Source organism: Gallintestinimicrobium propionicum (assembly GCF_025567525.1).
GTDB lineage: Bacteria > Bacillota > Clostridia > Lachnospirales > Lachnospiraceae > Gallintestinimicrobium > Gallintestinimicrobium propionicum.
This window is the reverse complement of the sequence record NZ_JAOQJY010000003.1, coordinates 166,836-215,718: the sequence shown is the minus strand read 5'-3', so window position 1 is coordinate 215,718 and position 48,883 is coordinate 166,836. Positions and strand designations below refer to the sequence as shown.

The 48,883-nt window shown below is 47.9% G+C and carries 35 protein-coding genes and 2 pseudogenes (1 of these 37 running past the window's edge); 22 read left to right on the top strand and 15 right to left on the bottom strand.

The features are described 5' to 3' along the window. Nucleotides 1-95: 95 nt before the first annotated feature. The 5 genes from yicI to OCV62_RS03990 all read right to left on the bottom strand — a co-directional run bounded on the left by yicI (nucleotide 96) and on the right by OCV62_RS03990 (nucleotide 7,123). Nucleotides 96-2,435 (bottom strand): alpha-xylosidase, encoded by a 2,340-nt coding sequence (gene yicI / locus OCV62_RS04010; RefSeq protein WP_262585229.1) that lies wholly within the window; start codon nucleotides 2,433-2,435, stop codon nucleotides 96-98. 112 nt (nucleotides 2,436-2,547) lie between these two features. Further along, complete coding sequence (locus OCV62_RS04005; RefSeq protein ID WP_262585228.1) at nucleotides 2,548-3,405, bottom strand: carbohydrate ABC transporter permease; 858 nt, start codon at nucleotides 3,403-3,405, stop codon at nucleotides 2,548-2,550. Nucleotides 3,406-3,408: 3 nt separating this feature from the next. Next, nucleotides 3,409-4,302: a carbohydrate ABC transporter permease gene (locus tag OCV62_RS04000; RefSeq protein ID WP_262585226.1), complete on the bottom strand. Its 894-nt coding sequence runs from the start codon at nucleotides 4,300-4,302 to the stop codon at nucleotides 3,409-3,411. A gap of 245 nt (nucleotides 4,303-4,547) precedes the next feature. After that, nucleotides 4,548-5,990, bottom strand: coding sequence for a type 2 periplasmic-binding domain-containing protein (locus tag OCV62_RS03995; RefSeq protein ID WP_262585225.1), 1,443 nt, complete (start codon nucleotides 5,988-5,990; stop codon nucleotides 4,548-4,550). 107 nt (nucleotides 5,991-6,097) lie between these two features. Beyond that, on the bottom strand, nucleotides 6,098-7,123 hold the full coding sequence (locus OCV62_RS03990; RefSeq protein ID WP_262585224.1) for a LacI family DNA-binding transcriptional regulator: 1,026 nt from the start codon (nucleotides 7,121-7,123) through the stop codon (nucleotides 6,098-6,100). Between the two features lie 536 nt (nucleotides 7,124-7,659). On the opposite strand from OCV62_RS03990, the gene OCV62_RS03985 reads away from it, so the two are divergent. Next, complete coding sequence (locus OCV62_RS03985; RefSeq protein WP_262585262.1) at nucleotides 7,660-10,095, top strand: glycoside hydrolase family 94 protein; 2,436 nt, start codon at nucleotides 7,660-7,662, stop codon at nucleotides 10,093-10,095. A gap of 180 nt (nucleotides 10,096-10,275) precedes the next feature. On the opposite strand, the gene OCV62_RS03980 is transcribed toward OCV62_RS03985, so the two are convergent. After that, entirely contained in the window at nucleotides 10,276-11,241 is a 966-nt protein-coding gene (locus OCV62_RS03980) for a ribokinase (protein WP_317258835.1), read from the bottom strand. 54 nt (nucleotides 11,242-11,295) lie between these two features. Then, nucleotides 11,296-11,700, bottom strand: coding sequence for an IS200/IS605 family transposase (tnpA, locus tag OCV62_RS03975; protein ID WP_262585223.1), 405 nt, complete (start codon nucleotides 11,698-11,700; stop codon nucleotides 11,296-11,298). Between the two features lie 85 nt (nucleotides 11,701-11,785). On the opposite strand from tnpA, the pseudogene OCV62_RS03970 reads away from it, so the two are divergent. Further along, nucleotides 11,786-12,902, top strand: a pseudogene (locus OCV62_RS03970) (RNA-guided endonuclease TnpB family protein). A gap of 169 nt (nucleotides 12,903-13,071) precedes the next feature. Here the strand turns inward: OCV62_RS03970 and OCV62_RS03965 are convergent. Continuing rightward, nucleotides 13,072-13,716 (bottom strand): carbohydrate ABC transporter permease, encoded by a 645-nt coding sequence (locus OCV62_RS03965; RefSeq protein ID WP_416822282.1) that lies wholly within the window; start codon nucleotides 13,714-13,716, stop codon nucleotides 13,072-13,074. 2 nt (nucleotides 13,717-13,718) lie between these two features. On the opposite strand from OCV62_RS03965, the gene OCV62_RS03960 reads away from it, so the two are divergent. The 15 genes from OCV62_RS03960 to OCV62_RS03890 all read left to right on the top strand — a co-directional run bounded on the left by OCV62_RS03960 (nucleotide 13,719) and on the right by OCV62_RS03890 (nucleotide 35,205). After that, complete coding sequence (locus tag OCV62_RS03960; protein ID WP_021915634.1) at nucleotides 13,719-14,183, top strand: helix-turn-helix domain-containing protein; 465 nt, start codon at nucleotides 13,719-13,721, stop codon at nucleotides 14,181-14,183. Nucleotides 14,184-14,400: 217 nt separating this feature from the next. After that, nucleotides 14,401-15,813 (top strand): ABC transporter substrate-binding protein, encoded by a 1,413-nt coding sequence (locus OCV62_RS03955; RefSeq protein ID WP_021915635.1) that lies wholly within the window; start codon nucleotides 14,401-14,403, stop codon nucleotides 15,811-15,813. Between the two features lie 199 nt (nucleotides 15,814-16,012). Continuing rightward, nucleotides 16,013-16,855: a carbohydrate ABC transporter permease gene (locus OCV62_RS03950; protein ID WP_262585219.1), complete on the top strand. Its 843-nt coding sequence runs from the start codon at nucleotides 16,013-16,015 to the stop codon at nucleotides 16,853-16,855. Further along, entirely contained in the window at nucleotides 16,855-17,694 is an 840-nt protein-coding gene (locus OCV62_RS03945) for a carbohydrate ABC transporter permease (RefSeq protein WP_117959898.1), read from the top strand. Before OCV62_RS03950 ends, OCV62_RS03945 begins: the two co-directional genes overlap by 1 nt. Before the next feature lie 212 nt (nucleotides 17,695-17,906). Then, complete coding sequence (locus OCV62_RS03940) at nucleotides 17,907-18,938, top strand: LacI family DNA-binding transcriptional regulator (protein ID WP_262585260.1); 1,032 nt, start codon at nucleotides 17,907-17,909, stop codon at nucleotides 18,936-18,938. 202 nt (nucleotides 18,939-19,140) lie between these two features. Then, the gene (locus OCV62_RS03935; RefSeq protein ID WP_262585218.1) at nucleotides 19,141-20,133 is read left to right on the top strand and encodes a LacI family DNA-binding transcriptional regulator; all 993 of its coding nucleotides are present in this window, start codon (nucleotides 19,141-19,143) and stop codon (nucleotides 20,131-20,133) included. A 767-nt stretch (nucleotides 20,134-20,900) separates the two neighbouring features. Continuing rightward, nucleotides 20,901-22,409 (top strand): carbohydrate ABC transporter substrate-binding protein, encoded by a 1,509-nt coding sequence (locus tag OCV62_RS03930; RefSeq protein ID WP_262585217.1) that lies wholly within the window; start codon nucleotides 20,901-20,903, stop codon nucleotides 22,407-22,409. A 157-nt stretch (nucleotides 22,410-22,566) separates the two neighbouring features. After that, a complete protein-coding gene (locus OCV62_RS03925; protein ID WP_117960055.1) occupies nucleotides 22,567-23,463 on the top strand; it encodes a carbohydrate ABC transporter permease in 897 nt (298 codons plus the stop codon). Continuing rightward, nucleotides 23,463-24,308 (top strand): carbohydrate ABC transporter permease, encoded by an 846-nt coding sequence (locus tag OCV62_RS03920; protein WP_117959901.1) that lies wholly within the window; start codon nucleotides 23,463-23,465, stop codon nucleotides 24,306-24,308. Before OCV62_RS03925 ends, OCV62_RS03920 begins: the two co-directional genes overlap by 1 nt. 195 nt (nucleotides 24,309-24,503) lie before the next feature. Further along, on the top strand, nucleotides 24,504-26,186 hold the full coding sequence (locus OCV62_RS03915) for an alpha-glucosidase (RefSeq protein ID WP_262585216.1): 1,683 nt from the start codon (nucleotides 24,504-24,506) through the stop codon (nucleotides 26,184-26,186). A gap of 39 nt (nucleotides 26,187-26,225) precedes the next feature. Continuing rightward, the gene (locus OCV62_RS03910; RefSeq protein ID WP_262585215.1) at nucleotides 26,226-28,280 is read left to right on the top strand and encodes a Sip1-related alpha-galactosidase; all 2,055 of its coding nucleotides are present in this window, start codon (nucleotides 26,226-26,228) and stop codon (nucleotides 28,278-28,280) included. A gap of 100 nt (nucleotides 28,281-28,380) precedes the next feature. Next, nucleotides 28,381-30,234 carry an alpha-amylase family protein gene (locus tag OCV62_RS03905; protein ID WP_262585214.1) on the top strand — a complete coding sequence of 618 codons (1,854 nt, stop codon included), beginning with the start codon at nucleotides 28,381-28,383 and terminating at the stop codon, nucleotides 30,232-30,234. A 119-nt stretch (nucleotides 30,235-30,353) separates the two neighbouring features. After that, a complete protein-coding gene (locus OCV62_RS03900; protein ID WP_262585213.1) occupies nucleotides 30,354-32,621 on the top strand; it encodes a glycoside hydrolase family 3 C-terminal domain-containing protein in 2,268 nt (755 codons plus the stop codon). A 576-nt stretch (nucleotides 32,622-33,197) separates the two neighbouring features. Continuing rightward, a complete protein-coding gene (locus OCV62_RS03895; protein ID WP_262585212.1) occupies nucleotides 33,198-34,145 on the top strand; it encodes an Rpn family recombination-promoting nuclease/putative transposase in 948 nt (315 codons plus the stop codon). 160 nt (nucleotides 34,146-34,305) lie between these two features. After that, a complete protein-coding gene (locus tag OCV62_RS03890) occupies nucleotides 34,306-35,205 on the top strand; it encodes a DegV family protein (RefSeq protein WP_262585211.1) in 900 nt (299 codons plus the stop codon). 199 nt (nucleotides 35,206-35,404) lie between these two features. Here the strand turns inward: OCV62_RS03890 and OCV62_RS18435 are convergent. Then, nucleotides 35,405-35,737: pseudogene (locus OCV62_RS18435) on the bottom strand (winged helix-turn-helix transcriptional regulator); the annotation flags it as partial. Between the two features lie 243 nt (nucleotides 35,738-35,980). On the opposite strand from OCV62_RS18435, the gene OCV62_RS03880 reads away from it, so the two are divergent. Then, on the top strand, nucleotides 35,981-38,626 hold the full coding sequence (locus OCV62_RS03880; RefSeq protein WP_262585210.1) for a heavy metal translocating P-type ATPase: 2,646 nt from the start codon (nucleotides 35,981-35,983) through the stop codon (nucleotides 38,624-38,626). A gap of 315 nt (nucleotides 38,627-38,941) precedes the next feature. Then, complete coding sequence (locus tag OCV62_RS03875; protein ID WP_262585209.1) at nucleotides 38,942-40,267, top strand: hemolysin family protein; 1,326 nt, start codon at nucleotides 38,942-38,944, stop codon at nucleotides 40,265-40,267. A gap of 101 nt (nucleotides 40,268-40,368) precedes the next feature. On the opposite strand, the gene OCV62_RS03870 is transcribed toward OCV62_RS03875, so the two are convergent. From OCV62_RS03870 to OCV62_RS03845, 6 genes are all read right to left on the bottom strand, one after another. Next, nucleotides 40,369-41,847: a S1C family serine protease gene (locus OCV62_RS03870; RefSeq protein WP_262585207.1), complete on the bottom strand. Its 1,479-nt coding sequence runs from the start codon at nucleotides 41,845-41,847 to the stop codon at nucleotides 40,369-40,371. A 224-nt stretch (nucleotides 41,848-42,071) separates the two neighbouring features. Then, nucleotides 42,072-42,734 carry a phosphate signaling complex protein PhoU gene (gene phoU, locus OCV62_RS03865; protein WP_021914954.1) on the bottom strand — a complete coding sequence of 221 codons (663 nt, stop codon included), beginning with the start codon at nucleotides 42,732-42,734 and terminating at the stop codon, nucleotides 42,072-42,074. Nucleotides 42,735-42,820: 86 nt separating this feature from the next. Then, nucleotides 42,821-43,579: a phosphate ABC transporter ATP-binding protein PstB gene (gene pstB, locus OCV62_RS03860; protein ID WP_262585205.1), complete on the bottom strand. Its 759-nt coding sequence runs from the start codon at nucleotides 43,577-43,579 to the stop codon at nucleotides 42,821-42,823. Between the two features lie 46 nt (nucleotides 43,580-43,625). Further along, complete coding sequence (pstA, locus tag OCV62_RS03855; protein WP_262585204.1) at nucleotides 43,626-44,522, bottom strand: phosphate ABC transporter permease PstA; 897 nt, start codon at nucleotides 44,520-44,522, stop codon at nucleotides 43,626-43,628. Then, the gene (gene pstC / locus OCV62_RS03850) at nucleotides 44,522-45,436 is read right to left on the bottom strand and encodes a phosphate ABC transporter permease subunit PstC (protein WP_262585203.1); all 915 of its coding nucleotides are present in this window, start codon (nucleotides 45,434-45,436) and stop codon (nucleotides 44,522-44,524) included. Before pstC ends, pstA begins: the two co-directional genes overlap by 1 nt. A gap of 147 nt (nucleotides 45,437-45,583) precedes the next feature. After that, nucleotides 45,584-46,528 (bottom strand): phosphate ABC transporter substrate-binding protein, encoded by a 945-nt coding sequence (locus tag OCV62_RS03845; protein ID WP_262585201.1) that lies wholly within the window; start codon nucleotides 46,526-46,528, stop codon nucleotides 45,584-45,586. Between the two features lie 570 nt (nucleotides 46,529-47,098). On the opposite strand from OCV62_RS03845, the gene OCV62_RS03840 reads away from it, so the two are divergent. The 3 genes in view from OCV62_RS03840 to OCV62_RS03830 are tightly spaced (at most 31 nt apart) and all read left to right on the top strand, a layout consistent with a single transcriptional unit that may run on beyond the window. Further along, on the top strand, nucleotides 47,099-47,983 hold the full coding sequence (locus tag OCV62_RS03840) for a transporter substrate-binding domain-containing protein (RefSeq protein ID WP_118495710.1): 885 nt from the start codon (nucleotides 47,099-47,101) through the stop codon (nucleotides 47,981-47,983). A gap of 31 nt (nucleotides 47,984-48,014) precedes the next feature. Then, a complete protein-coding gene (locus tag OCV62_RS03835; protein WP_021914949.1) occupies nucleotides 48,015-48,716 on the top strand; it encodes an amino acid ABC transporter permease in 702 nt (233 codons plus the stop codon). Continuing rightward, nucleotides 48,706-48,883, top strand: partial view of an amino acid ABC transporter ATP-binding protein gene (locus OCV62_RS03830; protein WP_021914948.1) — the start only. The gene runs 575 nt beyond the window's last position; the window shows 178 of its 753 coding nt (coding positions 1-178); it begins with the start codon at nucleotides 48,706-48,708; its stop codon lies beyond the right edge, outside the window. Before OCV62_RS03835 ends, OCV62_RS03830 begins: the two co-directional genes overlap by 11 nt.

Genomic DNA, 48,883 nt, shown 5'->3' with positions numbered 1-48,883 from the left:
TTTCGTCCGCCCCTGTTCTGATTCCGGATTTCATGCTGTTATCCGTCAGCCCTGCCATCCAAAGCTGCAGATATCACGGATATGGTTTCGACTTTTCAGATCAGCTCCAGCACAGCCTCTCCCTTTGCCGGAACCGAAATTTCCTGCATATTGCCGTTTTCGTCATGCATCACCAATGCAAAAGCAGCATCCTCTTCCCTGTTTTTACCATCTGCCGTTACGACAATTTTTTGACCACTGCGGATCGCTTTTACGGTTTCCACAATCTGTCCGTGGATATCCGGGATTTTGCAGACTGCCTCTTTTCCATCCTTTAATGCAAACAGATGCAGCACAGAGCTTGCCGCATAATCATAATCCGGGCGCTCTGTCACGCTGCCGACTGCCAGCAGGGTATTTTCCCGCACATAAAGCGGCAGGGAGAAATAGTCAAATCTGTCCTTGTAAAACCTTCCGCCCTCTTTGACTGTGCCGTCCAGATAATTTGTCCACGTGCCCTCCGGCAGATACCAGGCTGCGCTGCCATCCTCCGAAAAGATCGGTGCTGTCAGCAGACTTTCCCCCAGCATATACTGCATATCCAGAGTCTGGCAGGCCGGATCGTCTTCAAACTCAAATACCATAGGACGCATTACCGGCGTACCGTCCTCATGCGCTTCCACCGCTTTTGCATACAGATACGGCATCAGGCTGCATTTCAGCTGCACAAAATATCTCGCCACATCACAGGCCTGCTCATCAAATGCCCACGGTACCCGGTAGCTTCCCGATCCATGCAGGCGGCTGTGAGAGGAAAGCAGGCCAAATGCAAGCCATCGTTTGTATACATCTGCAGGAGCAGTATTTTCAAAGCCACCGATATCATGACTCCAGAAGGAAAATCCAGACATCGCAAACGACAGACCTCCACGCAGCGTCTCTGCCATGGAAATGTAAGATGCGCTGCTGTCACCTCCCCAGTGCACAGGGAACTGCTGTCCTCCTGCTGTCGCACTTCTTGCAAAAACAACCGCCTCCTGCTGACCTTTTACTTCTTTCAACAGTTCAAAAACACAGCGGTTATAAAGAAATGCATAGTAATTGTGCATGCTGACCGGCTCGCTGCCATCCTGGTACACAACATCGATCGGGATTCTCTCGCCAAAATCCGTTTTAAAGCAGTCCACACCCATTTCCAACAGACTGCGCAGCTTGCCCTGATACCATTTGCAGGCTTTCGGATTTGTAAAATCCACAACTCCCATGCCATTCTGCCAGTTATCGGTCTGCCAGATACCGTGTCCGTCTGCGCGCTTCAACAGATAACCGCCTGCTGCAGCTTCCCGGAAGGTTTTTGTTCCCTGCGCAATATACGGGTTGATCCATACACAGATTTTCAGCCCTCTTTCATGATAACGCTGCAGCATTCCCTTTACATCCGGGAATGTCTCCGGATCCCATTCAAAATCACACCACTGCAGTCCTTTCATCCAGAAGCAGTCAAAATGGAATACGCTCAGGGGGATCTTCCTCTCCTCCATGCCTTCCAGAAAAGAGGTAACTGTCTGCTCATCATAATCCGTCGTAAAGGAGGTAGAAAGCCACAGTCCAAAGGACCATGCCGGAGGAAGCGCTGGACGTCCGGTCAGACCCGTATAGGCTTTTAAAATTTCCTTATGGGTCGGTCCGTAAAAAAGATAGTACCGGAGTTCTTCCCCGGGTACAGAAAATCCGACATACTCCACCTTCTCGCTTGCTACTTCAAAGGACACATTGCCTGTATGATCCACAAATACACCATAGCCTCTGTTGGTCATATAAAACGGAATATTTTTATAGGCTACCTGTGAAGCTGTACCTCCATCCTCGTTCCAGGTTTCTACTGCCTGACCATTTTTGACAAACGCAGTAAAGCGTTCTCCGAAGCCATATACATTTTCTCCGGGTGCAAGCAAAAGATCCTGGGTCATATAAGGGGTGTACTCATGCTCCTTCATATAATTATCCTGCGGCAGCATGCTGGAGACTCTTTTGTCCCAGCGGACATAGCCGAGATTATGGAATCCGGAGGACGTCAGCAGTTTTCCATCTGCCCAGAAGCTGTAGCCCCAGTTTTTCCGGTCAACATGCACACTCACGCGTCCGGCATCCAAAACTGCCTCATTCTCCGTTATTGTCACAACTGCATCGCAGGTCGTCTCCTTTTTCTCAAATCGGGCCTCTCCCGTCCTGTAGCCCTCATAATGCCAGGCACGAACCGAAATCACCTCCGGAGAAACCGCGAGAAATTCTATTGTAATGGTCGGTCGATTTAATGTGTCGCCTCTGGATAATACCGGTGATGTCGGAGCCACTACCCGCAGTCCGTTTTCCATTGCTTCTATATGGTATGCCTGTGATGCGAACTGTCCGTTTGTCCTCTCACTCAATAACCAATATCCTTCTGTAAATTTCATGTTATTCTCCATTCCGCAGACGCTTACGCCGAAGAAATCGCGAGGCAAACATCCAGTTCGGCTCTGCGATCCCAGCTATTTTGTGACGCCTGCGGCACAAATAGCTGTGTGATCATCCCTTTACCGCACCTGCAACCATTCCTTCAATAATCTGCTTACTGAACGCAAAATACAAAATTACGATAGGAGACATGGTGATCAGCATTGCCGCCATTTGCTTCGGATAATCTGATGCAAACTGTCCCTTAAACTGTGTCAGTGCCAGCGGTACTGTCTGCAGTGAAACATTTTTGATCAGTACCAGTGCGAAGGAGAACTCATTCCAGCAGCTAAAGATCTGTATGATCGCAACTGTCACCAGAATCGGTTTGGTGATCGGCAGAATAATCCTCCAAAGTGTATTTGAAAAGCTGCTTCCATCAATTGCAGCTGCCTCTTCCAGCGAAACCGGAATGGTTTTGACGTATCCTTCTACCAAAAAAATCCCCATCGGAAGTCCGAAGGATACATAGGGTAAAAGCAGCGTATACCACTGGTCGGAAATTCCGCATTTTTTGAAAACCACATAGATCGGCACCAGCAGCGAATGGATCGGAATCAGCATTCCCATCAAAAACATGACATACAGTGCGCGGTTTCCCTTAAAATGAACCCTTGCCAAAATATAACCCACAATAAACGAAAATAATACGATCAAAATGATGGACAGTGTAGTTGTACGTACACTGTTGAACATGGATTCTCCCAGATGATAATCGGAATTGCTCAGGATCCTGATGTAATTGATCAGAGTCGGGTTTTTGGGCAGCCCAACAATATCTGCATTAAATGCCCTCTTTTCTTTTAACGAAGAGTACAGCATCCAGATCATCGGGAAAATACAGGACAGCGAGAAAATGATCAGGATCAGATTCATAAATACTGCCAGGATTCCTTTGCGGATACGATGTGTTCCATTATCCTTTTTCATGTCCTACGCCTCCTTTTCTCTGGTGAGCCGTTTGATCAGCCCCTGTGCTCCGCCGATCACAAGAAGCGATAATACAAAAATGCCCACAGAAATACAGCTGCCGTATCCCATATTACTCTGGTTAAAGGATACCTGATATCCATACATCGCCATTACCATGGAGGATGTTCCGGGACCGCCCTTTGTCATAACATAAATATTGTCAAAGGCTTTCATATTACCTGCAATACACAGCGTAATGCAGACAAGCATTGTATTCTTGATCAGCGGCAGTGTAATGTAGAGTGCGCTCTGTATACCGTTCGCACCGTCAATTTCCGCACTTTCAAAGATTTCGGTGCTGATGGAGGAAATCGCGGAAAGGATGATCACCATGTAGTATCCGATATACTGCCAAATCAGCGGAATTGAGACAAGCAGCATGACCAGCTTTGTTTCATTGAGCCATACCTTACAAAGATCCGGTCTGCCGATCGTTCTCAAAAACCAGTTGATGATCCCGTACTGGTTATGATAGATCATGTTCCAGATCAAACCAAGGCAAACTGCAGAAATTGTGCTTGGAAAGAAGCCAAAGGTTCGATGGATCCCCTTTAATTTGACAACTCTGGAATTTACCATCAGTACTAAAATAAAGGCAATACCGATCTGCCCAATAATACACGCCACAACCAGATAGATATTATGTCCGAAGGCCTGCCAGAAGGTACCGTCATGGAACAGAGTGATGTAGTTTGTTAGCCCTGTAAAGGTCTTCTGCGGGCCGCCCTTCCATTCATAAAAACTGTATACAAGTGCTGTAACCAATGGTACAAAAACAGTAAATACGAACATCGCCACCGGCACCAGCAGATACAGGAGAATCGTTCTTTTTTTTGGTTTGATCGCAGTCAGCATCAAGGATCCCTCCCTTATTTTGCGCAAAAGCCGTCCCGCCTGATGGCAGGCAGAACGGCTCTGTACTTTCCTATTTCGGAACCTTCTCAAGGCGCTCCGCCCCTTGAGAAGTAGCAGCCCCTTCGGAACCTTCTCAAGGCGCTCCGCACCTTGAGAAGTAGCTCTCTCTTCGGAACCTTCTCAAGGCGCTCCGCACCTTGAGAAGTAGCGGAAAATGCCCTGCTCTGCGGGGCAGGGCATTTTCCTTAGTAGTTGGCTTCGTATGCGTCCTGGGCGTTCTGGGCTACTTCTTCAGGGGTGATATCACCATTCATCATGGTCTGAAGGTCAGTATTTAAAACATCCCAAACTGCATTGGTAATGTAAGAATCATAAATTTCACAGGTATCGGTGTCCACATAAGACCAGTTGTAGAAATCCTGTGTGATCTGATCAAATGCGCTCAGGTCAACGTCTGCAACCTTGGTCAGGCCGCCCAGTGCATAATTTTCAGCTACATAGCTTGCAAATGCGGGACCGGTAATGTACTCAGCCAGGTCAATTGCTGCTGCCAGTTTTTCAGGATCGTCAGCCAGCTTGGAGTTGATTGCAACTGCGTATCCAAGACCGATATTCTGGGAATTCGGAGCCTGTGTTGCATCTGCAGGCTGAGGCAGAACCGCAAAGCCCATGTTATTGAATTTCTCTTCGTCAGCATCCTTTAAGGCTGCCCAGATGTAGGATTCATCCCAGTTACCGCCGATGAATGCTGCTGCATCGCCGGAAATGTAATATTCACGCGCGTCTTCATTGGTAACAACGTTAAAGTCTTCGTTGAAGATCTTGGTATCGGTAAAGAGTCTCTGCATCTCTGTCAGGGCGCTTACAAATGTATCATCTGTAAATGCTGCGCCGCTCTTTGCCACCAGGCTCATAAACCAGTCAGGGCCGGTGTAACGGTTGCCCAGTGTGGAAAGGAAATCGGAGTTTGCCTGCCACTTGCCGCCGTTGCCGAATGCAACTGTCGTAATACCCTTGCCGTTAAAGTACTCGGAAGCTTTTTCTACATCTTCCCAGGTAGACGGGAACTGATCGTATCCTGCTTCTTTCCACATTGCCTTATCATAAATCACAACAGTACAGGTACCGCCGGTCAGTGCCGGGAAGCCGTACATGGAATCTTCATAAGTAAACGGTGCGAAATACGCGGTATTGTAATCTGCATAATACGGAGATGCTTTGATATCATCTGTCAGATCATAAACCAGACCCTGTTTTGCCCAGTCGATGGTGTTCATGCCCTGAAGCAGGAATACATCGGGCAGGTCATCTGCTGCAGCCAGTGTTGCGATCTGTGTCTTATACTCTGCATTTGCAAGAACAGTCTGCGTCAGCGTAATATCCGGATGTGCGTCATCCCACTCACCCAGTACGGTACGGAAGCCATCAGAGCCGCCATTTCCTTCAGATTCTTCGGAAGTAGAGTAATGCATAATCTCGAGCTCGCCTGTATAAGCAAGTTCGGAACTGTCGCCTGCGGCAGCTTCTGTATCCGCAGTATCTGCAGCTGTAGATTCTGCCGCTTCTGTCTTAGCGGTCTCTTCTGCCGCCGGTGCAGAAGCAGTAGTTGCTGCTGTGGATCCGCACCCTGCTACTGTCGTTGCCAGCATTGCTGTTGAAAGTAACAAACCAAGCATTTTCTTTTTCATACCCCAAACCCTCCTATGAGTTTATAAGTTTATAAAATTTAAGCATTCTCCGGAGCTTTCAGTATCCTACATCCTTTACCGTTGTTTCCGAAGTAGCCATTACCGTACTACCCTCTGCTGCCATCCAGCTTTAAAACTGTTTGACCCTCATACAATTTTCCCTGTACTATCGTGATATTCCGCATTGCAGTTTTGGGCTTTTCGATCAGATCGATCAGCTTCTCTGCTGCGTACTGTCCAAGATGCTGTGTATCCTGACAGAGTGTCGTTAGATTCGGAACAGTCAGCTTCGCCAACCGGATTCCATCATAGCCTGCAATGGAAATATCTTCCGGGATAGACATTCCCCGTTCCCGGATCACATGGATGCCTCCCAATGCTGCAAAATCGTCCGGATATAAAATACAAGTCGGCGGTCTTCTCAGATCAAGAAGCTTCTCTGTCGCTTCTCCCGCGCCCTTGGTATCACGGTATCTTGTCATCATCACATATTCATCCGGGATCTCCACTCCAAACTTTTCTGCTGTCCTGTAAAAAGAGGACAGACGGTTTGTTGTAACTGCGGAATCTGTACCGTGGATGTATGCAATTCTTCGATGTCCCATCTGATAAATATAAGTGAACAGATCTTCCATTCCCTTTGCATTATCCGAAACAACTGCCAGACGATCATTGAAGATATAGTCGATGGTCACAACCGGAATATCACTCAGTGCAAGCTGCAGCACCTCCGGCTCTGAAAAATCAACACATGCAATCATAATTCCGTCAAATCCCCGATATCTGGCATGCTCCAGATACGTCATCCGCTTTCCGCCGGAGCCTCCGCAATTGACAAATGTAAGATCATAATCTCTTGCCTCTGCAGCTACCTTGAAGCTATCCAATACTGCTGCGAAATAATCATGTGTCAGACCATTATGCTCTGCATCCGTGAAAAGAACTCCGATGTTATAACTGCGATTCGTCTTCAATGTCCTCGCAAACAGATTCGGACGATATCCCATTTCTTCTGCCTTCTCACGAATCATCTTCTTGCGTTCCTCGCTGATGTCTGCATGATCGTTCAGCGCCTTGCTGACTGTTGCAACGGAAACCTGACATTCCTTTGCGATGTCTTTTAAGGAAACCATATCGCCTACCTCCTGCCTTCGACACCTCCGTTTTTTCTTTGCGTCTTATCCTTATATCCTGCTGCTTTCTTTCACGCAGCAGTTTGTTACGTAAACGATATACTTAAACGTTTTCTTTAATTGCATTATATGCGCCATGCACATATATTTCAATATCTTTTTATTATTTTTAATCATTTTGCCACTTTATACAATTTGAGAATCAACTTTTTGTTACATTTTTATATTTTATCCTTCTCTTTTACTTACGCATCATAGTTTCGCTGCAGTTTCGTCAACATAACCCAGAAAATCGTCCTTTGACGCTTTCATTTTCGTAAGCTGTTCCTTTTCATTTTCATTGATTTTATCGCATTTTTTCAATATAATCCGAAATATATAATAGCTCTGCGTTTAACTTAATCGTTTAAACTGCAGTTGCCTGGCACAGGCTTTCTTGTACAGCAGACGCCCCAAAGCATCCTGAAACCTCATTTCAAAAGAGGATCTGCGCAGAGCTTCTTCGGCACAAAGGCGTCTGTAGAATGGAGGTTTTTATGAAATACGGTTACTTTGATGATATCAACCGGGAATATGTCATCACAGATCCTGCAACGCCGCTTCCCTGGATCAACTATCTTGGCTGCCGCGATTTTTTCAGTCTTATTTCCAACACCTGCGGCGGCTACTCTTTCTATAAAGATGCAAAGCTTCTCCGTCTGACCCGCTATCGCTACAACAACGTCCCTGCGGATTCCAATGGCAGATATTTCTATCTCAAAGAAGGAAACAGCATCTGGAATCCCGGCTGGCAGCCGACCCAGACCCCTCTGGATTTTTATGAATGCCGGCATGGAATGGGATACAGCCGCTTTACCGGGCAGAAAAACCATCTGAAGGCCTCCCTGCTCACCTTCGTACCTCTTGAGGATTCCTGCGAGATCAATCAGCTTACGCTTACCAATGATTCTGAGCGGGAGAAAACGATTCAGTTGTTTTCTTATCTGGAATGGTGTCTCTGGAATGCGGATGATGATATGAAGAATTTCCAGCGTAACTTCAGCACCGGAGAGGTGGAAATAGAAGGTTCCATTCTTTATCACAAAACAGAATACCGGGAACGTCGGAATCACTACGCTCTGTTTTCTGTCAACACACCGATAACCGCCTTCGAGACAGACCGGGATTCCTTTCTTGGTCCATACCGCAGCAATCAGAATCCTTCCGCTGTTGAAAAAGGCCAGCTCTCCAATTCCGTAGCCAGCGGCTGGTCTCCTATTGCAGCCCATCAGATTGATCTGACACTTCAGCCGGGCGAAAGCAAAACCTTTATTTTTGTCACTGCATATGTCGAAGTACCCGTTGAAGAAAAATGGGAAGCGCCGGGTGTCATCAATAAAAAGCCTGCCCATGCCCTTTTGTCACGCTACAGTAATCCCGACCAGGTACAAGATGCTTTTCTTGCGCTTCGCCATTACTGGACAGCGCTTCTGTCCCGATATCATATTTCCTCTGACTCCAGGGAAGTGGATCGCATGGTAAATATCTGGAACCAGTACCAGTGCATGGTTACCTTCAATATGTCCCGAAGCGCTTCTTATTACGAATCCGGCATCGGCCGTGGAATGGGGTTCCGTGACTCCTGTCAGGATCTGCTCGGTTTCGTCCATCTGATTCCGGAGCGCGCCCGCGAGCGAATACTGGATATCGCAGCCACTCAGTTTGAGGATGGCAGTGCATACCATCAGTATCAGCCGCTGACCAAACGTGGAAACGCAGATATCGGCGGAGGCTTTAACGACGATCCCCTCTGGCTGATCGCCGGTACGGTTGCTTACATCAAAGAAACCGGCGATTTTTCCATTTTAAAAGAGCCAGTTACCTTTAACAGCACCCCCGGAACTCAGCAGCCGCTTTTGGAGCATCTGAAGCGCTCCTTTGACTTTACTGTAACGCATAAGGGACCTCACGGGCTTCCGCTGATCGGTCGTGCCGACTGGAATGACTGTCTGAATTTAAACTGTTTTTCCGCAGAGCCCGGCGAATCCTTCCAGACCTTTGGACCAAGTGAGGGTCCTGTCGCAGAATCCGTATTTATTGCCGGAATGTTCGTTAAATATGGGGAAGAGTACGCGCAGCTTGTCTCTCTTCTCGGCAATGCTGTGGAGGCAGTCCGTGCCCGTAAGGAGGTTGCAGCAGTCTATCAGGCAGTCCTGGATTCCGGCTGGGACGGGGAATGGTTCCTCCGGGCCTACGATGCCTACAGTCACAAGGTCGGCTCCCGGGAATGTGAAGAAGGTCAGATCTTTATCGAACCCCAGGGCTTCTGCGTCCTCGCAGGCATTGGCGTACAGGAAGGGCTTGCGCAAAAAGCCCTGGACTCTGTCCAAAAACATCTGGATACCAAATACGGCGTCATGCTCCTGCAGCCTGCCTATACCAGATATCACCTGGAGCTTGGAGAGGTCAGCTCCTACCCGCCCGGGTACAAGGAAAATGCCGGAATCTTCTGCCACAATAATCCCTGGATTTCCATCGCAGAAACCGTCATTGGCAGAGGCAATCGCGCATTTGAGGTATATCGTAAAACCTGTCCCGCTTATCTGGAAGATATCAGTGACATCCACCGCACCGAGCCTTACGTTTATGCACAGATGGTTGCCGGCGCAGACGCTCCCAGACACGGTGAAGCAAAAAACAGCTGGCTGACCGGTACTGCGGCATGGACCTTTGTCAATATCTCCCAATACATCCTTGGCATTTGCCCCGACTGGAATGGTCTGCGTATCAATCCCTGCATTCCTTCTGATTGCAGCGGATATGATATCCACAGACACTACCGCAATGCCGACTATGATATCCACATCCAGAACCCGCACCACGTGGAAAAAGGAGTTGTTTCCCTTCTTGTTGACGGAACTCCCATTGACGGCTGTGTCGTTCCTTTCACCAAAGACAAACAGCACTATGACGTTACGGTTGTGATGGGCTAAACTGCTGATCTGCCCGGAACCTGCGTAAATTACGGATGTTTCGAATATTGTAGCAGCGCTCATCCATCCAAAGTTATAAAAATCAAACCCCGGACAGAGTTTGAAAAATCACTCCGTCCGGGGTTTTGGATTCATGACAATAGAATGCTCGCAGAGCGTGCATTCTATTGTTGGAATTATTTATAAGTCCATCTGCAGCTCTGCCCAGACCGGGACAGAGACCGATGCACCCTTTCTCGACACTGCAATTGCGGATGCCTGTGCAGCGATCGAAAGACACTGTTCTGCAGAAAATCCCTTTTCCTGCGCCATCAGAAAATATCCGGTAAAGGTATCTCCCGCCGCCGTGGTGTCAACTGCCTTTACTTTCTGTGCCGGGCAGAAATACCGTTCTTCCCGGTCTGCATACCATGCACCTTTTTCTCCGAGGGTCAGTACAACTGCAGCATTCGGATACTGAAACAGCATTTGCTCCAGAATGTCTTTTGGCTCGCTTTTTTGGGTCATTTGCTCGCCCTCTACCTCATTGATGAAAAACAGGGAAACCTTTTCCAGCTGCCAGCTTAAAATGCAATCTTCAAACGGCGATGGATTCAATACGATCGAAATGCCTCTGGCATAGGCCTTTTCCAGAATATCTTCGATTCCATTGATTTCATTCTGTAAGATCAGGACATCTCCTTTTTCAAAAGAATCCAGAACGCTATCGACATATTCCGCCGTCCACATCCGGTTCGTACCGCCAAACAGGACGATGCTGTTCTGTCCGTTTTTGTCCACCTGAATGATCGCATGCCCGGTTGCGTTGTCTCGTTCCTGCACGAACCTGCAGTCCACACCAAACTCCTGTGCTGTTTCCAGCAGCTCACCTCCGTCAGAGCCTACCAAACCTGCAAGATACACCTTGGCACCAGCTTTTGCAAGAGCTGCAGCCTGGTTAAAGCCTTTTCCTCCACAGGCCTTATCCAACTTCGCAGAAGCAATCGTTTCTCCCGGTGCGACAATATGATCCAGGGAATAAATATAGTCATAATTTAAGGAGCCCATCACAAGAAAGCGTGTCCCCAAGGACGCGCTTTCCTGACATTGTGCTTTTGATAGTTCCGTTTCCTGCCCCTTCATAAATAAAATCCTTTCGTTTGCCATAGGCTCCTCCCACTACCTTTAGGTGGTGGGAGGAGCCTTGTAAATCTTTAATCGTTAACCCTGATTCTCAATATATTTTTGTATGGTAGTTGACGATACTTCTCCAATGCTGCAAGCAAAATATCCGTCTGACCAAAATATTTTTTTCTTCCAATACTGTTTAGACAGAAACGAACCATATTTGTGCCATAAATAATACGTTGTTTCTTGTTTTACAATTTTGACAATATCGCAAACCCTATCTGTTGTATCGTAAATTAATAAGAAATGTATATGGTCTTTGTCGGTTTCTATAGCAACAATTTCGTAGCCATAAGTATTAGCAATATCGAAAATCTTTTGTTTAACATCATCAGCGATAGAATCTTTGAGTAATTGTTTACGATATTTTGTTACTAGAACTATATCTACTTTAAGGCTGTATTTCCGTCTGTTATGACGATTGTATCTATTATCCATAATTCACGTCACCTCAAAACATTGATTTTCACTAATTATTATTATATAATATATTTAGTGAAATATCTATGAAAGGAGTACATATATGGAACAAATGACTATTACAGCTAAAATTCAAATAGTTGTAGATGAAACAGATAAGGTTTTGCTTGATGAAACTATGTCTGTTTATCGTAATGCCTGCAATTATGTTTCAGACTATGTGTTCCGTACTCATGACTTAAAGCAGTTTTCGCTCAATAAGGTTTTGTATTCTACTTTACGAGAAAATTTTAACCTTAAATCGCAAATGGCTCAGTCTGTTTTGAAGACTGTTATCGCCAGATATAAGACCATTCTTGAGAATCAAAACGAATGGATGAAACCCTCGTTCAAAAAGCCTCAGTATGATTTGGTTTGGAACAGAGATTATTCCTTAACACAAAACTGCTTTTCAATCAATACGCTAAACGGTCGTGTGAAGTTATCTTATTTTGCAGACGGAATGTCTAAGTATTTCGACCATACGATTTATAAGTTTGGTACAGCTAAACTTGTAAATAAGCATGGCAAGTATTATCTTCACATACCAGTAACCTACGATGTCGAAGAAAGTAATGTTTCTGACATCTGTAATGTTGTGGGTATAGATAGAGGTATTAACTTTGTTGTTGCCACTTATGACAGCAAAAACAAGTCTGGATTTGTTAGTGGTAAGGCTATGAAGCAAAAACGTGCTAATTATTCCAAACTTCGTAAAGAACTCCAAATGCGACAGACCTCATCTTCAAGACGAAGAATAAAAGCTATTGGTGGGCGAGAAAACCGTTGGATGCAGGATATTAACCATCAGGTATCAAAGGCACTCGTCAAAAATAACCCCAAGCACACTCTCTTTGTATTGGAAGATTTATCAGGTATTCGTAATGCTACAGAACGTGTTAAAACAAAAGACCGTTATGTTNCTTGAGCAAAAACTAATCTACAAAGCAAAACAGAATCAATCTTCTGTTATTAAGGTAGATCCTCGCTATACAAGTCAGTGTTGCCCTTGTTGTGGACACATTGAAAAGGCTAACCGCAATAAGAAGATGCATCTGTTTACTTGCAAAAACTGTGGTTATAAATCTAATGATGACCGCATTGGAGCTATGAATCTGTATCGTATGGGAATAGACTATCTTGCAGATAGCCAAGTACCTAATACAGTTGTAACAGAGTAAACTCTGCTACAAAGGGTGTTGTCAACCATCCTATGATGTAACGCCACTTTAGATAGCAGTATCTATTGGGGTTAAAGGTCGGAGGTGTAAACCGTTAGTACGACTGGGCAGTTACAAGCCCATGACCTTTAGGTCGTGGGTAGTTGACACAATGAAGTACGATATGGATTTAACCCTTGATGCCGGATGTGGCCACGCTTTCGATAAACTGCTTCTGGAAGATGAAGAAGATTACAACCAGCGGGATAACGGCTAATACGGCGCCTGCCATCTGCATCGGGTACTGTGTCGTGTACTGACCCTGCAGAGTGGACAGTGCAGGACCTAAGATCAGCTTATCCATGGAGTTGTTGACGATCAGAGGCCACATGAAGTCGTTCCATGCGAACTTGAAGGTGAAGATGGTCAGCGCTGCGATACCAGGCTGGATTAACGGAACCATAATACGTCCGAAAATCTGGAACCGGTTACAGCCATCTACGATTGCGGCATCTTCCAGCTCCTGAGGCATGGACATAAAGAACTGCCGCAGCAGGAATGTACCGAAGGCACTGAACAGGTTCGGAAGAAACAGCGCCGGGATGGTGTTCAACAGTCCCATCTTCTGGATTAACTGATACTGGGGAAGCAGGAAAATCTGTCCGGGAACCATCAGGACGGATAACAGCAGTACGAAAATAAAGTTTTTGAACGGGAACTCAATTCTCGCAAAGGCATATCCTGCCATGGAACAGAACACGATCTGCACAACTGTAGTAATGACAGCGGAAAGGATGGATTTCTGGGAATTTTTATATGTAGATAAAGGAAATATTCTTGTACGCACAGCAGATGATTTTGCTGAATCTGGAGCTGTTTTTGCTGACGCTGCGCAGGGAGCGGGAAGAAAAGGCGGACGATTCCAAACGGTTTGAGCTGACGGAAGAGACAGCACATCTGAAAAGTTCCCGACTGATTCAGGTCGTCCACTATATGCAGGAGCATGTTCAGGAGCAAATCGATATGAATACACTCTGTGATGTTTTTTATATGAGCCGGTCTACGCTGCAGCATCTTTTCCATAAGGAGTTCGGATGCGGACCAATGGAATATTTCAGCAGAATGAAGATCCGGCGTGCACGGGAAATGATGCGGGAAGAAAATTGTAACATCACAGAAATTGCTGCACGTCTGTCCTATGGATCGGTACAATATTTTTCCAGACAGTTTAAAAAAGAAATGGGAATGTCTCCAATGGAGTATTTGTCGTCGGTGAAGGGAATCACACAGGCACTTCGATGAAAAAATATGCAATTTGTATAGAATATACAAGTTCTTAAAAAACAAACATGCAATCTGAATAAATTGATATTGCCGCATGGTGTACCTCGTGGTAATATACAACCATAGCATCCGGAAACGTTTCCGGAAGCGTTCCCGGGAGCATTACCGGGACAACAACAGACAGGAATTGCGCTGAGAAAAGCGCCTGTCACCAATAAAAAAGAGAGGTAGAGCTATGAAAAAGAAACTGATCAGTGTATTACTGAGTGCGGCAATGGCAACAACGATGCTTGCAGGCTGCGGAAGCACTGCCGCAGATACCGGAGCTGCTCCGGCAGAAACGAAAGCAACTGAGGAAAAGACCGAGGCTGCAGATACCGAGGCAGAGACTGGAACGGAAGAGGCTGCTGCCACAGGCGAAGGCAAGGTTTATTACTTAAACTTCAAACCCGAGCAGGCAGATGACTGGGTAGATCTTGCAGCAGAGTACACCGCTGAAACCGGCGTACCGGTAACTGTTGTAACCGCAGCAAGCGGAACCTATGAATCTACTCTGAAGTCCGAAATGGCAAAGACAGAAGCACCTACCCTGTTTCAGGTAAATGGTCCCGTTGGTCTGGCTTCCTGGAAGGATTATTGCTATGACTTAAAGGACAGCGAGGTTTATAAGAACGTACTGTCAGACGATTATGTGTTAAAGGATGGCGACGCTGTTCAGGGTATTGCATATGTAATTGAAACATATGGTCTGATCTACAACAAGGCACTGTTAAATGACTATTTTGCATTGGATGATGCAGAGATCAAATCCATCGATGAGCTGAACAACTTCGAAGCACTGAAGAAAGTTGCAGATGGCATTCAGGCTCACAAGGATGACCTTGGCGTAGAAGGTGCATTCGCTTCAGCCGGTTTTGATTCCTCCTCTGACTGGAGATTTAAGACACATCTGGCAAACCTGCCTCTGTACTATGAATATAAGGCAGATGGAATTACCTCTTCTCCTGCTATCAAGGGAACCTATCTGGACAACTACAAACAGATCTTCGATCTTTACATCACAGATTCTACCTGTGATCCGGCTCTGCTGTCCGGTAAGACTGGTGAAGATGCTGCCAGCGAATTTGCACTTGGCGAAGCTGTCTTCTATCAGAATGGTACCTGGGCTTACAACGACATCAAGGATAACGAAGTAGCAGATGAAGATCTTGGCATGCTTCCTATCTATATTGGCGCAGAAGGCGAAGAAAATCAGGGCCTGTGCACCGGTTCCGAGAACTACTGGTGTGTAAACAAGAATGCAGATCCTGCTGATATCCAGGCAACTCTGGACTTCATGGAATGGGTTGTAACCAGCGATACCGGTCGTGACGCTCTGGCAAACACCATGGGCTTTGTAACACCTTTCAAGACCTTTGAAGACGGTTATCAGTCTCAGAACCCGCTGGTACTTGCAAATGATGAGTACACCAAAGCTGGTAAGACACCTGTATCATGGAACTTCACCACAATGCCTTCTGAAGAGTGGAAAAACGGCGTCGGCAGCGCACTGCTTGAGTATGCTCAGGGCACCGGCGACTGGGATGCAGTTGTAACCGCATTCGTAGATGGCTGGAAGACAGAGTATGACGCAGCACATGCGGAATAATTCAGCTGCATAAAGTCCTGCACCAAAAATCGGTATGCAGGCAAATAAAAAGGATCATAATCAGAGGGCGGGCTATGTGCCCGCCCTTTCCCTTTCACGCACGGGATTTTTGCATTCCGTGCAGTGAGTACAGATTTTTTGAAACAATGCCGCCTGTGCGGATGCAGAGAACACGAAAGCGGCAGAATGAGAGGAAATTATGGAGAAAGCAATCAGACGGTATTGGCCGATTTTTGTACTGCCCACATTTCTTGCATTTATCCTTGGATTTATTGCGCCTTTTGTGATGGGCGTATATCTGTCCTTCTGCAAGTTCACGACGGTAACAGATGCAAAGTTTATCGGTTTTTCAAACTATCTTAAAATTTTTACAGATGCTTCATTTGTACACGCCCTGTGGTATACAGCGATTTTCACAGTTGTGACGGTTGTGCTGATCAATGTGCTTGCATTTGCGGTAGCGCTGCTTTTGACAAAGGGATTTCGGGGGACAAATATCTTCCGGACAGTATTTTTTATGCCGAACCTGATCGGTGGTATCATCCTGGGTTATATCTGGCAGCTTCTGTTAAATGGTGTACTGCTGTATATGAACCGGACACTGACCTATTCCTCCGTCTATGGCTTCTGGGGACTTGTTATTCTGATGTGCTGGCAGCAGATCGGCTATATGATGATCATTTACATTGCCGGAATTCAGAATATCCCCGGGGATCTGATCGAGGCTGCAAAGATTGACGGTGCGACTTCCGGACAGATTTTGAAAAACGTGACAATTCCGATGGTAATGCCCTCCATTACGATCTGTACATTCCTGACCCTGACCAATTCGTTTAAGCTGTTCGACCAGAACCTGGCGCTGACAAACGGCGAGCCCTCCAACATGTCCGAGCTGCTGGCGCTGAATATTTTCCGTACATTTTATGGACGTACCGGCTGGGAGGGCGTCGGTCAGGCGAAAGCGGTCGTATTCTTCCTGCTGGTAGCAGCGATCGCATTGACGCAGAACTGGCTGACACGTAGAAAGGAGGTACAGCAGTAATGAATGTGAGAAAAGCAAAGCATGGCTGGATCTTTACGCTGGTCTTTACCCTGATTTCCATTGCCTATGTATTTCCGATCGCGCTGGTTGTGATTAACTCTTTTAAAAAGAAGGCTTATATCAGTAAGAAACCCTTTGCCATTCCGACGGACAAGATGTTTGTCGGCATCGAAAACTATATCAAGGGAATCCAGAGAACCGGCTTTATTGACGCGTTCTTTACCTCTCTCTTTATTACGGTGCTGTCTGTTGGCGTGATCATCCTGTGTACCTCCATGTGTGCGTGGTATATCAGCCGTGTAAAGAATCGTTTTACAACTGCGCTGTATTTTCTGTGTCTGTTTTCGATGATCGTTCCGTTCCAGATGGTAATGTTTACCCTGTCCAAGCTTGCGGATATGCTGAAATTAAATAATCCGCTTGGTATCGTCATTGTATATCTGGGATTTGGCGCAGGGCTTTCCGTCTTTATGTTCTGCGGTTTTGTAAAGAGCATCCCGCTGGAAATTGAAGAGGCTGCGATGATCGATGGCTGTACGCCGCTGCAGACCTTTTTCGGAATTGTTATGCCGATTATGAAGCCAACCTGTATTACGGTTGCAATCCTGCAGACGATGTGGATCTGGAACGACTATCTGCTTCCGTATCTTGTACTGGATATGACGAAGTATAAAACAGTTCCCATCGCAGTTCAGTATCTGAAGGGCGGATATGGCTCTGTCGACATGGGTGCGATGATGGGCGTCCTGGTGCTTGCCATCATTCCGATCATTGTATTTTATCTGGCATGCCAGAAGTACATCATCGAGGGCGTTGTAGCTGGTGCTGTAAAAGGATGAGCTGCGTACCGGAATAAAAATACATATTTAGAAAAAAGAATAAAGCCGTTCGGCTACTGCAAACAGCCGGACGGCTTTTTGCAATTTTGTGATTGTTTTGACTTTACGGGGGTTTTCCTATAAAATGTCGGAGAAAACGCGAAACTTTGAAATTGCGGTCGAAACAATAAGTATGGTAGGGCAGAGAAGCAATGGAGCAGGAAAACAGAGAGATGGAAGAGATCACAATTAAAGATATTGCACGGATGTGCGGCGTTGGAGTAAGCACAGTATCCCGGGCGATCAATAACCATCCGGATATCAATCCTGAAACGAAGCAGAAGGTAATGGGCATCATTCAGAAGTATGGGTATATTCCGAATAACAGTGCACGGTATCTGAAGCGGACGGACGGAAAGTGTATCGCTGTGCTTGTGAAGGGATTAACAAACCCGTTTTTTGCCGGAGCGATCAAGATCATGGAGGATGAAATCAAAAAGAAGAAGTATTCCATGGTGATCCGGCACGTTGAATCGGATGAGGATGAGGTTGATGTGGCGCTGGAGCTGGTAAAGGAAAAACGTCTGGCAGGTCTGATCTTTCTGGGGGGACATTTTGTCCATTCAGAAGAAAAGCTGAGTAAGCTGCGGATACCGTTTATTCTCTCAACAGTCGGAGAAGGACCGGACGGAATCCGGCATGATAATTACTCCACCTTGTCGGTTGACGATGAAAAAGAAGGATATCGGATGACGGATTACCTGATCCGACTGGGACACCGCAAAATCGCGGTGCTCGCTGCGGAAAAAGAAGACGTCAGCATCGGTCGGATGCGTCTGATGGGATATTTGCGGGCACTTCGGGAACAGGGAATCGAGCCGGATGAGGGACTGATCTGCTATATGAATCCGAAGCTTCCGTCCTACAGTATGGAAAACGGTTATGTTCTGACCCGACAGCTGCTGGATGAAGGAAAAGAGTTTACGGCAGTGTTTGCTTTTTCAGATACGATGGCGGTGGGAGCCTGCCGGGCGATCGCAGAAGCAGGGAAACGGATTCCACAGGACTATTCTGTTGCAGGCTTTGACGGAATCGAGCTGTGCAGCTATTACAATCCGACCCTGACGACGATCCGCCAGCCGATCCGGGAAATCGCAGAAGAATCTGTTCGTCATCTGTTTGATCTGCTGGATGGTAAAAGCAGCCATCAGCATAAGATTTTTCCGGGAGAATTGCTGGAACAGGAATCGACGCGGGCGTTGTAAGGAATCTGAACTCTGGGAATATACTATACAGTTCACTCGTACCCTTCTGAGCTCAGATTTTCGTGCAAGCACGGAATCTGAACTCAGAAGGGTACGAGTGAACTGCGGGAATATGTTACCGGTTGATATTTTACGAAAAAATATTTATAATACTAATGGGAGAGTGATATTCCTGATTTGAAATGGAGTGTAGAGACAGAAAATGGCAACCTTAAAGGATATCGCCCAGAGGGCGGGCGTAACGGCAACAACAGTATCCCGTGTTATAAACAACCGGGGATACATCAGCGAGGGGACGCGGAAAAAGGTATATGCGGCGATGGAAGAAATGCACTATCAGCCAAACGAACTGGCACGTGCATTTTCCAAACAGTATACCAATACGATCGGACTGATCGTGCCGCATATTTCACATCCTTTTTTTACAAAAGTGATCAGTAATATAGAATCCTCCGCAGCGGAAAAAGGCTTTAAGCTGCTTTTGTGCAATTCAAAGGAGCAGCCGGAAAAAGAACAGGATTATCTGGATATGTGCATGTCAAATCGTGTGGCGGGCATTGTACTGTGCAGCAAATATGTTCAGACACGGGAATTTCGCAAAATGAACATCCCAGTCGTGAATCTGGAGCGGGGAGAGGATGATGATACGATTTCCGTACAGTGTGACAACTATCAGGGCGGCAGGCTGGCAGCAGAGCATTTGATCGAATGCGGCTGCAGGAACCTTTTGCATTTCGGCGGCGTCGCCGGTAAGGACATGCCTGCGGACCGGCGTGCGGATGGATTTTCTGACATCTGCAAAAGGGCGGGAATTCCGTACCGGATATTGGTGAGCGACAGACTGCTGTACGGCTCCATGCATTATGAAGACTTTATCCGCAGGGCACTGCAGGAGTTTCCGGATGTGGATGGAATTTTTGCCAGCAGTGATCTGATCGCCTCTCAGATAATCCAGGTCGGTGCACAGATGGGCAAACGGGTGCCGGAGGATATCCAGCTGGTCGGCTTCGACGATGTGATGATATCGACGGTAACAACACCCCAGATCACGACGATCCATCAGCCTGTGGAGGAAATGGCAGAATTGTGTGTGGAGTATATTACGAAAAGCCTGAAGAATGAGCCTGTCCCCCAGAAAATTGTATTGCCGGTACGGCTGGTGCAGCGAGGAACTACGGTTTTGAAGACGAAATGATGATGGGAACTGGTATAAGAAAACGCCGGAGCGTAAAAGCTCCGGCGTTTTCACGTTCCGGGGCCCCTGGTGTTGATACCTGCAGGATTGTTCCGTGCTGCGCACTCCCACAATCCTGCCCGATAGTCGCATATCGTGGGATTATCATCCCACTTTTATGCTCCTATCGGGGCGGGTCACAAAGTCTTTTGCCCACCTATGAGCAAGCTCCTGTGGTCAAAAGACTTTGCCCCTGGTGTTGATACCTGCAGGATTGTTCCGTGCTGCGCACTCCCACAATCCTGCCCGATAGTCGCATATCGTGGGATTATCATCCCACTTTTATGCTCCTATCGGGGCGGGTCACAAGTTCTTTCGCCCACTTATGAGCAAGCTCCTGTGGGCGAAAGAATTTGTGACCCTGGTACAATATGTCATCGGTAACACAATATGTGTTGCGGAAACATGTTTTCCATACCATATAATGAGAAAAAAGACATAAATAGTACGGAATTGGAAGTTTTGGCAGCGGATAATAGAAAAAGGATTTCGTGAAACTGTACAAATATTGCATTTTGATTTTGTAAAAAGAGACAAAAGTATAAAAGATGCACATGTTACCGGTTGACATATATAGAACAGGGTGCTATGATGACCTCATCAGGAAACAAGAGTTCCGTACATTAGGCAAGAGCTCTAAAAGGATTCCAGGATGCAGCGGTTTTGCAGGACAACTTCTATAAACCACAGCCTCTCAGAATCCATAAAGAAACAAGGAGGATTATGAAATGAAAGGTAAAAAATGGTTATCCCTCGCACTGGCAGGTATGCTGGCAGTGAGCGCACTGGCAGGCTGCGGAAGCTCCTCTTCCAGCACAGGCAGCGCAGACACAGCTTCCACCTCTACAGGTTCCGCTGATTACGACCTGTACATCTTTAACAACAAGGGTGAGAACGCAGACGCTATGGCAGCTGCAGCAGAGGCCTTCGGCAAGGAAAAGGGTGTTAAGGTTAAGGCATTCTCCCTGGGTTCCGGCGTTAACAGTGATGACACACTTCGTACCGAAATGAACTCCAAGAACAAGCCGGCGATCTTCTCCTGCATGAACGCCGAAACTCTGGTTGAATGGACAGAGGGCGGATTTGCAATGGATCTTTCCAAGGCAACCAATGAAGAGTTCAAACAGCTGGTAGCTGATATCCCGGAGAGCTTCAACCTGACAGATGGCACTGCAAATTATGGTATTCCTTATAACGTAGAAGGCTATGGCTACATCGTAGATAAAGAGATGCTGGCAGCTCTGTTTGGTGAAGATCAGGTAGACGCTTTCCTTGAAGCATTCAAGACAGCAACCTATGACGAGTTTGAGCAGATGGTTCTGACTCTGCAGAGCTACATCAAAGAAGGCACAGCAGGAAGCGTTACCTTAAGCGGTCAGGAATTCGCACTGGCAGCAGAGAAGACCGGCAAGGCAGCTACTCTGGAAGGCGTATTCTCTGTAGCAGGCTCCGAAAAATGGACCTATGGTGACCACTTCGTTAACATTGCAGTAGACGCGATCTTCCCGGATTCCAAGGCAGCCGGCGAAGCTACTCTGGAACAGCTGCAGGCTGGCAAGGGTGCATTCGAAGCTTATGCAAAGGCTCTGGATTTAAAGACCGCCAATGCAACAACCCCCAGAGGACCGGAACTGATCAATGCAACTACCAATGGCTATGATCCTTCTGTTGCAACCTTCGCAAACAGCAAGGCAATCTTCTTAAAGCAGGGCAACTGGGCATACGAGAACATCAAGAAAGCAAATGCTGACATCGTTGATACCCTGACCTTCCTGCCCATTAAGATGCCCTTCACACAGGATGACATCAAGGTAGAAGGTCTGACAGTTGAGCATATGCTTGAGTCCATTCCGGTATTCGTACCGAACTACTACTGCATCAACGACAAGGTTTCTGATGAAGAAAAAGAACTGGCAGAAGAGTTCCTTGTATGGCTGAACACCACTGAAGCAGGTCAGAAGTTCGTTGTGGAAGAAATGTCCTTCATCCCTTACAACGCTGATCCTGCAACAACCTCCGCTGGCTACAGCCTGGGCGATTCCATTATCTCCTACATGGCTGCGGATAAGACTCTGACCAACGCATACGCAGGCGCTCCTAAGGGCTGGGCTACCGATAACTTCGGTCTGCAGATGATGGAGAACTATGTAAATACTGCAGAATGGCCTGAAACCGCTTACAGCGATATCGCAGATTATGCCATCAGCAGCTGGGCTGAAATGGCTGGTCTGGAATAATCTCGACCGAGCCATATAAAAAGTGACAGAACGAAACAGAATTTTGTAAAACAGGATTTTCCGGCTGCCGCAAACATGCGACATGGGCTGCGGCAGCCTCCTCTTTCCGGCAAAGCCGGAAAACGACAGGGGAAAAGAAAAGACAAGGAGAGACGTAATGGACAGATATTATAAAAAAAGATTTGTACCGTTAGCGCTTCCGGCCCTGATTTTGTTTGTTATGGTAATTGTGATCCCGTTCATCATGGGTGTCATTTATTCCTTTACAGCCTGGAGAGGTACCTACTTTGCAGGCGGTGATCATTTCTGGGAAGCGTTTGTTGGCTTCGACAACTATGTTAAGGCATTTAAAACCAAAAAATTCCTTGATGCGTTTGTATATACCATTAAGGTAACGCTTGTGGCAGTTGTAGCGATCAACGTGGTATCCCTTGCAATGGCGCTTCTGGCAACCAGCCTGAACAAAGGCGCTGCGGCATACCGCACGATCTACTTTCTGCCTAACCTGTTAGGTGGCCTGGCACTGGGCTATATCTGGCAGTTCATTTTTGAAATCGTTTTTTCCAAGATTCTGTTCGGAGAAGACGGAATCATTTCCATTCCTGCGCTGTGCAACATGACGCAGGACAACACCAAGGCGCTGTTTGCCCTGGTAATGCTGATCACATGGCAGATGGCCGGTTATATGATGATCATCTATACCACCGGTTTGAATAATATTCCGAAGGATCTGTCGGAAGCGGCGGCGATTGACGGAGCAGGTACCTGGCAGAGATTTAAGAGCATCACGGTTCCGATGCTGATGCCATCCTTTACTATCGTATTTTTCCTGACACTGTCCAAATGCTTCATGCTGTTGGATCAGAACGTAGCGTTGACAGACGGTAACTTCAGTACCAGAATGCTGGCGATGCAGATCCTGTATACAACCCGTGACGGTTCTCCCCCGGACTACGGTCTTGCACAGGCACAGGCTGTTATCTTCTTTGTGCTGATCGCAGCTGTAACCCTGGTTCAGGTTTCCATTACATCTAAGAAGGAGGTGGAGCTGTAATGAGCATGCAGGGACGTCATAAAACAGGTCAGGCCTTGATGCACGCGATTTTGGCCCTCGTTGCGATTTATACACTGGCTCCGCTGGTTTTCCTGATCTTCAATTCCTTCAAATCCAACAATGAGATCGTGGATTCACCGGTCAGCGCGCCTTCTTCCTGGAGCTTTCAGTATATTATCAGTGCGGCGCAGCAGATCCATTTCTTCCGCGCCATCTGGATCACCTTTGTGATCACCTTCATTTCTGTGTTGCTTCTGGTTATGGTTTCTTCTCTGGCAGCATGGGTAATGGTAAGAAGCAAGAGCATCCTGGGTACTGTACTTTATCTTGGATTTACCGCAGCAATGCTGATCCCCTTCCAGTCTCTGATGTATCCTTTGCTGGATCTCTTTGAGAAAATAGGACTCAAGAACATCCCCGGACTGATCTTCATGTACGGCGGTTTTGGACTGAGTATGTCAGTATTTCTGTATCATGGCTTTATCAAGAGCGTTCCCCAGTCTCTGGAGGAAGCGGCGATCATTGACGGAGCCAACATTTTTCAGATGTTCTTTAAAGTAGTATTCCCGCTGTTAAAGGGAACTACAGTTACTGTTATCGTATTAAACGGTATGTGGATCTGGAACGACTATCTGCTTCCTTTCCTGGTAATCGGTAACAGCAACGGAGTGAAAACCCTGACGCTGGAGTTATACTTCGCCAAGCTGACATCAGGTCAGTACGGTAACCCGTGGGAGCTGATCTTCCCGGCTGTGCTGGTAACGATCATCCCGATTGTCATTCTTTATATTTTCCTGCAGAAGTATATCGTGGCAGGTGTGGCAGAAGGTGCCGTTAAGATGTAAACAGACTGGCAGTGTCGGATGATGAGAAAACCTCATAGCTGCCGAGTGTCTGCCGGCAATTGCGAAAACCCGCCTTGTGCGGGTTTTCGTTGTATTTTGTATTAGGGAAGCAGTAAGACAGCAGGCTTTCTGCAGGCATCAAGGTCGAGGCTTTTGATCCCGACATCATCTTATCAGGAAAAGGGAATTTTGCTCATGGAAAAAGAAAAGTGGTGGAAAAAGGCAGTCGTTTATCAGATTTACCCCCGCAGCTTTTATGATGCGAATGGGGATGGGATCGGCGATCTGCGCGGTATTATTGAAAAATTGGACTATATCCGTGACCTCGGGGCAAATGTGATCTGGCTCTGTCCGGTTTATAAATCCCCGATGGACGATAACGGTTACGATATTGCAGATTATTATCATATAGATGAAGCCTTTGGAACGGACGAGGACATGGATGAGCTGATCGCAGAAGCGAAGAAACGCGGCATCCGTATCATCATGGATCTGGTGGTCAATCACTGCTCCGACGAGCATAAGTGGTTTCAAAAAGCAAAAGCAGATCCGGAAGGACCTTACGGCAAGTATTTTTATATCAAAAAAGGAATCGACGGCAAAGCACCGAACAACTGGAGGTCCATCTTCGGCGGAAGCGCGTGGGAGCCGATCGAGGGAACGGACTATTACTACCTGCACATTTTTACGAAGAAACAGCCCGATTTAAACTGGGAAAATAAAGAGCTGCGGGAAGAAATCTATAAGATGGTCAACTGGTGGCTGGATAAGGGCATCGGGGGCTTCCGGCTGGATGCCATCACCTATTTGAAAAAAGAAGCGGGATTGCCCTCTTATCCTGCAGACGGAGAAGATGGTCTGGTATCCGTTGCGCACGGCGCACTGAATCAGCCCGGAATCGAAGCACTGCTGCGGGAGTTCAGAGATCGGACATACGGAAGAAGAGAAACACTGACAGTCGGCGAGACAGCCGGTCTGACTCCAGAGACGCTGCTTTCGTTTATTTCCTTAGAAGATGGTGTATTTTCTATGGTGTTTGAGTTCTCCTGGTGCCAGCTGGAATTGAAGGGACCGAACTATTTCTGGTATGACCGACAGGAGTGGACGCCGGAGGATCTGAAAAGAGAGCTGTTTTCCAGTCACGAAATGGCAGGAGACAGGGGATGGTTTGGTGTTTGCACAGAAAATCACGATCAGCCCAGATCGATCGACCATTATCTGCCCCGGGAGGGAAGAAATTATTATGGGGCAACGATGCTCGCATCAATGTATCTGCTGCTGCGGGGCACGCCGTATGTCTATCAGGGGCAGGAGATCGGCATGAGAAACTGTGCGTATGCGTCGATGGACGATTACAATGATGTATCGACCCACAATCAATATAACCGCGCACTGGCAGATGGATTTTCACCGGAGGAAGCGCTGCGTCTGGTTCAGCTGGAAAGCCGGGACAATGCGCGGACACCGTTTCAATGGGATGATACAGAAAATGCCGGATTTACAACAGGAAAACCCTGGTTAAAGGTAAATCCCAACTATACAGGGCTGAACGCAGCACAGGAAGAGAGAGACGAGGATTCCGTGCTTACATGGTATAAGAAGATGATCGGGCTGCGTCTGCATTCCCAATGGTCAGAGCTGATCAGCGAAGGCACCTTTGCACCGGCTTATCGGGAGGAGAAAAATCTGATCGCGTATCGAAGAAGCTTTGAAGGCAAAACGTTGCTCGTACTGTGCAACATGCAGCCGGAAGAACGCGAGTTGACTCTGGTGGCTGCGCCCGGACAGGTGCTTGCAGACAACTATAAGGAAGCTGCTTTTACAGGTAATACGGTGCGTCTGCGCCCGTATGAGGTTCTGATCGCAGAGGAAGCATAACAGAAGGAAGCCGGTACAACGGCAGAAGGCGAGGAACTTATGCAGAGAAAAAATAATATCGTCCTGCGGCTGCACAGACAGAGAAAACCGGAGCAGGTGCTTTTGCCACTTGTCCGGGAAGATAATGGAGAAGCTTTGCGGGTTATTCTGGAAAAGCAGGACAATGTGACAGCGGAATTTATCTATAGAACAGAAAAAAAGGTCAGATCCGGCTGGCTGAAGCTGGAAATTGAGCAGGACGGCTGCCGGAGAAGTGATAATCTGGAGGAAGAGCTTCCGGTTATTTTGGAAGTGGAAACGGAGATCCGGCCGGAGGCGATGACCGCAATGTATCTTTTAAACGACTGGTGGACAAGACCGGCATTTATCAATGACTTTTCGGAAATCCCGGAGCTGACACAGGCGATTTACGGAAAGCTGAGAAACGGATACTTTTTCCTGCTTCCAATGCCGGGAAAACAGTTTAAGACCCAGGTAAAGCCCGGAAGAGAGAATACGCTTATTTTCGGAATGAGCGCCTGCAAGGGCGGAATCAGCAAACTGGACGAGCCTGTTTATGCATATGCGGAGGCGGACAGTTTGCAGGAAGCGGTTCATGCGTGTATGGCGTGGGCGGCAGAGTATCACGGAATCCGTTTGAAAGAGGAACGGAATATGCCGGAGATGCTGAAATATCTTGGCTGGTGCAGCTGGGATGCATTTTATACGGAAATCAGTGAAGAAAAGGTTCGCGCAAAGGGCAGAGAATTTGCGGAAAAAAATGTACCGGTGCGCTGGATGCTGATGGATGACGGCTGGCTGTCGGTGCATGGAGACGCACTCTATGACCTTGCGCCCGAAAAAGAAAAGTTCCCCAACGGATTTGCTCAGATGATCCGTGATATAAAGCGGGATACACAGGTGGACTGGTTTGGTGTCTGGCATGCGCTTGGCGGCTACTGGGGCGGAATCGAGCCGGGAAGCGACCTTGCAGCAAAAGAGCAGGAGCATTTATATCAAAATGCACCCGGGAAGCTGATCCCGTGGCCGGATGCAGCCAAGGGCTACGGCTTTTACCGGGATTGGTATGAATATCTGAAGCGGGAGGGCATCAGCTTTTCCAAAGTGGACGGACAGAGCGCCGTACATAATTATTTTGAAAATGATCTTCCACTGATGACAGCGACGCGGGGAATACATGGAGCGCTGGAGGGCGCGGCAGCGTACTTTGACGGTGCAGTGATCAACTGTATGGGAATGGCGGCAGAGAACATGTTTTCCCGTCCCCAGACAGCGGTTGCACGAAACAGCGATGATTTTGTACCAAAACGGGAGGATGGATTTGCAGAGCATTTGCTCCAGAATGCATACAATACACCCTACCAGGGCGAGCTGTATGTATGCGACTGGGATATGTTCTGGACAAGCCATGAGGATGGTCTGCGCCACAGCCTGCTGCGTGCGATCAGCGGAGGACCGGTGTATTTCAGCGATCGGATAGGAGAAACAGCCCCGGAGGTTGCAGCGCCGCTCTGCTATGCGGACGGAAGGCTGCCGCAGCTCTTACGGGCGGCAAGACCGACACAGGATTGTATGTTTCGTGATCCCAGAAAAGATGGCGTGCTGAAGCTGACAAATGTCGGAGCATATGCAAATGGTAAGATCGGCGGAGTGATTGCCGTTTATAATCTGACCCATCAGGAACAGACCTATCGGATCGGTGCATCGGATATTCCGGAGCTTTCCGGGAAAAACTGCTGGATTTATGATTGTCGTAATCAGACTGCTGCGGCCTGCAGTGCAGAAGAAGGCAGGGAATACCGCCTTGCAGCGGGGGATTTCACCTGGTTTTTATTTGTGGAGGACACAGAGGGGAAAACCTTTGTGGGACTTGTGGATAAATACATCAGCTTTGATGCGGTACTGTGGATGCATGAGATCGGCGGCAGGCTAATGGGCGAAATCTGTGGCGGAAAGACCGTCGGATTTTTATCCAAAGAGCCTGTAAAGCGTGTGCTTTGCAACGGAGAGGATGTAACAGCGCAGGTGGAGAAAAAGGATTGCCTGTATTTGCTTGAGCTAAACGGACAGAATGCGGTAGTTGAAGTGGAATAAAAATCGCAGCACAACGCTGGCGGGGGCGCTGTGACATCCGCGTTCGAAATTGAAATAAAATCTGCTGTGCCCGCCGCGCGGCAAAAGGAGAGGAAAGAACATGAAAACAGCGCAGGAATATCAGAAAAGACTGCAGCGCCATTTGGATGAGCTCAAATGGCTGTACTGCGAATTATATCCGGGAAGAGAGGATATGTTTACCCAGTTATGTGAACAGATGGAAGCATGGTATCAGGAGCGCCCGGAATCAGAAAAGAAGCTGGACCGGGAGCGAGAACAGGAGCCTGCATGGTACAGCCGCCAGGATATGCTTGGCATGATGCTGTATATCGACGCTTTTGCCGGCAATTTGAAGGGTGTGAAGAAAAAGCTGCCTTACCTGGAAGCATGCAACGTAAACTACCTGCATCTGATGCCATTTCTGGATACCCCGAAGGGAAAAAGTGATGGAGGCTATGCGGTAGCGGATTACCGGAAGGTGCAGCCGGCCCTGGGTACGATGGAGGAGTTGGCTTCTCTGTGCAGCGCCTGCCATGAGAAAAAGATGAGCGTGTGCATGGACTTTGTAATGAACCACACATCTGAAGATCATGAGTGGGCAAAGCGCGCACTGGCAGGGGAAAAGGAATATCAGGATCGGTATTTCTTCTATGATACACCTGACATTCCGCAGGAGTTTGAAAAAACCGTGCCTCAGGTATTTCCGACAACGGCACCCGGTAATTTTACCTGGAGGGACGAGTGCAAAAAATATGTTATGACGTCCTTTTATCCCTATCAGTGGGACTTAAACTATTCCAATCCGGTGGTTTTTAACGAGATGGTTTATAATATGCTGTATCTGGTGAATCAGGGAATTGATATCGTCAGGATCGATGCAGTCCCCTATATCTGGAAGCAGCTGGGGACAGACTGCAGAAACCTGCCGCAGGTACACACCATTGTGCGTATGATCCGTATGATCACGGAAATCGTTTGCCCCGGCGTTGTACTGCTGGGTGAGGTTGTTATGGAGCCTGCCAAGGTTGTCCCTTATTTCGGAACGCTCGAAAAACCGGAATGCCATATGCTTTATAACGTAACAACGATGGCATCAACCTGGCATACCGTTGCGACAAAGGAGGTTGCGCTGTTAAAACAGCAGATGGACGTGGTAAACAGTCTGCCGAAGGAATATGTTTTCCTGAATTATCTGCGCTGCCACGACGATATCGGCTGGGGATTGGACTATGATTTCTTAAAACCCTCCGGGATTCAGGAGATTCCGCATAAGAAGTATCTGAATGAATATTTCCGGGGCATGGCAGCAGGCAGCGATGCGCGGGGAGAGCTGTATAATGATGATCCTGTATTACAGGATGCGAGACTTTGCGGAACGACGGCATCCCTGTGCGGTCTGGAGACTTCGCTGCAGGCAAAGGATCCGGCGAGAATTGAGCGTGCCATTCAGAAAATCCTGATGCTCAACGCTTATCTGTTTATTCAGTCCGGCATTCCGGTTATATACAGCGGAGATGAGATCGGTCAGCTCAATGATTATTCCTATAAGGATGATCCGGATGCAGACCGTGCGGCGGATTCCCGTTATGTACACAGAGGACATTTCCGTTGGGAGCTGGAAAAGAAAAGAGCAGAAAGGGGTACTGTCCAGAACCGGATTTTCGAGGGAATGCAGAAGATGGAAAAAGCCCGCTTTGCATGTGGTCCGTTTTCCGGAAAGGCTGCTGTATGGACCTATGACACCTATAACAGCCATGTGCTGTGCATCTGCAGACAGCTGAAAAACGAGATGGTTGTCGGCGTGTTCAACTTCTCGGATGAGCCCCAGACGGCATGGATCGACATGGGAGAAATGCCCTTTCAAGATCTGCTCGGAAAAGGGGAGTGTGTTTTACGTAATGTCATCCTGCCCGGCAATGGCTACGGCTGGTATTATAAAACCTGGGAGGAATAAGTCTTTCTGGTGCAGCGCAGCTCCAGCTTTTGCAGGAGCTGCGAAGGAGAAAAGATTCGGCAGTCGATGGTGTGGTGACGCACACTGCAGCCGGGTATATTGGCAGGAGGAAAGCAGCAATGGCGATAGAAGAATTACTTGGACAGCTAACGTTGGAAGAAAAATGCAGTCTGCTGTCAGGCTCTGCGTTCTGGTATACGCAGGCAGTTGAGCGCCTTGGCATCCGCAAGCTGATGCTGACGGACGGACCGCACGGTCTGCGTAAGCAGGTAGAGAATGCGGATCATCTGGGCTTGAATAAAAGCGTTCCGGCAACCTGTTTTCCGCCGGCAGCAGCGTTGGCAGCTTCCTGGAATGAAGAGCTGATCTATGAGATGGGAGAAGCGCTTGGAATCGAGTGCCGGGCGGAAAATGTAGATGTCTTATTGGGACCGGGGGCGAATATCAAACGCTCGCCTCTGTGCGGACGGAACTTTGAATACTTTTCCGAAGATCCGTATCTGTCTTCTCGACTTGCAAAGGCACATATCACAGGGCTGCAGAGCAAGGGAGTCGGCGCTTCGATCAAGCATTTTGCGGCGAACAATCAGGAGACGAGGCGCCTGACGATCAATGCAAAGGTGGATGAACGGACACTTCGGGAAATTTATCTGGCAAGCTTTGAAACTGCGATCAAAGAAGGAAAGCCCTGGACGGTCATGTGTGCCTATAACCGGTTAAACGGTGAGTTCGGTTCGGAAAATAAGAAAGTATTGAATGATGTTTTGCGGGACGAATGGGCCTATGAAGGTCTGGTCGTTACGGACTGGGGCGCGACGAACGATCGCGTCAAGGGACTGGAGGCCGGTCAGGATCTGGAAATGCCGTCTTCGGGAGGTGTCAATGACCGTGCGGTATTGGAGGCTGTGCAGGAAGGAAAAATTACCGAAGCACAGGTAGATGTTTCAGTTCGCCGACTGCTTGAGCTGATCGCAAAGGCAGATGAAAAGCCGCCGGTAGAGCCGTTTGTTCCAAAAACCCATCATGAACTGGCACAGAAGATCGCATCGGAATGTATTGTGCTTCTGAAAAATGAAGAACAGCAGCTTCCGCTTGCCAAAACGGAAAAAATAGCGCTGATCGGTGAGTTTGCGGTAAAGAGCAGGATTCAGGGCGGTGGAAGCTCCCATATCAACCCGACATTTCTGGATACGCTGCTGGAGGAAATGCAAAAGCGCGGCGGCGATGCTGTTTTATATGAAAAAGGATTTTCTGTGGATGCGGAAAGTCTGGATGAAGCAGAACTGGAACGGGCGATTGCGGCGGCAAAGGCAGCAGACAAGGTTGTTTTATGCATGGGACTTCCGGAAAGCTATGAGACAGAGGGACTTGACCGTAAGCATCTGAATCTGCCCGGTGCACAGCTGGAAATGATCCGTGTGCTGAAGCAGTATAATCCGAATCTGATCGTTGTATTGAATAATGGTGCTCCGGTGGTGATGCCGTTTGAAGACGATGTAAAAGCGATTGTAGAAGGCTACCTGCTGGGACAGGCGGGAAGCGGTGCCATGGCGTCGATCCTTTACGGAGAGGTAAATCCCAGCGGTAAGCTGGCAGAGACTTTCCCGATGCGTCTGGAGGATACTCCTGCATACCTGAATTTCCCGGGAGAGGGCTATCAGGTGGAATACCGGGAGGGTGTCTTTGTCGGATACCGCCATTATGATTCGAAAAAAATCCGTCCGCAGTTTGCATTTGGCGAGGGCTTAAGCTACACGACCTTTTCCTATGGCAGCATCGAAACGGATCAGGAGAGCATTTTGGATACCGATCAGCTGCGTGTTAAGGTGAGGGTGACCAATACAGGGAAACGTGCCGGAAAAGAGACGGTGCAGCTCTATGTTCACGACTGCCAGAATGAAATCATTCGTCCGGAGAAGGAGCTGAAAGGCTTTGTAAAGCTTTCTCTGGAGCCGGGAGAAACCAAAACCGCAGAGTTTGTGCTGAATAAAAGAAGTTTTGCCTACTACGATGTGGAGCAGAAGGATTTTCTGGTGCAGAGCGGGCAGTTCGAAATTTTAGTCGGTGCATCGAGCCGGGACATTCGCCTGAAAAAGACCGTTACAGTGACTTCGACAGCGAAGATCCACAAGCATTTCCATGCCAATACAACCTTTGGTGAGTTGTATGCATATCTGCCGACCAGACCGATCGCAGAGGAAAGGATGGATTATTTTAAACGGGAGTCCGGTATTGATTTCGAGATGGGAGAAAATGCGGAGGACTTCGCATTCCGTGTGATCTGCGACTTTCCGCTGAAAACTCTTGTAACCTTTACAGAGGGACGCTATAGCAGAAAACAGCTGGCAGAGCTTCTGGAACAGGTCAATAAGATTGGCGAGGGCTGAGAAGAGTACGGAAAATGACTTGTATCTTTCCTGAAAGTTGTGCTATAATCCAATCTTTGACAGTTGAGTAAAAATAAAATCGCTGTAGCCCTTGTATTTACTGGGCTGCGGCGATTTTTTTCTTCGTTGCGAACTATAGTATTTTATTCTTTTCCTTACCTTTTTTGATTATGCAACTGTCAAACTCCCGATTTTTGCTGCCGTATTTTTCACGACTTGTCAGAATGAAAAAAGCTGTTATAATGAAGTTGTCAAGGCAGAGCGCTTTGAATCTATTCTATCATCACTATATTCATATTAAAAATGCGAAACGGGCTTATAACGGTTGCAGCGTTTCCATTTTCCAGGGGTACAGCATAGATGGGCTGTGCGCTTCATGACGGCAGGACTGCCGGAATTCAATTTGTTTGGGACAAGAGAATAATGCGCAGCGGAGAGGAATCATTTGAAAAGGATACTTTGACGGAATACTGTGGGGAGGTTGTGTGGAAGTGGTTACAATTTTTTAAATGTGCCGGGTATCGTAAATTTTTAGGTGTGATAGATTTCTGCTGGAAAGAGAGAAGAGGAGTGTGGATGGGAAGACAAAATGACGCATTTGTGGGGTATTTAAACCGGGATGAAATTTTGGCAGACTTGTACAATGGGTGCCTGTATGAAGGGGAGGAGGTGATCTTGCCGGGGCAGTTGAGCGAGGTGCAGAAAAACTATTCGAGGACATTGATGAACTACGGCAGAAATGGACTGAGAAAACACCGGGAACGGGACGCTATTAAAATGTTTTCGAACCGGAAAATGATGGTGCTGTTGGCAGCGGAAGCACAGAACAATCTGCACCTTGCGATGCCGTTTCGGTGTATGGAATACGACACGGAGGAATACAGCAGGCAACTAAAGAAACTGTACGAGGAGAACAGCGGGATGCTGACAGACAGCACAGAATATTTAAGCCGCCTAAGGCGGACGGATCGGTTGATTCCGGTCGTTACGCTTGTGATTTACCATGGAGAGGAGGAGTGGAATGCGCCAAAGAGGCTAAGTGATATGCTCAAGCTGCAGGGGATTGATGAAAAGCTAAAGAGCCTGATCACAGATTACCCGATCCATGTATTTTGTTTAAAAGACCTGCAGGAAGAGTATTTCCATACAAATCTGCGGGAACTGATCGGACTGATGAAACGACAGAAAAACAAGGAAGAGCTTCGGAAATATTGCAAAGACAATGAAGAACGGATCAGTCGGATGGACGCGTCCGCATACGATATGAGCTGTATTATGTTAAACAGGGAAGATTTATTGGAAAAGAAAACGAAATATTTAAAGGAAGAAAGCGAGGAATATGATATGTGTAAGGCTATGGAAGACTGGGCAGAGGAGTGTAGAAATGAGGGAAGAGCGAGTTTGCTGGAGCTGATTTCCAGGATGGCGGCAGGTGGAGATGCAGAATTTATTGTCCGTTTGTCGGAAAAAGAGGTGATGGAAGCGATGACAAAGAAATATGAGATGGAAGAAATATTAAAGTAAAGTTTTGGTTTTGAAAATGGTACGCGTGGCGCAGCAACACCATCTGCCATGAAAAGAGGAAGCAACCACTGAAAATGACTTGTATCTTTCCTGAAGAGTGTGATATAATCATACAGTTACAAAAAGTAGTTTTCAAAACTATATGTTGTGTGAGGCACTTATGCAGAAAAAGGTACAGATCATCAGTGACGGTTCTCAGGATTTATCGCCGGAGCTATCCAAAGAAAAGGATATTGAGGTTGTTCCCTTTTATGTTTCGTTTGACGGGGAACACTATTATAAAGAAATAGAAGAGATCACAGTACGCGATTTTTATCAGCAGATGGTGGATCATCCGGATGTGTTCCCGAAGACATCCATGCCGTCTGTACAGGATTTTTATGAGGTGTTTGAAAAATCTGTAAAAGAAAATATTCCGGTGATCTGCATTTGCATCACGGCGAAGTTCAGTGGCTCTTTGCAGTCGGCAACTACAGCAAAGGATATGATCCTGGAGGAGTATACGGAGGCAAAGATTGCGGTCATTGATTCGACATTTGATACGGTACTGCAGGGACTGTTTGTGCTGGAAGCGTGCAGACTGCGGGATCTCGGACTGGAATATGAGCAGATTACAGAAGCTCTGCTTTCGATCCGGGAGAGCGGCAGGATCTTTTTTACGATCGGCAGCATTGATTACTTAAAGCATGGCGGACGCATTGGAAAGCTTGCGGGAATTGCGGCCAGTGCGTTGAAAATCAAACCTCTCATCACACTGAAAGAGGGAGAAATTTTCAATTCCGGCATTACCAGAAGCCGTCAGAAATCGATGCAGAAGGTTGTGGAGATGACGGAAAAATACCTGGATGAGGTACAGGCAAAGCCGGGAGAATACAGCTTTTGTATCGGCTATGGCTATGACTATGAAGAGGCTGTCGGCTTCCGGGAGATGTTGAAGGACCTGATCCGGGAACGGCTTGGAATTGAAGAAATCGGCATTTATCAGATCGGTGCAACAATTGGAGTGCATACCGGACCGTATCCCATCGGGATTGGAATTGTCCGGCATGCCAAGGTGTAGCTCAGGATTTTAAACGTGCATGACAGGAACAGGAGGGACAGCTCTCCTGTTCTTTTTTTGTCGTGCTGCGGCGGGACAAAACGTTGTCGCTTTCGCAGCATGCCGCGGACGGAGTGTTCTGCAACACGGCATTTGGTGCAGAAGCTGTAGAGGATGCAGCCATAGCATGGCTGTCGGTCATCGTACATGCCGGCGTAAGCCCTTCGTCCTGCATCAGGGCGCTGCCCCAACGATACATCGCTTCGAGAATCGGGAAAAGGCTTTCACCGAGCGCCGTCAGCGAGTAATCAACGCGGGGCGGAACGACAGGATAAACTGTGCGGGAAATCAGACCGTCTTCTTCCAGTTCGCGGAGCTGCTGGGTCAGCATTTTAGGCGTCGCTTCGGGGACGAGACGGTGCAGCTGGTTGAAGCGCAGCGTCTGACCGGTCAGATGCCAGAGCAGCAGCGCTTTATATTTGCCGCCGATTAAGCGGATTGTAGCGGAAACGGGGCAATTTTTATTGACCGAGGGATTTTCTTTTGAAGCCATAGCGATTTCTCCATTCTTATTCATGACAATAGGATGCTCGCAGAGCGTGCATTCTATTGTTGTGAGGTGAACACTATCCTTTTGGGTAGTATATTACAAAATAGTGCATTCTTTATTTTTTGTGCCTAATTGTTATAATGGTAGCAGAGGATAGAAAAAAAGACAAGATGAGTTCTTTAAGGGCAGCCTTTAAAAGCTGTAAAGCAGGAAAGACTATACAGGACGGCTGCAGAATGGAGATATATGAAAAAAGAAACCTATGATATTACCGGCATGTCATGCGCGGCATGCTCAGCGCGAATTGAAAAAGGAATTTCCGGAATGGAGGGCATGCAGCAATGCAGTGTCAATCTGCTGAAAAACAGCATGACGGTTTCCTATGATGAAGCCGAACTGGATTCCGGGAAAATTATTCATCAGGTAGAAGACATCGGCTATGGCGCTTCGCTGCACCAGACACAGGGCAGCAAAACGACAGGAGCATCAGGCAGAGAAAAAAACGGTGCAACAGATGCGGCAGCGGCGGCAGCAAAGCAGATGAAGCAGAGACTGATCGTTTCGTTAGTCTTTACGATCCCGCTGTTTTACATTTCGATGGGACATATGGCTGGCTGGCCGCTGCCGTCGTGGCTGCTGGGAGCAAGAAATCATATGATTTTTGCATTTACCCAGTTTTTGCTGGTGCTGCCGGTTTTGATTGCAGGCGGACATTATTTTAAAAACGGATTGAAAAATCTGTGGCATCGCTCTCCGAATATGGATTCGCTGATCGCATTGGGCTCCGGCGCGGCGTTTGTGTATGGCATCTATGCGATTTACAAAATCGCCTGGGGCTTTTCCATCGAAGATATGGATATGGTCGAGACATTTGGCATGAATTTGTATTTTGAATCCTCGGCGATGATCCTGACACTGATCACTCTGGGAAAATTCATGGAGGCCCGGGCAAAATCCAAGACGTCCGAGGCGATCACGAAGCTGATGGATCTGGCACCGAAGACCGCGAAGGTATTAAGGAATGGACAGGAAGAAGAAATTTCCGTAGACGATGTACAGAATGGAGATATTCTGGTTGTCCGGGATGGTGATACGGTTCCGGTGGATGGAAAAATTACAGAAGGCTTTGCTTCTGTGGATGAATCTGCGATCACCGGCGAAAGTCTTCCGGTGGACAAGCAGGCCGGAGATCCTGTGACCGGAGGTACGATCAACCGAACCGGATATTTTCAGATGGAAGCAACTGCGGTTGGAGAACATACGACACTGTCAAAGATCATTCAGCTGGTAGATGATGCGACATCCTCCAAAGCGCCGATTGCAAAGCTGGCGGACAGGGTCAGCAGTGTGTTTGTGCCGGTTGTCATTACAATAGCGCTGTTGGCGGCAATCCTTTGGCTGCTTGCCGGTCAGAGCTTTGAGTTTGCACTTTCTGTTGCGATTTCTGTGCTGGTAATTTCCTGTCCGTGTGCCCTCGGACTGGCAACGCCTACGGCGATCATGGTGGGAACCGGACGGGGTGCGGCGAAGGGTATTTTAATCAAATCTGCGGAAGCGTTGGAGATTACACATAGCATCGATACGGTTGTTCTGGATAAAACCGGCACGGTAACCCAGGGCAAGCCGGTTGTGACAGACGTGATCGCGCTGGAAGCAGACGGAAAAGCAGCAGGTGAAAACACGCAGGCGTATACAGAGCTTTTGCGGCTGGCCTTTTCTCTGGAAAAAATGTCCAGCCATCCGCTTGCAGAGGCAATTGTCAAAAAAGCGGAAGCATGCTCAGCAGCGTTCCAGGAGGTTTCAGATTATGAGATGATCCCGGGACAGGGCATCGCGGGAACGATCGGCAAGGTACGATGCCTTGCGGGAAACCGAAAACTGATGGAAACCAACCGGATCGACATTTCCGTAGCGGCAGGATTGCAGGAAAAACTGGCGGATGAAGGCAAGACACCGTTGTATTTTGCACAGGGAGGAAAGTTCCTCGGCGTGATTGCTGCTGCGGACGTTGTAAAACCCACCAGCAGGGAGGCAATCGCCAGACTGCAGGAGATGGGAATGGACGTCATTATGCTGACCGGCGACAATGCAAGAACGGCAGAGGCAATCAAAAAACAGGTTGGCATCAAGACGGTTATTGCGGATGTGCTTCCGGAGGATAAAGAGGAAAAGGTTCGGCAGCTGCAGGAGCAGGGACATAAGGTTGCGATGGTGGGAGACGGTATCAACGACGCGCCGGCACTGGCGAGGGCGGATGTCGGAATTGCGATCGGCGCAGGAACAGATGTGGCGATCGAATCAGCGGATATCGTACTGATGAAGAGCGATCTGATGGACGCAGCATCTGCGGTAAGCTTAAGCCGTGCGGTGATACGCAACATCAAGCAGAACCTGTTCTGGGCATTTTTCTACAATGCGATCGGCATTCCGGTGGCAGCAGGCGTACTGTATCCGGTGTTCCATATTTTATTAAACCCGATGATCGGTGCGGCGGCGATGAGCTTCTCTTCTGTATCCGTCGTATCGAATGCGCTCCGCCTCCGGTTCTTTACGCCGAAGTGGAAGCAGGAGAGCGGTACTGCAAATTTGCAGACAACCGGAAATGGCGGTATGATGGAGCAAAGCACGGCAGCCGCGGAAATTGCGGATAGAATAGCCCAAAATGATGAATCAAAAGGAGAGACTACCATGAAAAAAACAATCAAAATCGAAGGCATGATGTGTCAGCACTGCGTAAAGGCAGCAACAAAAGCGCTGGAGGGCGTAGCGGGCGTGACCGCTGTAACCGTAAGCCTGGAGGATAAGCAGGCAGTTGTAGAAGGCTCAGCAACCGATGAAGCGTTGACTGCAGCAATCGTAGATGCCGGCTACGAAGTGAAGGGGATAGAATAAAATCTTGACAGCTCCTTTCCTTATTCTGTATAATGGGTAAAGTAAACATGTCAAAAGCGGATTGCTTGAAATAAAGCAGAGAAAACGGCTTTGTATAAAGTTCGCTTCGCACAGGATTTATTTCAGACAGGGAAGGAACCGAATTTCATGGATAACGCGGACCCTGACGGGGAAACGAATTTTCTGAATTCCAATCACAATACAAAATGGACAGAGTCTGTGCTCTGTTGGAGAAAGCTATAGGAGGCATAGCCTGTTGGGAGTTCCCAATGGGTTATGTCTCTTTGTCGTAGAAAAAGGAGAGATTTTAAATTCATGGTAAAACTACTTTTGTTACTGATCATTCTGATTCTGGTCAATGCCTTTTTGGCGGCGTCCGAGGTTTCCGTTGTATCGCTGAATAAAAACAGGCTGCGGGAGCTGGCAGAGGACGGCGATCGGAAAGCACAGCGGCTGCTGAAGTTTGCAGAGGAGCCGAATATTTTTCTATCTACGATTCAGGTCGGGATTACACTGGCAGGATTTCTGGCCAGTGTAGCTGCGGCGGACGGATTTGCAGGCAAATTGATGGCATGGTTATATGAACGGTTGGGAACAAGCGGCATAAGCCTTTCTGTTTGTCATGTGCTGGCAGTTGTGCTGGTGACAGTTGTGCTTTCGTACTTTGCATTGCTGTTTGGCGAGCTGGTGCCGCGTCGGATCGCGATGCAGCGGCCTGAAGCTGCAGAAAGAATGACCTGCAGTGTAGTCGGTGTGCTGACGGTGGTACTGCATCCGGCGGTATGGCTGTTGTCGAGGTCAGCAAAGCTGATCTTAAAGCTGCTTCACTTTAAAACGGAATCCGTAGAACGCAGCGTTACGGAGGAAGAGATCCGGCGGCTGGTTGACCTTGGCGGGGAAAAAGGAACGATAGACCACGATGAGCAGGAGTGGATTCAAAACGTGTTCCGGTTTGACGACATTTCGGTTCGGGATGCGATGACGAGAGAAGCAGATATGGTCTGTTTTTCGCTGGATGAGGCGGACGAGGACATCATTTCGACGATCCGGGAAAGCGGTTTATCCAGATATCCGGTTTACGATGAAGATATTAACGATATTATAGGTATTCTGAATGCCAGGGATTATCTCCTGGATCGTAAAAATGACAGCCCGTCAGGGTTAAAGGAGCTTTTGCGAGAGCCTTATTTTGTACCGGATACGATTCATGCAGATGACCTGTTCCGGGATATGCAAAAAGGAAAAATCCATATGGCCATCGTTATCGACGAATACGGACAGACGGCGGGGGTTATTACAATGGAGGATCTTCTGGAGGAGATCGTCGGAAATATTTACGATGAGTTCGATTCCGAGGAGCCGCCGGAAATCGTTCAGCTGGAGGACAATTTGTGGAGGATCTCAGGCGGCGCATATGTTGAGGACATTGCGGAAGCACTGGATCTGGATCTGCCGGAGGATATCGATTATGACACGCTGGGCGGCATGATCTTCAGCTGCTTGCGGATCATTCCTGCGGACGGCAGCCAGTTTGATGTGCAGGTCAACGGACTGAATATTCATGTGGAAAAAATGGAGGATCAGAGAGTGGAATCTGCACTGGTCAGCAAGATCCTGCCGGAGAAAGAAGAGGAAGAGTAAGTAAAAGCTACGAGTGAGCTGTAACGAACATAAAAAGCCGGTCGGCACAGAAGAATTTTCTTCCATGCCGATCGGCTTTTTCAGATAAGCTATTGTCAGCTTCAGTTCTGATATCCCATCGCTTTGTGCGTTCCGTTTCCTTTTTCAGGAGCGGCCTGTGTGTTGTCAGTAGACTGGCTTTCTTCAGAGCTCTGTGCGGAGGAAAGGGTGATGGTCAGCTCCTTTTCTGTATAAATGCCGCCCTCGCCGGGAGACTGTACCGTAATAGAAACCGCTTCTCCGGCTGCGTAGTACTGCAGCTTTTCTTTCAGCTCCTGAATGGTGCTGACGGTCTTACCATCGAATTTTGTGATGACGTCACCCTTGCGGATGCCGGCTGCTTCTGCACCGCTGCCCGGAGTAACGCTTGCTACATAAACACCTGCGGGGATGCCATAGGCTGCGTTGATGTTGGAATCTACGGTGATGCCTGCGATACCGATGCTGGATTTCTGGCTGTCAGCAACCTTGGTTCTGGTCGTCTCATTCATCAGCTCTTCGATGATGCTGGATACTCTGGTGATGGGGATTGCATAGCCCATGCCTTCCACCTCTGTGCTGGCAAGCTTTGCAGAGTTGATACCAATAACCTCACCCTTCATATTGACCAGTGCGCCGCCGCTGTTGCCGGGGTTGATGGCCGCATCTGTCTGGATGTAGGTAGGTGTCTCTTTTGTGGTAACAGTGCTGGAAATGAGAGCATTGCTGTCACTGGAATCCGAAGAGGAAAGGGTACGGTCTGTGGCGCTGACAATGCCGGTTGTAACGGACTGACCATAGCCGAGTGCGTTGCCGATGGCAACAACCTGTTCACCGACCTTTAAGGAATCGGAATCGCCCACTGCAGCCACTGCGATCTGAGACATTGTATCATCGGAAATGCTGGAAAGCGGAACGGCGATGACTGCCAGGTCGTTGTCGGAATCTGTACCCTTGATGGTTGCTTCGTAAACGGAGTTGTCAATGAAGCTTGCAGAAAGGGTATCCGCGCCTTCCACAACGTGATTATTGGTGACAATCAGCAGCTCCGTATCGTTTTTCCCAATGATAATACCGGAACCAACGCTGGTGCTCTCTACCTCCTGAGCCTGACCGCCGTAGCCGAACATGCTGAAATAGTTCTGTACCTCCTGTACAGATTTATTTGTGATGGATACGATAGAAGGCATAACGGATTCCGCAACGCTGGAGACGTCCAGACTTCCGGAGGATGCTGCGCTGCCTGTGCTGACCGGTGTGGTAGCCTTTAACAGGCTGCTGGAAGAGCTTGTTGTCTGGGAAGAAGCGGAAGCACTTTCCGAGGATGCAGCTGTTGAAGCATTGTTCCGATAGCCTGCCGCGTAGTTGACACCCAGAAAGGTACCGGATGCAACGCCGCCAAACAAAACAGCGCTCAGTGCAATTGCACCGGCTTTTTTGGCAATGCGTGCTGCACTCGTATTTTTTTTGCGGGGACGAGTCGGTGCCTGCTGTTCCGGGGTATTGGTATAATGATAATCCTGCTCTCTGTTGTCGAAGCTCTGGTTTTCATTTTCGTACATAACTGTCACTCCTTTTCTTATTCTGCCGGCGAGCTGCCTGATCGGTATCAGTCTGCCGGGAAAAACGGTTCAGCGCAAAGATTTATGCTGAACCATTGGTCTTTCTCTTTATCTGAGAAACAGTATAAAAAGGATTTGTGAGGAATGTGTTGGAAAAGTGTGAGGATTATGAGGAAAAATTGCGAAGGAATTGTGAAAATAGCTGTTGACAGCCGGATGGAGCTTCAGAATACTTTTGTATTCTGAATGGTTCCGGTTTCCCGGAAAATTTCCCATTCGCAGATATTGACCGCATGATCTCCGATGCGTTCGAGGTATTTGGCCAGCATCAGGGCATCGAGGCTCTCTATCGCATCGGAACGATCTTCTTTTATGTGGATAACGATATCATTCTTTACCTTATCAAAAAGCTTGTCGATGATATCATCGGAAGCGATGACATCATTCGCTTTTTTCTGATCCCGGGCGACAAAGGCGCTGACTGCCTCGTGTACCATCTCCCGGGAAGCTGCGATCATTGGCTGCAGATGTCCGGAATAACGTTCCAGCTGCTTGTGATCCATCTGCTGAATCAGCTCTGCGATATCAGAGGCGTGGTCTCCAATGCGTTCGATATCCGTAACGACCTTCAGAATAGAAGAAACCGTGCGCAGATCCTGTGCGATGGGCTGCTGGGTTGTAATGAGCATCAGGCACTGAGCTTCGATGCTGCGCTCCAGGTTGTTGACATTGCGGTCATCGGCCACGATCCGCTCTGCCAGCTGCATATCTTTGTTTTCGATGGAAAAAAATAAATTTTTCAGGGAAGCTTCAACGAGGTTTCCCATTTCCTCCAGGCTTTCGGAAAGCTGTACCAGCTCTTCACTGTATAATTTTCTTGTTGTCATAGATACCTCCATTTAAAATGAAAAATCGCAATGTAATGCCTGTTTACTATGCTGGGAAAGAGAAAAACGGGTAGGGTCTGTCAGGATCAGCCGAACCGTCCGCTGATATAATCCTCTGTGCGTTTATCCTGCGGATGGGAAAAGATCTGCTTCGTATCGCCGAATTCCACCATTTCTCCTACTAGGAAAAAAGCGAGATCGTCAGAAATACGGGCAGCCTGCTGCATATTGTGAGTGACAATGACAACCGTGTATTTTTCCCGCAGGTCTGCCATCAGGTCCTCGATTTTCATTGTAGAGATTGGATCAAGGGCGGAGGTGGGTTCATCCATCAACAGGATTTCCGGTGAAACAGCAAGGGCACGGGCAATGCAGAGACGCTGCTGCTGACCGCCGGAAAGACCGAGGGCAGATTTTTTCAGGCGATCCTTGACTTCATCGAAGATCGCAGCGTTTTTCAGACTGGTTTCAACGATTTCGTCCAGCTGAGCCTTGTTTTTGATACCGTGGATCCTGGGACCGTAAGCGATATTGTCGTAAATGCTCATGGGAAAAGGATTGGGCTGCTGGAATACCATACCGGCTTTTTTACGCAGCAGAGTGACATCTACGTGGGGATCGTAGATGTCCTCGCCGTCAATTTTGACCTCACCGGTGATCTTTACATTGTCCACGAGGTCATTCATACGATTTAAGGTTTTTAAAAAGGTGGATTTACCGCAGCCGGAGGGACCGATAAAGGCGGTGATCGCTCCGGCCTTGATATTCATATTGATGTTTTTAAGGGCGTGATTTTCGCCGTAATACAGATCGAGGTTCTTCGTGCTGATTTTGATATTGCTCATGAATTCTCCATTCTGCAGGCGCTGCTGCGTCTGCGTTATCCTCCGGTTAATCGAGTTTGGAAACATCGAATTTCTTTGCGAGTATTTTGGTCAGAAGGTTGATAAAAAGGACGATGATCAGCAGGACAGCGGCAATTCCGAAGGCTGCGTCATATTGTGCCTTGGACATGCTCAAGTACAGCTGGATCGTAAGGGTTCCGCCGGATTCGAAGATTTTTTTGAAAAATCCTGCAAAGGTCTTGGGCAGAAGATAGCCGCTTCCGGCGGTGAATAAAAGGGCGGCAGATTCTCCGACGATACGTCCGATCGCAAGTATGATACCGGTGATAATGCCGGGCATTGCGGAGGGAAGCAGGATTGTGCGGATCATGTACCATTTGGTTGCGCCGATGCCGAGTGCGCCGCTGCGGTAGGTCGCAGGAACTGTTTTTAAGGCTTCCTGTGTGTTTCGCGTGATCAGGGGAAGAACCATCAGGGTCAGGGTCAGGGCACCGGTCAGGATGGAATAGCCAAGTCCCAGGGTGGTTCCGAAAAATACCATACCAAACAGACCGAAAATGATAGAAGGAATACCGGAAAGGGTTTCTGTCGTAAATTCGATCAGCCGGACGATTTTTCCGGGCTTTGCGTATTCGTTTAAGTAGATTGCGCTGCCGACACCGATGGGAGTTGCGATCAGCAGGGTAAGGATAATGATGTAAAGCGTATTGACGATATTTCCGGCGATACCAAAGGTTCCCTTGATGGTGCTGGGAACAGAGGTCAGGAAGGAAAGGCTGATCTGGGGCAGACCTCTGAAAAAGACATAGCCCATAATCGCGATCAGTAAAAGGATGGAAAATGCCGCAGCCAGATCGATCAGAACGGTGAGAATGAGATCGGAAGACCGGATTTTTTTGTTTAAAATACTGGAGGAACCGGGGACCGTAAGCTCTGTGCTCATTACTCTTTTTCTCCTTTCAGAATTTTGTTCAGGGTCATGTTAATGATCATAATGAATACGAAGAGGACAAGGCCGATGGTGAATAGTACCTGACGGTGTAAATCTGCTGCATAGCCCATTTCAGCAACGATGGCGGTTGTCAGGAAGCGGACAGAGTGAAAGGGCAGAGGGGCGTTGACACTGCTTCCGGATACAAGGCTGATTGCCATTGCTTCACCGATCGCACGGCCGACACCGAGGACGATGGCGGTTGCGATACCGGATTTGGCTGCCGGGATCGTTACACGAAAAATCGTCTGGATTTTGGAAGCACCCAGACCCAGGGAGGCTGCCTTTAAACTGGCAGGAACGCTGCGGAGGGCGGATTCGCTGATGTTGATAACAGTAGGCAAGATCATGATCGCAAGGACAAGCACGGCGGAAATGAGGTTTGCACCGCCGGTAAACTGATGGGTCGCAGAGCCTGCAAAGATTTTCTGCTCGAGTTTATACATTGCAGGACACAGCAACAGGATACCGAGCAGACCGTAGATAACGGAAGGGATACCGGCGAGCAGCTCAATTGCGGGGCGGACGATTTTAGAGAGGGGCTTGGGCGCTGTTTCTGCAAGAAAAACAGCAGTCAGGACGCCGATGGGAACGCCCAGCAGGATCGCAAGGGTTGTGCCGACGATGGAGGTCAAAATGACGTATAAAATGCCGTAACTGGGATCTGCAGCGGTTGGCTTCCATACTGTGCTGAACAGGATCTCTGTAAGTCCCACCTTTGTAAGGGCGGGAGTACCATTTAAAAACATATAAACTGTAATGGAAATGACTGCAAGAACAGCGAAAAACGCGCAGATGGTAAAAATGATCTCAGCAGTTTGCTCTACCACGGATCTTGCTTTTTTATTGCCGATAATAGAATTCATAAAAATCCTCGTTTCCAGGCAGCCTGCAGAAGGCTGCCTTTAATCAAAGGTTATCCCCTATGCGGTTGTGCACAGAATACTGGAAAATGCAGGTCCGACATTGCCGGGCCTGCATCCAGCAGGGAGTGTTTTGGAAAAGAAATGTTGTCAGTCAACTGTGATCAGGCCAACGGATTTGATCAGAGCCTTGCCCTCATCGGAGCTGAGGTAATCAAACAGTGCCTGTACTTCGGTCTTCTGCTCGGAGATTTCACCTTTGGTTGCCATTACGAAAGGTCTGGACAGTGCGTAGTTGCCGGCTTTAATATTTTCTTCCGTTGCGTCTACGCCATCGAGCTTCAAAGCTTTTACGGAATCATCTACAACATCGAGAGAAACATAACCGATCGCACCGGGGGTGGAAGCAACCTTTGCCATAACGGCACCGGTGGAATCCAGTTCGTTTGCGTAAACGCAGGCATCTGCGATGTCCAGCAGCTCTTCAAACGCACCTCTTGTACCGGAGCCTGCCTCACGACCAACAACAACGATCGCCTGATCGTCTCCGCCAACCTCACTCCAGTTCTTTGTTTCACCGGTGTAGATGGAAACCAGCTGATCCTTTGTGAGATCTTCTACCTTGTTTGCAGGATCTGCAACTACTGCGATACCGTCAATTGCAACGATGTTTTCTGCGGCGCCTGCGCTCTTTTCATCGTCCTTTAAGTTTCTGGAAGAGTTACCGATGTCAACGCTGCCTGCCAGGACACTTTCGATACCTGCGGAAGAACCGGTAAACTCAGCAGTTACGGTCACGTTGGGATATTTTTCCATGAAGCTTTCTGCAACTGCATTTGCCAGCTTTTCCATGGAAGTGGAACCGGACATGCTGACGGAACCGGAAAGATCTGCATATTTGTCTGCACTGTCTGCGGCTGTGTCAGCAGCTTCAGTAGCCTCAGCAGCTGCTGTGCTGACAGCCTCGACGGGGGTTTCTGCAACTGTGTCAGCTGCACTTGCTGCAGTATCTGTTGCAGCAGTATTGCCGCAGCCTGCCAGAGTGCCAACTGCCAGTGCGCTCATTGTAAGAAGTGCGATCAGTTTGTTTTTCATAATGTTTCTCCTCCTTGATGCCGGAAGTATCCTGTTCCGGGCTGATGAATGAAATATAGTGAATGCCTGAAGCCATATGCCGTCTGCCTCATTGCGAGACTTATGATAAGTCATTTGAGCAATGCAAGATATCACGATCCGGTTAGGAATGGGTAAAGGTTGTGTAAAATGATGTCGGAGTCAAAAGCCCTGACCCGGATGCCTGTGGAGCGCTTCGAGGTGTAATACACATAAATATACATATAGAATGTATATCGGCGAATAATATACATATATGTGAATATTTATACAAGAAAGAGGTAAAAAAGTGAATATTTTGTGAAAATTTATACTTGATTTTTAAAGGAAGTGTGATAGTATAGATGTCATGAAACGGAATTACAACGGAAAAGGAAATCCCGTTTAAAGATGTCTTTAAAAATAAATCTAAAGATAAAAGAATAAGGAGACATCAGAGGAGAAGATTGAAAAATAAGATTTTTCAATCGCGAGATTTGTGTCTGTGCGCACTTGACACAAACTCGGCATGCGAAAAAAACGTGCGCAGAAATGAGGAGGAGAAAAATGAAAATGAAAAAATTACTGACAAGCGTATTGGCAGTAGCCATGGTTGCTTCTCTGGCAGCATGTGGTTCTTCTGCATCCACAGAGACAACAGTACAGGCAACAGAGACTGCAGCAGAAAGCACTGCGGCAGAGACAGCAGCTGCAGAGACTGATGAAGCAGCCTCCACAGAAGCAGAAAGCACAGATACCGCTGCTTTTGATCTGGCTGGCAAGAAGATCGGTGTTCAGCTCGGTACAACAGGCGATCAGCTGGCAACGGAATATGAACAGAACGACGGTTCTACTGTAGAACGTTTCAACAAGGGCGCAGATGCAATTCAGGCATTAAAGCAGGGCAAGATCGATTGCGTAGTGATCGACTACAATCCCGCAAAGGCTTTTGTGGAAAAGAATGATGATTTACAGATTCTGGACGAAGAGCTTTCTTCTGAAGAATATGCAATGTGTGTCAACAAAGACAACAGCGAGCTGACTGCAAAGATTAACGAAGCGCTTACTCAGTTAAAGGAAGACGGTACGCTGGATGCTATCGTTTCCAACTACATCGGTGATGAGGCAGGACAGCATCCTTATACCTCTCCGGAAGGTGTAGACCGTTCCAACGGCACACTGGTTATGGCAACCAATGCAACATTTGAGCCTTATGAGTATTATGAGGATCAGAAGGTTGTCGGCATCGATCCTGATATCGCGCAGGCTGTCTGTGACGTGCTTGGTTATGACTTAAAGATCGAGGACATGGAATTTGATGCAATCGTCAATGCAGTTGTTTCCGGCAAGGCTGATTTCGGTGCAGCAGGCATGACGGTAACAGATGAGCGTAAGCTGAGCGTAGACTTCACAGATACCTATGCAACAGCAAGCCAGGTGATCATTGTAACAAAGTAATTACAAGAGATAATCGGAAAGCAATTATAATATGGAAGATTTTAAACTCAAATTTATTGCAAACTTTATAACCGATAATCGGTGGAAGTACTTCACCAACGGATTGGGAACAACTTATGTTGTTTCCTTTTTCGCTGTTATTCTGGGCGTTGTCATCGGCGTGCTGATCGCAGTGGTGCGGTCGTCTGCAGATAAGCTGGACCGTCCTCCACTGGTGGTTAAAATTCTGAATGTGATCTGTAAGCTGTATCTGACGGTTATCCGCGGAACCCCTGCAATGATCCAGCTGCTGATCATGTATTACATCGTGTTCGGTTCTGTGGATGTCAGCAAGCGGCTGGTTGCGATTCTGACCTTCGGAATCAACTCCGGCGCATACGTAGCGGAGATCATCCGTTCCGGTATCATGTCCGTGGATCAGGGGCAGTTTGAAGCAGGCAGAAGCCTGGGACTGACCTATGTGCAGACGATGTGGTATATTATTATCCCTCAGGCATTTAAAAATGTCCTGCCTGCCCTGGGCAACGAGTTCATTACCCTGTTAAAGGAGACGTCTATCTGCGGTTACATTGCATTGACGGATGTTACGCACGGTGCGAATACCGTCAGAAGTCAGACCTATGAGCCTTATATGCCGTTGTTTGCGGCAGCTCTGATTTATCTGGTCAGTGTGAGCGTACTTTCAGCTCTGATCAGCAGACTGGAAAGGAGGATGCGTGTCAATGAGCGATAACGGACAGGAAAAACAGGTTCTGTTTGAAATCAAACAGCTCTGCAAGTCCTTTGGACCGACGAAGGTGCTGGATCATATTGATGCGACGATCCGCCAGGGTGAGGTAGTCGTTATTGTAGGTCCCTCCGGCTCCGGTAAATCGACCTTTCTGCGTTCCTTAAACCTTC

Excerpts from the sequence above, each read along its gene's own strand:
- yicI (WP_262585229.1), bottom strand. The coding sequence starts at position 2,435 with ATGAAATTTACAGAAGGATATTGGTTATTGAGTGAGAGGACAAACGGA.
- OCV62_RS04005 (WP_262585228.1), bottom strand. The coding sequence starts at position 3,405 with ATGAAAAAGGATAATGGAACACATCGTATCCGCAAAGGAATCCTGGCA.
- OCV62_RS04000 (WP_262585226.1), bottom strand. The coding sequence starts at position 4,302 with ATGCTGACTGCGATCAAACCAAAAAAAAGAACGATTCTCCTGTATCTG.
- OCV62_RS03995 (WP_262585225.1), bottom strand. The coding sequence starts at position 5,990 with ATGAAAAAGAAAATGCTTGGTTTGTTACTTTCAACAGCAATGCTGGCA.
- OCV62_RS03990 (WP_262585224.1), bottom strand. The coding sequence starts at position 7,123 with ATGGTTTCCTTAAAAGACATCGCAAAGGAATGTCAGGTTTCCGTTGCA.
- OCV62_RS03985 (WP_262585262.1), top strand. The coding sequence starts at position 7,660 with ATGAAATACGGTTACTTTGATGATATCAACCGGGAATATGTCATCACA.
- OCV62_RS03980 (WP_317258835.1), bottom strand. The coding sequence starts at position 11,241 with ATGGCAAACGAAAGGATTTTATTTATGAAGGGGCAGGAAACGGAACTA.
- tnpA (WP_262585223.1), bottom strand. The coding sequence starts at position 11,700 with ATGGATAATAGATACAATCGTCATAACAGACGGAAATACAGCCTTAAA.
- OCV62_RS03955 (WP_021915635.1), top strand. The coding sequence starts at position 14,401 with ATGAAAAAGAAACTGATCAGTGTATTACTGAGTGCGGCAATGGCAACA.
- OCV62_RS03950 (WP_262585219.1), top strand. The coding sequence starts at position 16,013 with ATGGAGAAAGCAATCAGACGGTATTGGCCGATTTTTGTACTGCCCACA.
- OCV62_RS03945 (WP_117959898.1), top strand. The coding sequence starts at position 16,855 with ATGAATGTGAGAAAAGCAAAGCATGGCTGGATCTTTACGCTGGTCTTT.
- OCV62_RS03940 (WP_262585260.1), top strand. The coding sequence starts at position 17,907 with ATGGAAGAGATCACAATTAAAGATATTGCACGGATGTGCGGCGTTGGA.
- OCV62_RS03935 (WP_262585218.1), top strand. The coding sequence starts at position 19,141 with ATGGCAACCTTAAAGGATATCGCCCAGAGGGCGGGCGTAACGGCAACA.
- OCV62_RS03930 (WP_262585217.1), top strand. The coding sequence starts at position 20,901 with ATGAAAGGTAAAAAATGGTTATCCCTCGCACTGGCAGGTATGCTGGCA.
- OCV62_RS03925 (WP_117960055.1), top strand. The coding sequence starts at position 22,567 with ATGGACAGATATTATAAAAAAAGATTTGTACCGTTAGCGCTTCCGGCC.
- OCV62_RS03920 (WP_117959901.1), top strand. The coding sequence starts at position 23,463 with ATGAGCATGCAGGGACGTCATAAAACAGGTCAGGCCTTGATGCACGCG.
- OCV62_RS03915 (WP_262585216.1), top strand. The coding sequence starts at position 24,504 with ATGGAAAAAGAAAAGTGGTGGAAAAAGGCAGTCGTTTATCAGATTTAC.
- OCV62_RS03910 (WP_262585215.1), top strand. The coding sequence starts at position 26,226 with ATGCAGAGAAAAAATAATATCGTCCTGCGGCTGCACAGACAGAGAAAA.
- OCV62_RS03905 (WP_262585214.1), top strand. The coding sequence starts at position 28,381 with ATGAAAACAGCGCAGGAATATCAGAAAAGACTGCAGCGCCATTTGGAT.
- OCV62_RS03900 (WP_262585213.1), top strand. The coding sequence starts at position 30,354 with ATGGCGATAGAAGAATTACTTGGACAGCTAACGTTGGAAGAAAAATGC.
- OCV62_RS03895 (WP_262585212.1), top strand. The coding sequence starts at position 33,198 with ATGGGAAGACAAAATGACGCATTTGTGGGGTATTTAAACCGGGATGAA.
- OCV62_RS03890 (WP_262585211.1), top strand. The coding sequence starts at position 34,306 with ATGCAGAAAAAGGTACAGATCATCAGTGACGGTTCTCAGGATTTATCG.
- OCV62_RS03880 (WP_262585210.1), top strand. The coding sequence starts at position 35,981 with ATGAAAAAAGAAACCTATGATATTACCGGCATGTCATGCGCGGCATGC.
- OCV62_RS03875 (WP_262585209.1), top strand. The coding sequence starts at position 38,942 with ATGGTAAAACTACTTTTGTTACTGATCATTCTGATTCTGGTCAATGCC.
- OCV62_RS03870 (WP_262585207.1), bottom strand. The coding sequence starts at position 41,847 with ATGTACGAAAATGAAAACCAGAGCTTCGACAACAGAGAGCAGGATTAT.
- phoU (WP_021914954.1), bottom strand. The coding sequence starts at position 42,734 with ATGACAACAAGAAAATTATACAGTGAAGAGCTGGTACAGCTTTCCGAA.
- pstB (WP_262585205.1), bottom strand. The coding sequence starts at position 43,579 with ATGAGCAATATCAAAATCAGCACGAAGAACCTCGATCTGTATTACGGC.
- pstA (WP_262585204.1), bottom strand. The coding sequence starts at position 44,522 with ATGAGCACAGAGCTTACGGTCCCCGGTTCCTCCAGTATTTTAAACAAA.
- pstC (WP_262585203.1), bottom strand. The coding sequence starts at position 45,436 with ATGAATTCTATTATCGGCAATAAAAAAGCAAGATCCGTGGTAGAGCAA.
- OCV62_RS03845 (WP_262585201.1), bottom strand. The coding sequence starts at position 46,528 with ATGAAAAACAAACTGATCGCACTTCTTACAATGAGCGCACTGGCAGTT.
- OCV62_RS03840 (WP_118495710.1), top strand. The coding sequence starts at position 47,099 with ATGAAAAAATTACTGACAAGCGTATTGGCAGTAGCCATGGTTGCTTCT.
- OCV62_RS03835 (WP_021914949.1), top strand. The coding sequence starts at position 48,015 with ATGGAAGATTTTAAACTCAAATTTATTGCAAACTTTATAACCGATAAT.